The organism is Niastella caeni, assembly GCF_004834005.1.
GTDB lineage: Bacteria > Bacteroidota > Bacteroidia > Chitinophagales > Chitinophagaceae > Niastella > Niastella caeni.
Map to the genome: position 1 here is coordinate 57,672 of NZ_STFF01000001.1, position 57,671 is coordinate 115,342.

46 protein-coding genes (1 of these 46 only partly in view) are annotated in these 57,671 nt (G+C 44.8%); 20 read left to right on the top strand and 26 right to left on the bottom strand.

The window, feature by feature from the left end; translation table 11 throughout:
* Positions 1–77 precede the first annotated feature (77 nt).
* The 21 genes from FAM09_RS00280 to FAM09_RS00380 all read right to left on the bottom strand — a co-directional run bounded on the left by FAM09_RS00280 (position 78) and on the right by FAM09_RS00380 (position 31,923).
* Complete coding sequence (locus FAM09_RS00280) at positions 78–1,493, bottom strand: contractile injection system tape measure protein (RefSeq protein ID WP_243751616.1); 1,416 nt, start codon at positions 1,491–1,493, stop codon at positions 78–80.
* Between the two features lie 3 nt (positions 1,494–1,496).
* Positions 1,497–5,711 (bottom strand): PKD domain-containing protein, encoded by a 4,215-nt coding sequence (locus FAM09_RS00285; protein ID WP_136575081.1) that lies wholly within the window; start codon positions 5,709–5,711, stop codon positions 1,497–1,499.
* A gap of 19 nt (positions 5,712–5,730) precedes the next feature.
* Positions 5,731–8,811 carry a hypothetical protein gene (locus tag FAM09_RS00290; RefSeq protein WP_136575082.1) on the bottom strand — a complete coding sequence of 1,027 codons (3,081 nt, stop codon included), beginning with the start codon at positions 8,809–8,811 and terminating at the stop codon, positions 5,731–5,733.
* 19 nt (positions 8,812–8,830) lie between these two features.
* Positions 8,831–12,628 carry a hypothetical protein gene (locus FAM09_RS00295; RefSeq protein WP_136575083.1) on the bottom strand — a complete coding sequence of 1,266 codons (3,798 nt, stop codon included), beginning with the start codon at positions 12,626–12,628 and terminating at the stop codon, positions 8,831–8,833.
* A 2-nt stretch (positions 12,629–12,630) separates the two neighbouring features.
* Complete coding sequence (locus FAM09_RS00300; RefSeq protein ID WP_208025455.1) at positions 12,631–13,083, bottom strand: GPW/gp25 family protein; 453 nt, start codon at positions 13,081–13,083, stop codon at positions 12,631–12,633.
* A 16-nt stretch (positions 13,084–13,099) separates the two neighbouring features.
* Positions 13,100–13,387 (bottom strand): PAAR domain-containing protein, encoded by a 288-nt coding sequence (locus FAM09_RS00305; RefSeq protein WP_136575084.1) that lies wholly within the window; start codon positions 13,385–13,387, stop codon positions 13,100–13,102.
* A gap of 9 nt (positions 13,388–13,396) precedes the next feature.
* On the bottom strand, positions 13,397–15,148 hold the full coding sequence (gene vgrG, locus FAM09_RS00310; protein ID WP_136575085.1) for a type VI secretion system tip protein VgrG: 1,752 nt from the start codon (positions 15,146–15,148) through the stop codon (positions 13,397–13,399).
* Positions 15,149–15,210: 62 nt separating this feature from the next.
* On the bottom strand, positions 15,211–15,888 hold the full coding sequence (locus FAM09_RS00315; protein WP_136575086.1) for a CIS tube protein: 678 nt from the start codon (positions 15,886–15,888) through the stop codon (positions 15,211–15,213).
* A gap of 2 nt (positions 15,889–15,890) precedes the next feature.
* Positions 15,891–16,070, bottom strand: a complete 180-nt coding sequence (locus FAM09_RS00320; RefSeq protein ID WP_136575087.1) for a DUF5908 family protein — start codon at positions 16,068–16,070, stop codon at positions 15,891–15,893.
* A gap of 7 nt (positions 16,071–16,077) precedes the next feature.
* The gene (locus tag FAM09_RS00325; protein ID WP_136575088.1) at positions 16,078–16,542 is read right to left on the bottom strand and encodes a phage tail protein; all 465 of its coding nucleotides are present in this window, start codon (positions 16,540–16,542) and stop codon (positions 16,078–16,080) included.
* Between the two features lie 131 nt (positions 16,543–16,673).
* Entirely contained in the window at positions 16,674–17,117 is a 444-nt protein-coding gene (locus tag FAM09_RS00330) for a phage tail protein (RefSeq protein ID WP_136575089.1), read from the bottom strand.
* 103 nt (positions 17,118–17,220) lie between these two features.
* Positions 17,221–19,293, bottom strand: coding sequence for a phage tail sheath family protein (locus FAM09_RS31170; RefSeq protein ID WP_136575090.1), 2,073 nt, complete (start codon positions 19,291–19,293; stop codon positions 17,221–17,223).
* 28 nt (positions 19,294–19,321) lie between these two features.
* On the bottom strand, positions 19,322–20,554 hold the full coding sequence (locus FAM09_RS00340) for a hypothetical protein (protein WP_136575091.1): 1,233 nt from the start codon (positions 20,552–20,554) through the stop codon (positions 19,322–19,324).
* On the bottom strand, positions 20,551–21,147 hold the full coding sequence (locus tag FAM09_RS00345) for a DUF4255 domain-containing protein (RefSeq protein ID WP_136575092.1): 597 nt from the start codon (positions 21,145–21,147) through the stop codon (positions 20,551–20,553). Before FAM09_RS00345 ends, FAM09_RS00340 begins: the two co-directional genes overlap by 4 nt.
* A gap of 318 nt (positions 21,148–21,465) precedes the next feature.
* On the bottom strand, positions 21,466–22,734 hold the full coding sequence (gene preA / locus FAM09_RS00350) for an NAD-dependent dihydropyrimidine dehydrogenase subunit PreA (RefSeq protein ID WP_136575093.1): 1,269 nt from the start codon (positions 22,732–22,734) through the stop codon (positions 21,466–21,468).
* Between the two features lie 570 nt (positions 22,735–23,304).
* Positions 23,305–24,660 carry an NAD(P)-dependent oxidoreductase gene (locus FAM09_RS00355; protein ID WP_136575094.1) on the bottom strand — a complete coding sequence of 452 codons (1,356 nt, stop codon included), beginning with the start codon at positions 24,658–24,660 and terminating at the stop codon, positions 23,305–23,307.
* A gap of 174 nt (positions 24,661–24,834) precedes the next feature.
* Positions 24,835–25,701: a nitrilase-related carbon-nitrogen hydrolase gene (locus FAM09_RS00360; protein ID WP_208025456.1), complete on the bottom strand. Its 867-nt coding sequence runs from the start codon at positions 25,699–25,701 to the stop codon at positions 24,835–24,837.
* A 153-nt stretch (positions 25,702–25,854) separates the two neighbouring features.
* On the bottom strand, positions 25,855–27,237 hold the full coding sequence (hydA, locus tag FAM09_RS00365; RefSeq protein WP_136575095.1) for a dihydropyrimidinase: 1,383 nt from the start codon (positions 27,235–27,237) through the stop codon (positions 25,855–25,857).
* The gene (locus tag FAM09_RS00370) at positions 27,221–28,705 is read right to left on the bottom strand and encodes an NCS1 family nucleobase:cation symporter-1 (protein WP_136575096.1); all 1,485 of its coding nucleotides are present in this window, start codon (positions 28,703–28,705) and stop codon (positions 27,221–27,223) included. Before FAM09_RS00370 ends, hydA begins: the two co-directional genes overlap by 17 nt.
* A 158-nt stretch (positions 28,706–28,863) precedes the next feature.
* A complete protein-coding gene (locus tag FAM09_RS00375; protein WP_136575097.1) occupies positions 28,864–30,213 on the bottom strand; it encodes an aminotransferase class III-fold pyridoxal phosphate-dependent enzyme in 1,350 nt (449 codons plus the stop codon).
* 252 nt (positions 30,214–30,465) lie between these two features.
* Positions 30,466–31,923, bottom strand: coding sequence for a CoA-acylating methylmalonate-semialdehyde dehydrogenase (locus FAM09_RS00380; RefSeq protein WP_136575098.1), 1,458 nt, complete (start codon positions 31,921–31,923; stop codon positions 30,466–30,468).
* Between the two features lie 115 nt (positions 31,924–32,038).
* Between FAM09_RS00380 and FAM09_RS00385 the strand changes: the two genes are divergently transcribed.
* The 13 genes from FAM09_RS00385 (at position 32,039) to FAM09_RS00445 (ending at position 43,774) form a co-directional block, all read left to right on the top strand.
* Positions 32,039–32,509 (top strand): Lrp/AsnC family transcriptional regulator, encoded by a 471-nt coding sequence (locus tag FAM09_RS00385; protein WP_136575099.1) that lies wholly within the window; start codon positions 32,039–32,041, stop codon positions 32,507–32,509.
* 14 nt (positions 32,510–32,523) lie between these two features.
* Positions 32,524–33,042, top strand: a complete 519-nt coding sequence (locus FAM09_RS00390) for an AAA family ATPase (RefSeq protein WP_136575100.1) — start codon at positions 32,524–32,526, stop codon at positions 33,040–33,042.
* Positions 33,043–33,121: 79 nt separating this feature from the next.
* Complete coding sequence (locus FAM09_RS00395) at positions 33,122–34,516, top strand: FAD binding domain-containing protein (protein ID WP_136575101.1); 1,395 nt, start codon at positions 33,122–33,124, stop codon at positions 34,514–34,516.
* Positions 34,517–34,577: 61 nt separating this feature from the next.
* On the top strand, positions 34,578–36,887 hold the full coding sequence (locus FAM09_RS00400) for a xanthine dehydrogenase molybdopterin binding subunit (RefSeq protein WP_136575102.1): 2,310 nt from the start codon (positions 34,578–34,580) through the stop codon (positions 36,885–36,887).
* Complete coding sequence (locus FAM09_RS00405) at positions 36,850–37,875, top strand: XdhC family protein (protein WP_136575103.1); 1,026 nt, start codon at positions 36,850–36,852, stop codon at positions 37,873–37,875. The genes FAM09_RS00400 and FAM09_RS00405 overlap by 38 nt, the downstream gene beginning before the upstream one ends.
* Before the next feature lie 138 nt (positions 37,876–38,013).
* Positions 38,014–38,316, top strand: a complete 303-nt coding sequence (gene ureA / locus FAM09_RS00410) for an urease subunit gamma (RefSeq protein WP_136575104.1) — start codon at positions 38,014–38,016, stop codon at positions 38,314–38,316.
* Between the two features lie 21 nt (positions 38,317–38,337).
* Positions 38,338–38,709: an urease subunit beta gene (locus FAM09_RS00415; protein WP_136575105.1), complete on the top strand. Its 372-nt coding sequence runs from the start codon at positions 38,338–38,340 to the stop codon at positions 38,707–38,709.
* Positions 38,706–40,427 (top strand): urease subunit alpha, encoded by a 1,722-nt coding sequence (ureC, locus tag FAM09_RS00420; RefSeq protein WP_136575106.1) that lies wholly within the window; start codon positions 38,706–38,708, stop codon positions 40,425–40,427. Before FAM09_RS00415 ends, ureC begins: the two co-directional genes overlap by 4 nt.
* Before the next feature lie 23 nt (positions 40,428–40,450).
* Complete coding sequence (gene ureE / locus FAM09_RS00425) at positions 40,451–40,954, top strand: urease accessory protein UreE (protein ID WP_136575107.1); 504 nt, start codon at positions 40,451–40,453, stop codon at positions 40,952–40,954.
* On the top strand, positions 40,951–41,637 hold the full coding sequence (locus FAM09_RS00430; protein WP_136575108.1) for an urease accessory protein UreF: 687 nt from the start codon (positions 40,951–40,953) through the stop codon (positions 41,635–41,637). Before ureE ends, FAM09_RS00430 begins: the two co-directional genes overlap by 4 nt.
* Before the next feature lie 10 nt (positions 41,638–41,647).
* Complete coding sequence (gene ureG, locus FAM09_RS00435) at positions 41,648–42,283, top strand: urease accessory protein UreG (RefSeq protein WP_166436980.1); 636 nt, start codon at positions 41,648–41,650, stop codon at positions 42,281–42,283.
* Positions 42,280–43,083 (top strand): urease accessory protein UreD, encoded by an 804-nt coding sequence (locus tag FAM09_RS00440; RefSeq protein ID WP_136575110.1) that lies wholly within the window; start codon positions 42,280–42,282, stop codon positions 43,081–43,083. The genes ureG and FAM09_RS00440 overlap by 4 nt, the downstream gene beginning before the upstream one ends.
* On the top strand, positions 43,073–43,774 hold the full coding sequence (locus tag FAM09_RS00445; RefSeq protein WP_136575111.1) for a hypothetical protein: 702 nt from the start codon (positions 43,073–43,075) through the stop codon (positions 43,772–43,774). Before FAM09_RS00440 ends, FAM09_RS00445 begins: the two co-directional genes overlap by 11 nt.
* A gap of 52 nt (positions 43,775–43,826) precedes the next feature.
* On the opposite strand, the gene pucL is transcribed toward FAM09_RS00445, so the two are convergent.
* Positions 43,827–44,672 carry a factor-independent urate hydroxylase gene (gene pucL, locus FAM09_RS00450; protein WP_136575112.1) on the bottom strand — a complete coding sequence of 282 codons (846 nt, stop codon included), beginning with the start codon at positions 44,670–44,672 and terminating at the stop codon, positions 43,827–43,829.
* 80 nt (positions 44,673–44,752) lie between these two features.
* Here pucL and allB point away from each other — a divergent pair, with 80 nt between their 5' ends.
* From allB to FAM09_RS00480, 6 genes are all read left to right on the top strand, one after another.
* Positions 44,753–46,087, top strand: coding sequence for an allantoinase AllB (gene allB / locus FAM09_RS00455; RefSeq protein WP_136575113.1), 1,335 nt, complete (start codon positions 44,753–44,755; stop codon positions 46,085–46,087).
* The gene (locus FAM09_RS00460; protein ID WP_136575114.1) at positions 46,084–47,334 is read left to right on the top strand and encodes an allantoate amidohydrolase; all 1,251 of its coding nucleotides are present in this window, start codon (positions 46,084–46,086) and stop codon (positions 47,332–47,334) included. The genes allB and FAM09_RS00460 overlap by 4 nt, the downstream gene beginning before the upstream one ends.
* Before the next feature lies 1 nt (position 47,335).
* Complete coding sequence (gene allE / locus FAM09_RS00465; protein WP_136575115.1) at positions 47,336–48,082, top strand: (S)-ureidoglycine aminohydrolase; 747 nt, start codon at positions 47,336–47,338, stop codon at positions 48,080–48,082.
* A gap of 101 nt (positions 48,083–48,183) precedes the next feature.
* On the top strand, positions 48,184–48,690 hold the full coding sequence (uraD, locus tag FAM09_RS00470) for a 2-oxo-4-hydroxy-4-carboxy-5-ureidoimidazoline decarboxylase (RefSeq protein ID WP_136575116.1): 507 nt from the start codon (positions 48,184–48,186) through the stop codon (positions 48,688–48,690).
* A 24-nt stretch (positions 48,691–48,714) separates the two neighbouring features.
* Complete coding sequence (gene uraH, locus FAM09_RS00475; RefSeq protein ID WP_136575117.1) at positions 48,715–49,053, top strand: hydroxyisourate hydrolase; 339 nt, start codon at positions 48,715–48,717, stop codon at positions 49,051–49,053.
* Between the two features lie 76 nt (positions 49,054–49,129).
* Positions 49,130–50,560: a DUF6986 family protein gene (locus FAM09_RS00480; protein ID WP_136575118.1), complete on the top strand. Its 1,431-nt coding sequence runs from the start codon at positions 49,130–49,132 to the stop codon at positions 50,558–50,560.
* A gap of 88 nt (positions 50,561–50,648) precedes the next feature.
* Here FAM09_RS00480 and FAM09_RS00485 read toward each other — a convergent pair whose 3' ends face one another.
* Positions 50,649–51,218 (bottom strand): RNA polymerase sigma factor, encoded by a 570-nt coding sequence (locus tag FAM09_RS00485; RefSeq protein ID WP_166436981.1) that lies wholly within the window; start codon positions 51,216–51,218, stop codon positions 50,649–50,651.
* Positions 51,219–52,134: 916 nt separating this feature from the next.
* Here FAM09_RS00485 and FAM09_RS00490 point away from each other — a divergent pair.
* The gene (locus tag FAM09_RS00490) at positions 52,135–52,455 is read left to right on the top strand and encodes a hypothetical protein (RefSeq protein WP_136575120.1); all 321 of its coding nucleotides are present in this window, start codon (positions 52,135–52,137) and stop codon (positions 52,453–52,455) included.
* Between the two features lie 103 nt (positions 52,456–52,558).
* Here the strand turns inward: FAM09_RS00490 and FAM09_RS00495 are convergent, their stop codons facing one another.
* The 3 genes from FAM09_RS00495 to FAM09_RS00505 form a co-directional block, all read right to left on the bottom strand.
* Positions 52,559–53,908 carry a RagB/SusD family nutrient uptake outer membrane protein gene (locus FAM09_RS00495; protein WP_166436982.1) on the bottom strand — a complete coding sequence of 450 codons (1,350 nt, stop codon included), beginning with the start codon at positions 53,906–53,908 and terminating at the stop codon, positions 52,559–52,561.
* A gap of 57 nt (positions 53,909–53,965) precedes the next feature.
* The gene (locus tag FAM09_RS00500; protein WP_166436983.1) at positions 53,966–57,127 is read right to left on the bottom strand and encodes a SusC/RagA family TonB-linked outer membrane protein; all 3,162 of its coding nucleotides are present in this window, start codon (positions 57,125–57,127) and stop codon (positions 53,966–53,968) included.
* 224 nt (positions 57,128–57,351) lie between these two features.
* A protein-coding gene (locus FAM09_RS00505) for a FecR family protein (protein ID WP_136575123.1) crosses the window boundary here: on the bottom strand, positions 57,352–57,671 show its final stretch. The gene runs 979 nt beyond the window's last position; 320 of the gene's 1,299 nt are visible here — the last part of the coding sequence; the start codon falls outside the window, past its right edge; the stop codon is at positions 57,352–57,354.

Genomic DNA, 57,671 nt, shown 5'->3' on the forward strand with positions numbered 1-57,671 from the left:
TATCGAATGATGAATGTTGAATATCGAAATTGTATTCACTTCATTATGCGAAGTTCATTGTTAGATATTCAATATTGTTAAATCCATTCAGTCTTTAAAAGATACGGCATCCAGGGCAACTTTATTATGCTGATGGTCCAGGGCAGGTGCTGTAACAACACATCCCAGGCCTTTTGCTCTACCAGCAACCGCCATTCGTGGTTGATGAACTGTAACCGGCCTTCCCTTTGCAGGAAGGTTTCGCGCAGCCCATCGGGTGATGTATCTTTTAATATATTCCAGTGCGCTATAACCGCTAACAACAGCTCATTCACCTCCTGCTTCTCTTCTTCGGTTAACACTATATCAGTATCTACAGCACTGTCTGTTTCGAGGCCGCATACTATTTTGGCCAACCCCAGCTCAAACTCTGCCACCTGTTCTTTACCCGATGCAAGGTATTGCGCCAGGCAAACCGCTCTGTTAATATCCGAAAAATTACCGTCCTGTAAAAGTCCGAGTTTTGTAAAAAAGGGAGGAAGGAACAATGCCATGATCACCAAACCTGCATTACTGACATAGATCCCCTCCTCTAATATATTGCTCTGTACCGGGTTATTGTTATTTACCGGATGCTCCTTTTTTGCCTGCTGTTGTTCCTGCTTTTCGGGAACAGGTGTTTCCCGTTTTAGGGTCAGTTTATCCCGCATGCCTGAAACCGGCAGTTGACTGATCTGCTGTTGTATTTGTTGCCAATACCCTTTTTCAGCAAGTTCCTGCAACAGTTGCGCTCCTGCCTGGTGTACAAATTGTGCTGTATTCTTCTCCTGTATATGTTTCATTACTGCCTGCCTGAACACCTGCATTACGGCTTTTCTTTCTTCACGCGAAGCAGTTGTTAGTCCCAGTTGTATGGCTTCTGCAAATGCCCTTATCTCTTTTTCTATACCGGCATTTATAAGTAACACCAGTTTTATAAATAATGCATCAGGCACCTGGTAGATGATCCGCTGTTGTACGGCCTTTTGCTTTATTAATTCTTTAAACCTGTTTTGGGTAACTGTACTAAATGCGGCGGTTACCAGGCGTTCCATCTCTTCTACCCAGGCTGAATAAGAAGTAACCGGGCTCCACCAGGGTAAATTACCGTGCTGCAAAAAGTATATAAACACTTCTTCAAATACCTGCGGATAACTTCTCGGTTGCAGGGCAGCGTGCTTTATTGATTGTTGTATGCCGAGATCTATTCTATTGCCGATCTGTTGTTTTATTTGTTCAATAGCCCTGCTCATCCAGTTTTCCGATGCATCAAGGTCAATATGTATTTCCAGTTTGTCTATCTGGTATACCATTCCTGTTTCAGGCAATTGTTCCAGTTGCTCTTCAATGGAAGGCATCAACTGGTTATGGCACCAGTTCACCACGTTCCGCTGCAGCTCAAAGCCATCGGTGCGGCCGTTGTATTCAACATCCAATACCTGTTTACGAATGATATGTTTACCTGTTAATTGCATCAATTATATACTGTCGAATATTTTTATGATAGCCCGAATGACGGAGAGGTATTTCGGTTTTATAGATGCTTCGCCATTGGTGTTGATGCGCACATCTTCGTTCCTGAAATCCTGTCCCATTTCCTTTATCACTGCCATTTCCTGTGCTGTAAACTGGTCGCGCTGTACTGCCCATTCCGCTACATGTTCACGGATCACCTTGAACACTTCTTCCATTGGTATCCTGGCCTTGTCGAGATCATCTTTCTGTATACACATGATATACATTGCCAGTTGGGCCAGGATCCTGTACAAGCACAGTGCCAGTAACCTGAACTCTTTACCTCCTATCAATTGCTGAAGTGCATTTAACCAGGTTACCAGCAGGTTGTTGATGGTTTGTCCACCTACGGGTGTAGCAAAGAAATTGATCTGCTGATCAACCGGCATATTCATTACGCCTGCCTGTTCCATTTGCCTGAAATAGGATTCTACCTGTTTGTAGAACTGGAAGACATCTCTGAATGCAGGGAAACGGTCGGGATCATTTTCGGGTAGCTTATTAAACAATTCTATGATGGCGTTCAATGGTGAGCAGGATTTTTCGGCCTCTTTTTCCACTGTTATGGTCACCCTGTCAGTTGCGGAATCGCCACGGTTATCGGTCACCTTCAACTCAAACACATAAGTACCTGCCACCAGCGGGCCTGCAGTGGCTACTGCAGCGTTTGCCGAACCTATGGGTGTATTAGGCCCACTCACCTGGCTCCATGACCAGTTGGTAATAGTACCATCAGGATCGAATGATGCGCTGCCATTCAATGTAACACTATTTACCGGTAGTGCTATTACCTGGTCTAACCCAGCGTTGGCAACAGGCGGCACATTGGGGGGTAATTCTACAGTTATGCTTACCGTATCAGTACCGGTTAAACCACCATTATCGGTCACTGTTAGCCTGAATACGTAGGTACCCGCCATAAGACCCTGTACTTTTGTTTTTTCCAATCCCGGATTTAAAAGAGTAGGTACATTGGGACCACTTACCCATTGCCACAGGTAACTCTGTATAGGTCCTTCAGGATCTGAGGAGCCGCTTCCATCCAATTCCAATAGATTGGTTGAAAGCACATAGTTCCTGTCTGCTCCTGCATTGGCTGTGGGTGCTGTATTAGGCGGAGGCGGCGCCGGGTTCACGATCACGATCATGGTATCCCTCGCGCTATTGCCATTATTATCGGTTACAGTTAATTCAAATTCGTAGGTGCCTGCCAGTAATCCGCTAACGCTGGTTTGCGAGCTGCCTGGCGTTGCGATAGATTGTGTACCTGGCCCGCTTAACTTGGCCCACTGGTAACTGCTGATGGTATTACCTTCTGCAGCGGTACCACTTCCGGTTAAGGTTACACTATTTACAGGCAGGGTTATAACCTGGTCGGTACCGGCATTTGCTACCGGCCCTTCTGTTGGTTTGGGTGGTTCTTTTAATTCAGGCACGAGGTACTGAATGGGCGGACAATCTGAACAACAACGGTACGGCAAATAAAAATCTGCTATTACGGTACCGTTTACAATATCATCTATAGGATCGCCTACGTCAACAGTCCCCTCTGCGCCTAACACAATTCTTAAATCGTCTTCTGAATCAACGAATATTTCTTTGTTATCATAACCAGGGAACTGCACTATTAAAGTAGTAGGTAATTCAATCACCACTTGTCCGAAATTACCGGTAGCATCGGTACTGGTCCTACGGGTAGATTCTTTTACCATAACCTGGGCATTGGGAAGCGGTATGCCGGTTTCATCCAAAACCTGCCCGGTTAAATTAAACCTGCCAAAAGCCCTGCCCGAGGAAATTCTTGTTCTTTCGCTGTGGTATACGATGATGAAAGTTCCGCCCATAGGTACACCGGCTTTATGTTGTATGCCCGGATGGCTTTTTGTGAAATGTCCGAACTGCCTTAGTAAAGTAAGGTATACTACACGTTTCAGGTATTCTGTCCTCAGGGCTTTAAAGGCGCTGCATTTACAATTGAAGATCAGGGCATCGAGGTGGTCAGATAAGTCTTCAATACGTAATGCCTGCATAATAGAACTTGCTACCGAGGCTACCGTTACCGCAGTTGTACTGCCGGCCGGTGGGTTAATAAGTGCGGGCCTGTTAGTGAGTATTCTCAGATCAGTTGCTTTTTTCGCTAATAAAGAATGCAGGTGGCAGTATTCTTCTGCATCAAAAGTGTCGAGTGCCGATGGTAATTGATTCGAGAGGCGAATGATATAAATCGGCACTTCGAATAAAAGAACAAGGGACGCAAGGAACTCATTATTGCTTACATCAGCGTTGTTGTTATTGTTCAACCCTAATATTTCCAGGATCAGGTCAAGGGTAACATTACCTTCATCGCCTACCCTGTTATATAATTCTTCTATGATGGCGCCGAATGAACCGGGCTTCACCATATAACCCGGACTGCAATGCTTAAACAGCGGTACTTTCGACGGAGTGCCTGCAACAGCAGCTCTTGTGCGGCTATCCTCGGGCACATTCAACCCGTCGTAGTAATACTTCAGCTCCTTGCATAACGTACACAGCATTTCATTCTTCATTGCATCGTACATGGCCTCCAGGTCCTGGAAATGACAGAGCATGTTCATCAGGTCCATGTCGGCAATAGTGCCGGTTAAGTTGAATGAAGAAACATTTTTAGCAGTAATTCCCTTTAGTATGTTTGAGTTATCCGTGCTTAATGCTATAACATCAACGGGCAACCGGTTCTGCTTGATCTGGCTTTTCAGGTTTTGTAAAACCCGGGTATATGATTTTCCAATAATTCCTTCAATACGTAAGAAGTTATAAGGCTCAAGGTCGTAAAGTAAAGGGGTCTTTATAAAATCCTCAAAGTTATTGTACTTGTCTGCATGATACGATAAGTTACGGAAAGGTATGCCCTGCCGCGTTTTCTGGTAATTCCAGTGTTTGTATAAAGGGGTCGGTTCATTGTGCACATCGTAATAATAGGGAATAGCTTTTTGCGACAGGCCAACATCGCCAAGCGTACTGGGCGTTATGCGAATGTAGGGATCGATGCCTGCTGTTGGTGGCCCACTGCTCACCGGGGGAATAGAGAACTTTTGCCTGAGCAAGACCAGCTTTTTAAACAACATTCTCAGTTGGGCCAGTATATTTCTCTGGTCAAAAAGCGGGGAATAAATAAAGTAATGCCTGTATGTGGAAGGTGTTCCTGCAGGCAGCGGTATGGCTTCCCCTAATAATAAATGCCGGGGGAATAAACCACTGTCGGGACAACAGGCACTTAGTATATGCGTCCCTGTTTTACGGAATTCTTCATAGGCCAGCAAAAAGTCTGAAAAAAGATCGTAGTAATACTGTATATGCTGTAACTGGTTAGTTGTAATAGTGCCGTTGTTCAGGAAAGCAAAGGAAGCAGCCAGCCCGGCAAAGGGGTTGGATGGATATTCATCCAGTACAAAACCTGAAAAGCGGTCATAGGCCTGTTTTAATGCATCTTCTGTGCTCCCCAGAAAAGTATTGTTGAGTACTGCTTTATAGGCATTGAAAATATCCGCACTGGTTACAGGGTTGGTATTGGGCACATCAAAACGGCGCATTTTTATTTCAGGCAATCCGGTGAAAGTGTCCATATTCACAGAACCGGCAGCAGGGCCGATCAGTGTGGCGGCATCGTCCTTGGTAACCAGCAGCGGTTTGAAGTTTACGGTCACATGTATGCCTTTATCGTCGCAGGAGTTGGGATCGCAGTTCTTGTTCTTTTCTGCCAGCAGTTCTACAAACAACAATACTACTTTATCTTCAAGGAATGCCGGTGTTATATCAATTGCGTCAGGATCAACACCTGCCTGCTTCAGCTCCCATATGGTATCAAACTTCGGTTCCTTGGTGGCTATGTCTATAAAGCGATCGTAATACTTTTCCTTCACCGGGTCGTAGGTGTTGTACTCAGTAAACACTAAATGCGGGAAGGGCATGGTTATTAAATAACCCTCAGAGGTTACACCGCAACCTTTTGTAATGGTCACTTCGGTTTGGGCGGCATTTACCTTTACTTCAAGACCGCATACTATGCCGATACCAATTAAGTTGGTGCGTGTCATCCGGCCCTGTTCATCGAGATAGCCAAATAACTCATTCAGATCAGAAGAGGTGAGCAACTGGTCTGGTACAAACTCGGGAAAAACAGTATTGACCGGATACATATAATTCAATTTTATTTTTTTAAATAATAGTTTGGTTCAGGAATACCCTGTTTTCATCATCGCCATCCGCACAATCGTGCAGGCTTGCTTTGGGATAAATATTCTTTAATGCGGCAAACAGGGTCAACAGTTCTTTCAACAGGTTGCTCAACTGCACGGTATCAGGCGCTGGTTTGCTTAATTCGGTTAACCAGGCACACCATTTCTCTTCAAACTCCTGTAGTTGTTCTGTAGATACCCAGCATACTTTTAAGGCCAGGTGAGCAGGAATTTCTTTACGAATGGTTTGTTCGGCAAAACGGCGGAAAGCAATGCCGTTGTTGGCCAGCCCTTCTTCCCCATTCAATACAATGGTGAGGCGGAAGGAATAAGGGTCTTCTTCACCACATACATTGCAATCAGGACCGATGCAGATATTCAATAAGGGATCACCATCGGGCAGCGGGCCGCCTGGTTTATTCCGGGGCCTTAACAACAAGTGCTCTACTATAAATACTTTTTCTGCTGCAAAGGCTTTTTCTGCAAAGGTTATAATCTGGTCGCGGGCTATTTCGGCCAACGCCTGCGAAGCAAAGGTTTGCGGATGTGTTGCGAGAATATTTGCTGTATCATCCAACAGGTTCAAAAACCAGTCGGTAGTTTGTATGGTCTCGAATCTTGCCACATCGGCAATGAATTGCCGTACTATGCTGATCTCTGCTTTTGCTTTTTCTTCCGACTGCGAACGAAGCGGGTCGGTAAAGGTGTTGTTACTTATCAAATACACCTGTCCGTTATCACCGGTCAACCGCCAGCGTCTGTGCAGGAATACACCGTTGCTGTCATATTCGTCAAACAAGTCAAAATACCCGGTAAATTCAGGAATGCCCAGCAGGCGGCGTATGCGCATGGTCAATCCTGCTATGTTTTCGGGGTGGCAAACTTCGCCGGGGTCTTTATAATTAAACGAACGTGCTTTATTATAGCTCATGAAGGGATAATCCTTCAAAAAGGCTATCTTATCTTTTATCAGTTTATCATCGGCCACTTCCTTGCTTTGTGAATAGGAATAGAGCATCAGGGCATAATCATTAAACTGCTCGGCAAAACGGGCCAGTAAATGATCGAGGAAGCGGTTACGGCGGTCGAGGAAAACAGTTTCCGATTCTTCCAGTTGCTGCAGGTTTGTACTATTAAGACCGTTTATGATCTCATCCAGCCCCTTTATTTCTTTACTGGTCAGCAATCGGGAGAAGTAGCTATGTTGCACGGTAGGATCTACTGCAAACAGGTCTTTTACATGCGCCAGTTGTTCCATGTAATTCACCAGCAATTGCTCATAAAACAACAGGTAGGCTTTCAGTTGTTTAGCCTGTGCCTTTCTTTTTGCCGAGGCAGTAGCCGGCAATCCTTCATACCCCACGCCATAGGTTAACGGCAATGAATATTGCAATGGATAATAGCCGGTAAGATCATAATAGACGCCCTCAGGAACAGGCAGGTCATTTTCCGTTGCAGAAAATTTAGGCTGAGCGTTATTACCTATTACTACCTGCAAGGTATCTGCCAGTTCCAGCTTATCAGGTAAAAAAGGCAATCCGTTCTTAAATACCAGGAACCTGGAAGCTTCTGCATACAAGCGGGGCTGGTGGTTATAGCTTACCTCCAAACTCCAGGGTTCGCTTTTTACCTGGTATCCTTCATCATCGTACAAAGTGAGTGCAAAGTTTTTTACTGCCTTTACACCCGGTATATCCATCAATAGGTTAATAATATCTGAAGTGTACAATATTCTCTTCAGGTTGGTGCTTTCGAGCTGTACATCATCTACAAAGCCGTTATTCAGTTTGGGGCCTTCAAATATTTCATCTACTGTTTTTCCTGCTTCCAGCAATTGCGTGAGCGAGTAGAATTTTATATCAGGGCTAAAGTACTGATCGATCAGGTAGTAGGCCTCCGCCAGTATGGCCTCAATATCAACATGGGGTTCTACTTCCATATCTGCACAGATACCGATGTCTTCGGTTTCAACTGCCTTGATGGTGCAATAATCTTCATCGAGATTACGATGGCTGTGCAGTACCTGTTTGGTAGTGGCTATAATGTCGTTCGCCCTGCGTATTTTATCGATGTATTTGCTGATGATACCGCTGGAAGTTGCATCACTTATTGCTGCTTTCAGATCATCTATTGTTACAGCCTTACGATCGCTGTCGCTTTTAAACCAAACGGTAAGTGGCACATCATTAAATACTATTTCTGCCGGAATTAATGGGGTGGTAATATCTACACTGGGTATATATTTAACTTTAAAGGTGGCATATACAGGTTTACGTAACCGTGATGCCAGCTCATTTGGTGGAATATCTACATCATCGTCTTTGGTGCCAGATATAAAAATGTCAACTACATCAACATTTGTTACAAGGCTGCCAGGGTGTACCAGTTGCAGGAATTTCTGCCAGGTGATCTCGTCTCCTTCAAAATGTTTGCTGATGATCTCTTTTGAATCGATCATTTTCCAGGAGGGCAATCGCATTTCTATAGCGGCTGTTGTTAGCCCCGATAGTGGTGCAAAGGTGAAGTTGTATTTTATCTTTCCGCTGTTGAGGTTACCCATACCTTCCTCGTCTTCAAACTCTACCAGTACATCGTATAAACCTTTGATCGTTATTTTATGCTCGGTGGGTTCATATTGCAGCACGCTTTTTGCGCAGTTGGCATAAATATACAGGTCTTCACAGGCGCATTTCTTACAGGCCAGCCAGGCGTTCTTCACACCATTTATATCGATCAGTAATTTGCGAAAGTCGTTTACCGTCCATGGGTTGGTAGTTAAAATTTCACGGGCAGTATAAAATGCCTGCCGGTTATGGTCGGGTATTTCATTAAAGGGAACAGCCAACAGATCTTTTATATCCAGTGAGGTGCGGTAGCCAAGGTCGGTAATGGCATAACACAACAATTCCATTTGAGTAATGCCGGGGTCGTGAATGTTGTAATCTGTCCACCAGCGGCTGCCCAGTTGCTCTATGGCCTTTAATCCTTCCTGCCGCAACAGTTCGTAATTGCTACTGTTGCTTAGTTGTGGATGCTTTTGTATGGTGATGCTCTTTTGCATAATAGTCAATGGTGAATGGTCAATGATGTGTGGGTGCGGCGCCACCGTTACATTCTGCCGCTTCTTCCAATTCTTCTATAGTTATTTCATCTATTTCGTGTCTTGAGGCCTGGGCCGATACCAGTATGCTTCTGGCTGTTGAGGCTACGATCTCGTCAAGGTCATCTGTTTCAGGGCCAAGCTCAATGGGCCTGTGATACATTTCTACATCGGTTATGAAATCCACATAAGGTCTTTCCTCAATAAAATCGATCAGCACCGATTTATATACTTTACCGCCAAATGAAATATCTGCATCGCCCGTATATGCCCAGGGTGTCAGGAATTGGGTTATCTCCTGCTGCAGTTGTTTGTAGTAATAGGTAAAATCATCGTATCCTTTTAGCAGCTTCATTTTAAATTTCAGCCGCACTTCTTCAAACTGCGGGTTACGTACTTTCAGGTTTACATGACAGGATATTTTCTTTTTCAAAAACTCCTCTATCTCCAATAAGGTGTTCTGATTGGTATAGGGCCGCAGCGGGTTGGTATCATTCCTGTTTTGCAGATCGGGTATGGTTATCACTGTTACATATCCCGGTGCTACCTCATTGTATTCAGGATCGCCTGTTTCGGGGTTTTCAGTGCGTGTATGGTTCAGGCATTTGGCTTTGTATATCTGCTGGAAATTTTCCAGCACCAGGTGCTCATAATCCCAGATAGTAATAGCCCTGTTCTTATGACGAAGCCGTTCGCTTACCCGTACATAAAACTGGTTTTCCTGTTCTTTGGCACGGCCTCCAAATGAGGTATAACGCTGCTCGATCTTTTTAACCGCTGAATCCGGCACCTTCAGCTTGGTTATACTGGCTGCCGGTAACGACTTGTTGAGAAAGTCATCAGCATTGTTATTCGGCGTAAAGGTTACCAGGGCTGCCTGTGCATCAATTGACAATAATTTACAAACGGCTTCTGCATATTCGGTTACTGCGGCCTTTAACCAAATGTAACCGGTAGGCAATATGGTATTCGCTGTGGTGGCATCGGCTGGTATAACAAATGATATGATACCTGATTGCACCAACTGGCGGGTAGCATCACTGATCGTCTTTTCATCAAAATTTTTCCACTCGTTATTCGACAAATAGCTCCAGTATACATGTTTATCGGGTTTGGCAATCGTAGGATCTGCCGTTCCCTCCATTACCTGGAACAAAATATTCACTACCTGTTGTGCCTGCAGCTCTTCAATGCCTATATAGAACTCACCTATATGGCGATCCAGTGGTGTTTCACCGTGTTTGAACTGTGGCAACAGATAAACTCCTGTGGCAGATTGAAAACCCCATTGCTCTGCTTCGCCAAAAGGATAGTCATGAAAGAACTGTATGTACCTGGGCGTATCCGTTTCAGCCGTACTGCTGAACACTTCAATTTTATTGGCAGTATAACTTAAGTACAAAGATTGTATAACAGGTGTATATGGTTCAACAGGTAATGGATTGGAGGCATCCGCCATACCATTCGCTTTATTGATGAGGTAGGTGGTAAGCGCAAGCTGGTAATTCTTATGCCCAAAGCCTTCGGTTAACTGTAATGCTATATACCCTTTATTAGCATTTATATTGTACCCTTCATATTCGTCGTGGTAGTCTACAATAATATCATTACTTACAGCCGTTTCATAATAAGGGAGTGTAACCGTTGCATCTACATTGGAGGGAGCAGAAAAGATCTCTACACCCGACCCCCAGGCTTCCCAGATACCATTTCTAAGGTGTCGCATGATGGCATTAGGTAACTGTGCACCGTCGGGCTGGGTTCCATAAGCAACGGTTGAATAAGTGAAGGAAGTAACATCTTTCCATTCAATATTCAGGCGGAGGTCCGTATTCTTTTTACTGAACACTTCTTTGCTGCCAATCACCAGCCGGTTGCCGGCAACGGGTAATGGCCCGAATGGTTGAAATGGCTGCGCAGGATCGAGCGGACCAAAATCGTTGGCGAGTAATAATTGTTTAATGCCTGTCTGATCATTTACATTCACATTCCCTACTTCTACCTTTACCTCTATTTTTTTAATTTTTACATTTTTCAGGTTGTCATACTCATAGGGTGTATCGTCGGTATTTTTCAACACCATTTTCAATACAGGCACCTGTACGTTCAGGGTTCCGCCATGAACAGTTGCCACATAGTTGGTAATGGCCGGCGCATCGCCGTGCAAAGTAATGGTCAGTTCAGCGCATGGGGTGCTATCGGTCATACCACCGGATGCGATGGCTGTGACCGCTGTTGACGGAATGGCCAGCCATTCTTTTTCGGTTGTCAGGTAATAATCGAATGCTTTATTATACAGCAGGCCATTGCCACTGCCTGCGTCGAGCCGGATAATTATTTTTCTTTCTCCCTCGGTTAGGTACAGGTAATGCGAGGCTATCGTAAAACCGATGCTGGCATTGGGGGTGGCAATATCGGTCAGCTTTGCTTCTGCATATTTTTTATTTACATAAGGATGCCATTCCTTATGCGGGGTGGTTAGCGCGGCTCCCAGGCCATCATCGCTATTGGCAACAGCAGCCGCAAATAACCGGTTACTGTTTACTACTGTAGGGCTCAGCGGTGCCGCTGTAAGCGGATGATTATCTTTATTGAGAAGGGATGCATCGCCGAGGTATACCGATTTAAGCTGGGCTATTTTTGCTTTATTAAAAGTGGTGGTCCTGTCCAGTGCATACAACACTTCTTTGCCGGCGCTGTCTTTACCTGCCTTAAAAGTTGTTCCTTCTCCCAATGCATACCCGTCTGTCATTTTCGCCAGCTCAACCAGTATGTGCGCTTTATTGGGCATGGCTGCTTTTGGCAGCAGTTGTAATACTTCTTTATAATAGAAATCAAGGTGTCTTTGTGTAATAGTATTGATGTCGGCCTGGGCAAAACGAAAGAGCTTTAAAAAGGCCAGGAATAATGCATAATGTGCAGGATGCGTGTTCCAGTTCTCCAGTGTGGCCAGCAGGTTTTTGGTTGCTTCCGCAATGGCTTTGGTATAGCTTTGTGTATACTGATCGAATATTGAAGCAAACAGGTTGTGGTTGGCCGCCTGGTTGATACGGCGGAAATCATTCCACAGAATATCTCCAAAGATGCTGCTGTCGGCATTGATGGTCCCTATATAAGTGCTCCAGTCGGAAGCGCCGTTCCTCCACCAGGTTTTTGATAAACCGTTGCTGATAATTACTTCGGCTGCCTGTACGGGTGTGTTCAGCACTTTCCAGCCTGTAAAATCTCCGGGCAGTAAAAACCCTTCTGCAACTGCTGCTTTATAATAAGCCAGCAAACGCTGTAATGCCGGAGCCAGTTTGGTTTCAATAATATTCTTTAAAGTGCCTTTGAAAGCAATACGGTTCTCTTCCTCTACATCATACTCAGGCAGTTTGTGAAGGTAGCGGTCCAGGGCTTTGGATATGCTCAGCACCACGCTGAATAATTCATGCAGCTTTTGCATCACTGCATTCAGGTTACCTGCATTGTCATTGTTCTTTATAAAATCAAAACGTTCTTTTATTGGCCGGCGGTAACCGTCAATATCCTGAATGGCGATACTACCCAGTAAGGCTGATATATCGGAGGTAAAAAATGTTTGCCAGTTGCCGTTACTGGTACCGGTAGCATCGTAATAATTCAGGTATGCGGCGAACTCTCCTGCAAACACAATCCAGTCGGCATAGTCTTTTTCATTCACCTGCACATAACCTGCCTGCAACCCGGGCAATAGCCGCTCTGCCTGGCTGGTGCCGTTGTGTTGCAATGGGTTTTTATTGTCGCTACAGTTGCTCATGATTATAAGGATACCCCGTCATTAGTTGTTAAAAAATTCAATTCAGTAGCTTCGTTGCGGTAATAAGGGAATACGAAATTGAACCTGTTATTAGTGGTCCTTATCACGTATTCTATTTCTATCAGTACTTCGCCTTCCAGTTCGTTGGTGGTATTCAGCTCTATCTTCTTTGGTTCTATCCGAGGCTCGAAGTACAGGATGGCAGTCTTGATCTTATCCTTTAAGATCGTTTTGGTAGTGGTGTTCAGCGATTCGAATAACAATTCTTCCATATTGCAGCCATATTTTGGTTGCATTACCCGTTCGCCTACTGTGGTGGTGAGCAGGATCTGCAGGCTTTTTTCAATATCCTCTTTTTTTGCTGTCATTTCCACTTCACTCAATTGCGTATTGAATGTTGGAGGAAAGCTCCACCCCCTGCCTAAAAATTCATCGTTGATAAATTCCTTTGCCATAAAAATATTTTGTGTCTTAACCTATCATCACTGTCGTACAGCCCATTGTTATCGATCCGCCATGTGCAGTGCTGTCGCCCTGGCGGGCTGCAGGCATACCACCTATAAACACAGTGGAAGAACCGGCTATGATGGTGTCTGGCGGACCAGTACAGGTAAGCATATCACCTACTCTTGCTGCCGGCATACCACCTATCAATACGGTGGTGCATCCTGGCGGTAATACAGGGCCGCCTACATGGGCCACAGGACCGCTGCTCAGCGGGCATGTATGCATATCTCCTACTCTTGCTGCTGCGGGCATATAATAATGTTAGTTTATTTGTACCATTCCGCCTTTTACTTTGGTAGAACCGCCTGAGGACAGTTCAGCGCCACCGCTCCCGTTTATTTTTGCCTGGCCGCTTCCTTTGATATCTACATTCGATTGCGCTTCGGCCTTGATGCTTCCCTGCGCCTTCATATTGATGTCTTTAATACTTTCTATGGTTATGCCATCTTCATTCATGGTGAACTTATTGCCATGCTGGTCTTCGAGATGGATCTTTTTATCTTCTTCGGTTATGATCATTTTATTGCCGCCCGGTGTTTCGATCTGCAAGCTTTTCTTATCATCGTTAAACACCATTTTCATTTCGCTGCGGCTTACATAGCCTTTTTCGTGGTTATCGTCTGCTGCCTGTATGGGAGCCGGTTTGGCGCTGCTGTTCAGCATGCCCAGCACAATGGCATGACGTGGATCGTTATTGATAAAGCCTACTACTACTTCATCTTCCAGTTCGGGCCTAAAGAACATGCCCCTGTTCTCGCCCGCATCGAGGGAACTTACCCTGCACCAGATCCCTTCTTCCTCTTTATGAATTAAAGGCATTCTTACTTTTATCCGGTCTTCCCCATCGGGGTCATCCTGTAATTGCGTTACTATACCTATCTGTAACCCTTGTATAGCGGGTAACATGGCTGCGGCCTGTGGTTGCTGTACAGTATAGGTTTCTGCAAACCAGGCTGGGTCTATGCCAAATTGTATGATGGTTTGCCAGTCGCCTTTCTCCACTTCATGCCGCACACCGGTTACAAACAATTTTCCTTCGAAGCGTTCGCCTACGCCATTCAGTTGTATCAATTCGCCGGGTTTTACATCGGGTGTACCATCAATGCGAACCTTACCACGTATTTTGGCCAGCCGGTGTTTCATCATTTTAGCATTGACAAGGGCCTGCAGTTCGGGTTCTTCTATTTTACCGCCGTGGTAAAGGGTGAATGCTTCTTCACCTATTACATCAGCCAAAGTAGCTGCATCGAGGTTGCCGGCATCGGGAACCCCGGGGTCTTCCGCCTCTACGCTGTCTAACAGCTCCTGTCCTGAATAATCCCACATAGTGCCTTTTACTGCTTTGAACTGTAAGCGGGCATCTATTTCTGCATCAAGGTCGTGCACGGTAGCGCCGTATTGAACGGTCAATGCTATTTCTCCGCCAAAATCGGGCTTGCCTATTTTTATCTTACCATCATCTGTTGTACACAGTAACCCGTTGGCATCACAACGGCAGAGCATAAAATCCCAGTCGGAGGTATTGTACTGCACCAGTTGCTTGTGACTGATAGTGGTAGCTTCTACTTCTTTATCCAGCCCGTAAGCGTCGATCAGCTCTTCCATCACGTCGCTGTCTTTAGTATCTACAAAGTATTTGCTTTTACAGGTAACCGTCATTTTTACTGCTGCATCCCTGCATTCAACCAGCAGCACGCTGTTCTTTTTCCTTACCTTAATACTGTGTTTTATAACAATGCCTTTGAATATGGTTTCTGCATCGCTGCGGTAACCGCATTTGATCTCGAGTTCTTTACCGGGCTCAAATTCAGGCTTGCTGCTGATCTCAAATGATTCCTTGGATGGTTCGCCATCCAGTATGGTGATCATGGCAGAGGCTATGCGGTTCACTTCTTTATTCACCACTATTGAAAGAACCTGGTATTGTTTGGTCACTTCATTGCCATCAGATAGCAGTATGGTGTTCACCACTGATTTTGACTGCGACGACGGTATGGTCCTTTCGTTAGGCATTCTTCAGATTTCTGATTTTGAGATTTTGGGATTTATAGATTTTAAATTCCAGACTTCCGACTTCATGTCTTCGCTATGGGAGGAAAAAATATTTCCTGCCCCGGTTGAATGCTCCGGAAATTACTGAGCTTATTCGCCTTTGCTACCTGTATATAATATTTTGAATCGCCGTAAATTCGGTAACACATCAGGGGCAGTGTATCGCCTTTTTTAATAACCCTGTAATGGGTGAGGTCGGGAGAAGAGTTGTTTTCCTCAATTACCCGCAGCTCTTCGGGTTTCAGTTCGCGAATGGTTACCTTACAAACGGCCCTGATCGGTTTACCATCGGGGTTAAACAATTTGTAATTGATGTTTAACGCTGTGCAGATGCCCTTCATTAGGGAAGTACCCCATACCAGTTTAAAGAATTTTGGCTGGTGTATGTCCCCTTCATATTTCATCAAAAAGTCTTTAAACCGTTCAAGGTCTTCGGCAATATCATCGCGGGGGTTGCCATCAATAATGCCTGTATTATCGAATAAAAACTCGAACGATAGTTCTTCCGGTGGTTTCATGGTGAACCGGGGCTGGTTGCCACTGGTGCCTGATCCCTGGTTACTGCTGAATTCCATTTTGGTTTCCAGGGTATAACTTTCGGGATTGATCATGGTCACAAACTCCTCTCCCTTGTGTTCATCGCTGAAATCGGGATCGGTGTAGGAAATGATCCTTAGTTTTTCAAACTCACCTGTTGCCATGGTTATCGTTCGTTTTTGTTTTTACTGATCTCGATAAATGCTTCTATGCTTTGCGCAATAATGGCTTCCTTTTCTTCTTCGGGTTTATTGTTGCCACCCGCAGGCGCTGCTGCCGGTTGTTGTCCCTGTGAAGGCTGGTTCACCGTTACTTTGATATACAGCTCTTTTATTTCAAGGCCCATACTGGTATTATTTGGGAAGTGTGAAATAACTATAGCTCAGATCGAGGGTTTCAATAACCAGCGAGTTTTCCTGTGCGTTGAGATCGCTCACACTCCATTTTTTTGGCCAGGCCCTGTATATATGCCAGGTTTTTAATGGCTGGTGTTGTTCATTCAACAGCATAATATCTATCTCTGCCGGTTTATTACTTTTAAAATCCCGGTTCTGTAATATGCCCAGGAACCATTCGATGAGCTTTGAATCGGTGAGCAGTCCTCTTTTCAGCGACAGATCAGGATACTTGGTACGAACCGGCAGCTTATGCTCGAACCGGTTCTCACCGCCTTCCTTAAACGATTCTGTATCGTATTCAACATTCAGGCCGCCTACCGACTGAAAGCGTACGTCGTTGTCATTCCCGATATTCAGGAACTTTACACTAAAATGAAACCCTACGGGAGGATAATATCCTCCTGCTGAAGGAGAAGCCATAACTCAATGTTACAGGTTACTTGATCTGGTTCCAATTAACAGGGCTCAGAGCTTGCCCCTACGTGTAGGGGTTACAGCAAGGCGGGGCAAGCCCTGAATTCTATACTGCTTTGAAAAACTGGTATATCAGGTTACTGCGCTAAAACCGTCAGTCCTTCATGCGCGATCTCCAGCGTTTCAATAGCCACTTCATTGCCATCTGCTTTCAGATCACTGGCCTGGTATTTTACCGGGAAAGCGTTTTTGGCAGTCCAGGTCATGATGGGCGTATGGCCTTCATTTAATAAGCTGATGATAATTTCGCGGCGTTTTGATTCGTGTGTGTAGGGATCCATATCGTTGATCCATTTGAAGAAGTCTGAATCAGCAGCCATGGTGCCACGCTTGAGGGTTATGTTGCTGTACTTCAGCATACCCGGTTGTTTGATCTTACTGAATATGGGATTATTGCCTTCGCGGTATTCGATCACTTCGATCTGTACGTCTAAACCTGTTACCTCTGTAAAACCTATACGCTCTACACCCCACTTTACCGAGAAATGAAATTTAGCTATGGGATATGTCGGTGTTGCCATTTTTATTGTTTTAATGGTTTAATTTTTAAAAGGCTGGTGGTAAGTGGCTAGTGACGAGTTGGTTGGGGAATTCACAGCCCCACCTGCTACTCGCTACTTACTACTAGCTCTCTGCCATCTTATGAGAGAAGCGCAGGATGATGAACTCTGCCGGGCGTACTACTGCCATACCTATCTCTACTATCATGCGGCCTTCGAGTATATCAAGAGCGGTCATGGTTTTACCCAGGCCCACTGCTACATAAAATGCATGTTCGGGTTTGGCGCCCTGCAAAGCACCCTGCCTCCATAAAGTAGTGAGGAAATTCTCGATCATACCTTGCACCCGAACCCAGGTATTTCGGTCATTGGGTTCAAAAACAAATGGTTCGGTAGATTTCTTACACGACTCTTCTACCATGTTGAAGAACCTGCGCACGCTGATGTAACGCCATTCATTATCGTTACCTGCCAGCGTACGGGCACCCCAAACCAGTGTACCTTTGCCAGTGAAGGAACGAATGGCATTGATAGATTTTCCGGCTACAGGGTCCACATTCATATCCGACTGGTCTTCTGCAGTTATCTGGAAGGCTGGGCCGGTTACATTCAACACACTTTCATTGGCCGGAGCTTTCCATACCCCTCTTGTATTATCTACGCGTGCATAAATACCGGCTACTGCGCCGCTTGGCGGTACCTTACTCATTGTTTTTTTAATGGCGCGTACAATATTGGCTACGATCGGATGATTGGCATACAATGCGTCCTGCGCCATTTTCTTATACGTACCTGCCGCCAGTTCAATTTTTGCAACGAATTCAATCAACCCTTTGGCAATAGCATCCAGCACAGGCAAAGCGGCCATAACCGTTGCTCTGTTGGCGGTATCATCTGCGGCCCCACCCGATGGCATAACCGGAGTTCCGAAATTGGTGACCAGGGGTTCAATGCCATTAGCAACTGTATTATCTGTTATATCGTTCACACCTAACCATGAATCTGTATCGGGTTGCGGGAAATCCTGGTAACCGGTAACATAACCTGGCATACCGTCATTGAGCAGCACATTTACATCGGCATTCTTTTCATAAGCGATCAATGCCTTCACATAGTTCCTGAGACCTGTTCCAGGGTCAGAGGCTGCAGAGTTCAGGGCATTTAACAGGTCCTGGTTCAAAAACCTGTTGGCGCCGGTATACCAGGTAGGGAAAATCACGGCAATGGCCCTTACATAATTCACCAGCGTTTGGTAGGCGGCTACCGTAGTAGCTTCAGAGGCCAGCAATACAGCGCTTCGTAAGAAATTATAATGATCGGTTAAGGAAGCTGAAGGGTTCTTTAGTGTATTTACATCTGTTGTGATGCGGTTCCGGTCGGTGGTAGAATTGTTGGCGGTAATCACCAACGCATTCAGATCAGCGTCTGAAGAAACAGCAGTGGCCAGGTTAATATTTGCTGTATCATCATGGTTCCTTACATTATTACGGAACAGTTCGAAATCTACTGTTCTGGGATAGGATGTCAACAACCAGGGCGAATAAGCTGCGGCATATTTCAGGTTACTGATACCTATATTATCCCTGAAATCATCAATAACGGCATCGAGGTCATCAGCATCTCTTTCATCAAGATCCAGTACAGCAACACGGTCCATCAGTTTGGCGCATTGTGAAATGGCCGCCTGTTGTAGTGCATAAAACTCCGCTTCATCGAGGTTTACCGCATCCGGCATCACTAAGATAGTAGGCTCATCATACTTTTCAATAGCATCCAATCCGGTGTTCAGGGCAGTTGAACTGTCCAGCACACCATTGGTAAAGGTATCTTCTGAATAGAATCCAACAGATACCACATAACATTTACCCCCACCATTATCATAGAACAACCGTATGGCTTCATATAGATAGAAGACCTTGTCGATGTACGATACTTCCAGCACTGCAAAATTGTTGTTTTCATTCAGCAGTACTTCAACATCGCCAGGTTTGTACCCATAAGCCCCTCCGAACCAGGTTTCAAATTCAATAAATGAAGAAACCTCTGTAGGGATGCCTGCAATGCTTTCTCCGTTCTTTTCGGCCTTTTCTGTATATCCGATAAACGCAGGGATGGCCGTTTCTACCTGTGCAACGGATGGCGGTAACTTGGGTATTTCTTCCACATACACACCGGGTGTTTTGTAACTGGTTGCCATATTGTATGATTTAATAGATTTTAAAGATTCAGTAATTAAGATATATAGTACAGTAATAATCTTTTCCGGGTTCTTGTCGGCTTAGCATGCCCGATATATTTGGGTCGGGGTTAGGGGCGGAAGGAGGTTCATCACTTACCGGGCTGCTTAGTTCCAGATCGTACAACCCCGGTATTTCATACAGCGGTATAGGGCGATCCGACTGAAAATATTCCGGCGGGTCTGGCGGTGAAGGCATTTGCGAAAAAGTATAAGTGCTGGTTTTGTCATTGATCGCTACCACGCCCTTGCGGGGTGTTATATACTTCCAGTAGGCCAGGCGATTGGCAAAACGTATCTGGTAGCGAAGCCACTGCAGCGTGCCGCCACTCACGGTATCTTTTACTTTCCCGGCTGCATCCAGCAAGGCAAAGTCGCTGGCTGCAGGCAGGTGACTGAATATTTCAATAACGCCGAATACATTCCTGTACACTGCTGTATCATCTACAAATACATCAAACTCATCGGTATTGATCTGTACTTTATACCGGGCAGGCGGCAATTCCGACAAATCGGCCAATACATCCTGCGTGGGTTTATCACTGGTTACTGTATGTTTCGTAATTTTTATTTCACGGTCGTATTGGTCGTTGGTTATATTTAATCCAAATACTTTTATGTTGAAGGTAGTAGCCGGCGCTGTGGTACGAAACCTGTTTGTGCCTGTTATAAAAGGCAGCATATCGCCTGAAGAAACGAATTGCGAAGCGCCGCGTGAAAACCAAAAGTTGGCATTGGTTGTGTTGTTACCGCCAGCCGTACTTTGAATACATTCGTATACAGTTCCTGCTCCATTATCTGCCAGATCGCCGGGTTTGTAGGGAGTAAAATTATCATAGTCGGCAATCTTACTACTCAGGTGCAAATTGGCGCCTGCGCTGTTCTGGTGAAGGTTGGTAAAATAATACCGTTGCTTCATTTGCATCCGGTCTGCATCTATATTGGTAATGGTGGTAAATACCGGCTGGTTCAAATGGAGGTAAAACAGGAACTTCGTTTTTGTCAGCATGCTTACAAAGGGTTCGTCCTCACTGCCGGCATCGGTTTTTACTTTCACCAATACCACCAGCTTATTACCAATGGTCTTGTACAAGAGCTGGTGATTCTTCAGCACCTGCGCGGTTTCTGCCGAGGGCAGTACGCTAAAATCCCTGCATTGCAAGTTGGCATAGTACTCATTCAGCAGATCCACCATGAATAATATCTTATACTTTGTTGTCATGATGTAACAGGTTGTATTACTTTGTCGTTAATCTGTACTTCTTTAATAAACCCGCTTTCGCTGACTGTTAGATCTTCATCAATCGTTAATTGCCGTACCTTATACAATACAGAAGGAATATATTTTCCACCCAATGTGCTCCACAGGTGATTGACCTGTTCAAAATTCAATGTGCACAAGTCAACTATCAATTTTTGTATCCTGGGGTCCAATGCAGGGTGTGTTATTGGCGTGAATACATGTTGAAACTGGAAGAATTGCAGAATATAACTTAACCACAGCAGGTTATCGCTGTAAGTGGTTCTGTTAACTGCAAACAGGATGTACACGTTCAAATACAATTGCGGACTCTTATACCTGGTAGCTACATCTGTTCTTACAAAATTCTCCTGTTGCTTTGATATACGATCTTCTTCCACATTTACTAAAGAAAGAATCGCTTTATTATTAAGACCGGCCGAAGCCACTTCACCATCAAATACTCTTGATACGTTACCCAGTACAAGCCTTGGCGGTTCGGTAGCAGGTCCCATTTTAAGCACGAGGTATTTATTCAGTTCATCGGCAATGAACTGCAACGACTCATTGATCATATCAATAAAGTTTGACTGATTTTAGTTTGACATCAACAATTATAGGTAGTTCTTAAGTCAGTGGGATCGGGCTGGGGTGGGCTACGGATCGGGAGTGAAGTTACATCGTATTAAAAAACATACAATACCACTTTGTGGTAAAAATAGGTTACCTGTTGCAGGTTGCTGGTTTCAAGTTTCAGGTTGCAGGTTGCAGGGAAATACAGTTCCCGGTTGCCAGTTCCCGGTTTCCGGGAAATACAGTTACAGACAGTTTCAAATTATCGAACTCATGCGTTCAGCGTTTTGCGTTCAGCGTTCGGCCTTCAGCATTTTACGCTAATGATCATTCAATGGTAAACCCCGCGCCTGAAATTCTTTCCAGTTAAGATAATCCGGTCCCTTTCGCTGTTCCACCATCGTTATACAATCATCAACCGGACAAATAAGCTTACATAAATTACAACCCACGCACTCCTCTTCTTTAATAGTATAGGTATTGTAGGGCTTACCGTATTGTAAATTAATTGATTGATGCGAGCCATCTTCACAGGCTATATAACAAAGGCCGCAGTGGATGCATTTATTTTGATCGATATTGGCTACGATATGGTAATTGATATCCAATTCTTCCCAATGTGTAAGGTGTGGAACTGATTTGCCGATAAAATCGTTGATGGTCTTAAACCCCTTTTCATCCATCCAGTTGTTCAATCCTTCGCACATATCTTCTACGATGCGAAAGCCATGCTTCATGGCGGCGGTACATACCTGCACGGTAGTAGCGCCTAATAACATAAACTCCACGGCATCTTTCCAGGTGCTAACGCCGCCAATACCTGATACCGGCACTTTGGAGGTTGTGGGGTCCTGGCTGATAGTAGCCAGCATTTTCAGTGCAATGGGTTTTACTGCCGGTCCGCAATAACCGCCGAATACCGATTTACCGGCAACATACGGATTGGGCACATACGTATCGAGGTCAATTCCTGTTACCGATTGAATGGTATTGATCAATGACAGGGCATTGGTGCCTGCTTCTACAGAGGCCTTTCCGGTTGGCACAACCGAATGTACATTGGGCGTAAGTTTGGTAATGACGGGAATGGTTGCTTTTTCCATTACCCACTCTACCACCAACCTTGCAATTTCCGGGTCCTGCCCTACTACAGCGCCCATACCGCGTTCGGTCATCCCGTGCGGACAGCCGAAATTCAATTCAAGTCCGTGCGCACCCGTATCTTCTACCTGGGCGATCAGTTCATGCCATTTCTCACGGGTATTATCAGCCATCAGGGAAACGATCATGGCGCGGTCGGGAAATAATTTTATGCACTCTTTTATTTCACGCAGGTTCAGTTCAAGCGGCCGGTCGCTGATAAGTTCAATATTATTGAACCCCATTACTTTTGAGCCATTATAATTTACGGCCGAATAGCGGCTCGATACATTCTTAACCTGGCTTCCCAATGTTTTCCAAACCACGCCACCCCAGCCGGCTTCAAATGCCCGCAGCACATTGATCTTTTTATCGGTAGGTGGTGCACTCGCCAGCCAAAACGGGTTGGGAGATTTGATACCGAGGAAATTTGCAGATATGTCGGCCATAGATTCAATTTGAAAATTTGAAAATTAGCAAATTTGAAAATGGAAAAACCGCTCACTATTCATTAACCCAATATTCAAATTAGCACATTAAGTTCTTAATCCTTTGCTTTGTTACCATTTCCCTGTATTCAACATCAACATTCGTTATTCAGTATTCATTTTGTCTTCCCTTTCTCATTTTTCATTCTGAATTCATTCCCCTGTATTCAACTTCAACATTCAATATTCAATATTCGTTATTCAGTATCCATTTTGTATTCCTTTTCTCATTCCTCATTTTTCATTCTGAATTCATTCCCCTGTATTCAACTTCAACATTCAATATTCGTTATTCAGTATTCATTTTGTATTCCTTTTCTCATTCCTCATTTTTCATTCTGAATTCATTCCCCTGTATTCAACTTCAACATTCAATATTCGTTATTCAGTATTCATTTTGTATTCCCTTTCTCATTCCTCATTTTTCATTCTTAATTCATTCCCCTGTATTCAACTTCAACATTCAATATTCGTTATTCAGTATTCATTTTGTCTTCCCTTTCTCATTCCTCATTTTTCATTTTTGATTTTTCATTTCCCCGTATTCATTTCAATATTCAAATACTTCAGGATCGCCGCAGCTCCCACCTTCCCCGCCTGCACCGCATCTACCACTTCCTTCCCTCCGTTCACACAATCGCCGCCTGCATATACGCCGGGGATATTGGTTGCGCCATTATTTTGCACAACGATCTTTCCATGCGAATGCTGTAATTGATTACTTATAACTAAATCTTCAAAAGGAATTTGACCGGCCGCCTTAATAACCATATCCACCTGCAGGATAAAGGTTTCGCCGGTCTCTACCGGTGAACGTCGACCGCTGGCATCGGGCTCGCCCAGTTGCATCAGGTTGCATACCAGGTGGGTTGCTTTTCCATTCTCGCCAATTATGGTAGCTGGCGCGGCCAGCCAGATGATGCGACATCCATCGAGCTTGGCAATATCAAGTTCCGCTTCGGTACAAGGCATTTCTTCCTGCGTTCTGCGATATACCAGGGTAACGTCTGTTGCGCCTAATCTTTTTGCCTGTGTAGCGGCATCAATAGCCGTCATACCCATACCAATTACAACTACCTTATCACCAACCGGCACTTGTTCATAAGCACCTGCCCGGATATCATAAATAAAGCGGATGGCATCAACCACGCCATCCAATTCTTCGCCGGGAATATTCAGTTGGCGGGCCAGGCCTACACCAAAGCCCAGGTATACGGCATCATAACTATTTTTTAAATCGGCCAACGTAATATTTTTACCTAACTCCTGGTTATATTTTATATTGATGCCACCAATGGAAGTGATATAATCCACTTCGTCTTTACAGAACTGCGGCGTTACTTTATAGGCGGCAATACCATAGGTCATCAAACCACCGCCTTTACTCTCCTTCTCATAAATAGTTACATCAATGCCCGCGCGACTTAACACATGCGCACAGCTCAGTCCCGCCGGACCAGCGCCTACAATGGCCACTTTCTTTCCCGTAGCTGGCTTCCGTTCAAACAGCTTCCACTTTTTTTCCATGGCCTGTTCTGTGGAATAGCGTTGCAAACGGGCAATGGGAATAGGCGGTTCTTCGAGTAAATTATATACACAAGCCCCTTCGCATAATTTCTCAACGGGACACACTCGGGAACAGCCTGCACCCATGATGTTGGAGACAAATATGGTGTGAGCCGATCCTTTTACATTGTCGGTACTGATCTGCTTTATGAACTTGGGAATATTGATCTCGGTGGGACAACTTTTGGTACAGGGCGCATCATAACAGAACAAACAACGATTGGCTTCCACCAGCGCCGATTCCCTGCTGTCGAATGGCGGATGAATATCGCTGAAATTCTGTTCGTATTGTTCAGCCGTTAACCTATTATTCTTAATCAATTTGAAAATTTGAAAATTAGATAATTTGAAAATTCCTTTAGTCGCAGCTCTCCGTATCTAATCCCAGTTTAATACAATTTTAAAGCATGAAATTGAGGTAATTAAATAATGCAAACCCATAGTCTTGCCTGCACTCCATTTACAAATCTTCAAATTACCTCATTTTCAAATTAATTACAATTCCACCAATTTACCATATGTTTCCGGTCTTCTGTCCCTGTAAAACTGCCACACGCTTCTTACCTCTTCAATCATGTCTAAATTAAATTCAGATACCAGTAATTCGTCCTTATCTTCTGAAGCAATGGCAAATATTTGTCCGCGCGGGTCCACGAAATACGAGGAACCATAAAACTTGCCCAGATTCCAGGGTTTCTCCTGTCCTACACGATTGATACAACCCATGAAATAACCATTGGCAGCGGCATGCGCCGGTTGCTCCAGCTTCCACAGGTATTGCGATAACCCCGCCACCGTAGCAGAGGGATTGTACACGATCTCTGCACCATTCAACCCCAACACCCGTGCGCCATCAGGAAAATGCCGGTCATAACAGATATACACACCTACTTTTGCATACCGGGTTTGAAAAACAGGATAACCCAGGTTGCCCGGCTTAAAAAAGAACTTCTCCCAAAACCCGGAAGTATGGGGAATGTGGTTCTTGCGATATTTTCCCAGGTACGTACCGTCTGCATCAATCACCGCAGCCGTGTTGTATAAAACACCGGCCTGTTCTTTTTCATATACAGGTACGATCATCACCATGTTATATTTCTTAGCATACGCTGCCATGCGCTCTGTCGTTGGCCCCGGCACGGTCTCGGCAGATTCATACCAGGCCCTATCCTGGCCCGGACAGAAATAAGGCGTATTGAAGATCTCCTGCAAGCATAAAATTTGCACACCTTGTTCACCTGCTTTTTCTATATATGGAATATGTTTTTGCACCATTGCTTCTTTGATCTCTTCTATCGTGCCCTCTCCTTCCGTCTTCGGCAAACTCATTTGTATTAATCCGGATTTGATTATTCTAGCCATAATACAGTTTATAGTTTACAGTTTATTGTTTATAGTTTACAGTTTATAGTTCTTCAGTTCGAAAAGCGTTTATTGTTTTTGAACCTTCCCATTTCTAAGCAATCCCGATATAGGGAAAACCATAAACCAAAAACAATAAACCAAAACTTTTACTTATATCTTCCCTTCTACCTTATTCCTTTTTATAAACTTCCCATACCCTTTCTCCACCAGGCATTTTCCATTATCAATTGCTACCTGTCCACGTAAGATCACCGTTTTTACCTTGCCGGTTATGGGCCATCCTTCATAGGCCGAATAATCGACATTCATGTGATGGCTGTTTACAGAAAGCGCATGCGATTCATTCGGATCAAAGATCACAATATCTGCATCGCTGCCCGGCGCCAATGTTCCTTTGCGGGGAAACATCCCGAATATCTTTGCGGGGTTCGTGCACGCTACTTCTACATATTTATTCAAACTGATCTTTCCCTTATGAACACCTTCGCTGTATAATAATTCCATACGGTTCTCTATAGCCGGATGCCCATTGGGTATCTTCGAAAAGTCATCTTTGCCCATGAGCTTCTGCTCCCATTTAAACGGACAATGGTCTGTTGCCACTACCTGCACCAATCCCTGGTTGATGCCGGCCCATAAAGTTGCCTGGTCTTTTGGCTGGCGCAATGGCGGGCTCATCACCCATTTGGCGCCTTCAAAATCCTTTTCATATAAAGTGGCGTCGAGGATCAGGTATTGAATGCACGTTTCTACAAATACTTTCTGATTACGACGGGTAGCATTGCGTACTGCATTTAACGCGCCTTCGCAGGTAAGGTGAACTATATAACCAGGGCAGCCGGTATAGTACGTCATATCGGCAAATCGTTCAGAGGCCTCCGCTTCGGTTATTTCAGGCTGTGAGAGGTAATGATACAAGGGTGACAACTTCTTTTCAGCGCGGTGCTTGGCTACCAGGTAATCGATCATATCGCCGTTTGTTGCATGAACGTTTATCAAACCGCCATATTGCTTCACTTCTTCCATCAAGCCGATCATTTGCCTGTCGTCGATCATGAGCGCCCCCTTATAAGCCATAAAGGTTTTGAAGGAAGTAATGCCTTCCTGCTCTATCATCTTCTTTATTTCGGTTCGGGTATTGTCGTTAAAGTCGGTGACCGCCATATGAAAGCTGTAATCGCCCACACAATTATTATCAGACCGGGAACGCCATTCATCCAATGCCGATTGCAACGAGTTACCCTGCTTTTGCAGAATAAAATCAATGACCATGGTAGTACCGCCAAACAAAGCAGCGCGTGTGCCTGTTTCATAATTATCGCTGGAAAAAGTACCCATAAAAGGCATATCGAGGTGTACATGCGGGTCGATACCGCCCGGAAATACCAGTTTACCGGTGGCATCTATTTCCCTATCGGCCTGCATACCCAGGTTCTTACCAATAGCTTGTATGGTTTCATCCACAACAAAAATATCGGCTGTAAAGTCCGCGTCCGCAGTAATGACCCGTCCGTTTTTAATCAATAGCGACATGAAGTGTTTCTTCTTTTGCAGTGATAGAATCTGATACCAGTGGTTTATAATTACGCATCATAAGCAGGTAGGTAATTCCTGAAATTAGAAAGCCAACAAACCAGGCATAATTGTATAAATGCGAGATCCACGCCGGTACGCTGTCCTGTGCAATCACTTTAATAGTAGTCAGAAAGCCGGGAATATTAGGCACTATTCCTGCCAGCAATGCGATGATGGCGCTGTAATTAAACCCGTTCTTGAATGTATACAGTCCGTTTGCTTTATACAGGTCAGTTGTAGATAGCTGTTGCTTACGGATGAAATAATAATCAGCGATCATGATTCCGCCCACCGGCCCTAATAAACTGGAGTATGCAATTAACCACGTAAAGATGTAACCCGTAGGATCGGCAATCAGCTTCCAGGGAAAGATCAAAACGCCCAGTACGCCGGTAATATACCCCCCCTTGCGAAATGAGATCTTCGACGGCGCCAGGTTGGCAAAGTCGTTGGCCGGACTAACAATATTGGCGGCAATATTTGTAGCTAAAGTTGAAATGGCCACGGCAATCATCGCCACACTCACCAGTAATTTACTTTCAAATTTACCAGCCAACACTACCGGGTCCCAAATGGTGTTACCATATATAATGACCGTGGCGGATGTAACTACCACACCAATAAAGGCAAATAACGTCATGGAGGGCGGTAAGCCAATGGCCTGTCCTTTAATTTGTGCTCGTTGGCTTTTTGCGTACCTGGTGAAATCAGGAATATTGAGCGATAGGGTTGCCCAAAATCCAACCATTCCCGTTAGTGCCGGAAAGAAAAAGTCAAAAAACTGCGAAGTGGTCGCAAATTTAGATGGCTGTTGTAATATGGGACCTAATCCATTGGATGCGCTGATGGCCCAGAACAATAATGCCAGCGCCGCCAGCGGCAAAAAGATGGCTTTAAATACCAGCAATTTTCGAATACTTTCAACACCCAGGTAAACAATGAACATGTTGAGCGCCCAGAATGCTAAAAAGCAAATAAAAGGAACTGCCTGGGGAAATAACGAAGTTGCATCTATTTCAGGTAACCCGGAACTCCAAACTCTGATCATTTGATAGATGGCCGCACCGCCTATCCAGGTTTGAATGCCAAACCAGCCGCAAGCTACAATGGCCCGCAAAATGGCCGGAATATTAGCGCCACGAACCCCAAAGCTGGCACGGGCGAATACAGGGAAAGGAATGCCGTATTTCGCTCCAGCATGCCCGTTAAGGATCATAGGTATAAGAACAATCGTATTTCCAAGAAAAATAGTCAGGATGGCTTGCCACCAGTTCATACCACCGCCGATAAGCGAACTGGCCAGCATATAGGTGGGAATACACAGGCTCATGCTGATCCATAAGGCTGCGTAATTCCAGGTATTCCATTTACGGTTGGCTACCGGAACGGGAGCAAGGTCTTCACTATAGAGCGATTTGTTCTCCATTTTCGGGAGTCGTTTGTTTTTGGGTAGTTTGATGGTTAAATTGTTAGATGGTTAGTTGTTGAACCATATGCATTCCGGTTATTAGCTGGCTGCCTATAGTCAGAGATCATGGTAGTGGAAATCAAACCATCAATCCATCAAACAATCAAACCATCTATTCAATTTACGAATTCATCCGCAATTGCAATGGCTTCGCTGATCATAGCCAGTCCTTCATCCACTTCTTCCCTGGTAATACATAGCGGCGGGGCAATGAAAATATAGTTCCAGCGCACGAAAGTGTACATGCCGAGTTCTTTCAGTTTGGCGGCCACCTTGTTCATGATCGCCATTTCATCGGGCTTGGCATTAAATGGTGCCATAGGTTCTTTGGTAGTGCGGTTCTTGACCAGCTCAATACAACCCAGTAAACCGGTATTCCTGAAATCGCCAATACTGGGGTGTTTCTGTTTTAACAGTTCTACCTGCTGATCTATATAATGTCCCATATTGGTGGCATTCTCCAACAGGTTCTCATCTTCATAAATCTTCAATGTTTCCAGTCCGGCCGCGCAGCTAACCGGATGTGCCGAATACGTTAAGCCGAGCCACAATACACGGTCGTTAAAATATTCTGCAATGGCATCGTTCACGATCAAAGCGCCTAAAGGAAGATAGCCGGCGGTAAGTCCTTTGGCAGTGGCAATGATATCAGGCACCACGCCATGATAATCTACCCCGAACCATTTGCCAGTACGGCCAAATCCGCTCATTACCTCATCGGCAATGAGCAGGATGTTGTGTTTATCGCACAAGGCACGCACTTTTTTCAAGTAATCGGGTGGATATTTAATGCACCCCGATGAACCGCTTTCGCCTTCCATCAATATGGCGGCGATATTTTCCGGGCCTTCGAACTCAATGACCCGCTCTATGTGACTGACGCATTCGCGGCGGCAAGTTGTAATTTCCTGTCCCCATGGACAACGATAGCAATAGGGATCTTCAACGTGAATAATGTTCGGCACCTGTTGTGCATCGGAAGCCAGTTTGCGCGGATCGCCACCGGCTGTCATAGCTCCGTAGGAAGCGCCATGAAACGCACGATACCGGGCAATGACCTTGTGCCGGCCCGTATATAACCGGGCGAGTTTGATGGCATTTTCAATTGCAGAGGCCCCGCAAACGGTAAACAGGGTTTTTGTTAATCCCGGCGGTGTTACCGATGCAAGTTTCTTACCCAGCTCGCCACGTACTTTGGTTACGCAACTGGGCGTTACATAGCTTACCTGTTGCATTTGCTCCATAACGGCCTGTGTTATCCGCTGGTTACCATGACCAATGTTCACATTCATCAGGCCGGAGGAGAAATCGAGATACCGTTTGCCATCGTAATCATACAAATAAACGCCCCGGGCATATTTCACGGCAATGGGCGCGAGGCCTTTTTGCTTGCTCCACGAAAAAAGCGTGTAATCCATATTATCACGAATAATTTCCTGTGCTTCGGATATGGTGGTTTGAGTCATGGTTGAAACAATTGGCAATTATATAATAGACTAAGGGCAATCGGGCAGAATCGTGAAATACAGCCTCAAGCTGCAAGCTTCAAGCTACAAGCAAGAAAAGGCATAAAGGCAACAAGGCATAAAGGAAACAAGCAACCGTTCGTCGGTAATCAAGAATCGGAGGTTCTACCCAATTCCCAATTACAAATTACTAATTCCATTTCCTGTATTCCATTATCACATTATAAAATTATCACATTAGCACATTAACCATCAGCTCATCCAATTCACTCCCGCCTCGGGATTCCATTTCACCGTAGACTTTTTGAGCTTGGTCCAGAATTCAATAGAACTTTTTCCGGTTATATCGCCTACACCGAATTTACTTTCATTCCATCCGCCAAAAGAGAACGGTTCGCGGGGTACTGGCACGCCAACGTTAACACCGATCATTCCGGCACTGGCCCGGTCGATCACGTACCGCGCCATACCGCCATTTTGCGTAAATACCGCTGCGGCATTACCGTAAGGGTTGGCATTTTCAATAGCCAGGGCTTCATCAATCGTATTGGTACGCATGATGCTGATAACGGGACCGAAGATCTCTTCTTTCGCAACAGCCATTTCTGGTTTCACATAATCTATAACGGTAGGGCCTACATAGGTACCCTGTTCTTTACCTGGTACTGTAGCCTTCCGGCCATCAACCAGTATTTTAGCGCCCTGCGCCTCGGCTTCCGTTATATAATGTTCTATTCTTTCTTTGGATTCTTTACTGATCACCGCACCCAGGTTTTCACCGGGTACTATCTTCTTCGCTTCTTCGCAGATCTTTTGTATGATGTGATCTACATTGCCTACAGCCACCATCGCAGAGGCGGCCATACACCGCTGTCCGGCGCAACCGCTCATGGAAGCGGCGACGTTTTGTGCGGTCATGTCGGCTTTGGCGTCGGGCAATACCAGCAGGTGGTTTTTGGCGCCGCCTAAAGCAAGGCATCTCTTATAATGATGGGTAGCGCGCTGATAAACAATCTTCGCGACTTTGGTGCTGCCTACAAACGATACAGCAGCAATACCCGGATGATCGCAAATGGCATTCACAATTACACTATCGCCATGTACTACGTTGAAAACGCCATCGGGCAAACCGGCTTCTTTTAATAATTGGGCTAACCGGCCTACGCTTAACGGCACTTTCTCAGAAGGCTTTATGATCATGCAGTTACCCAGGGCAAGCGCATTGGGAATGGTCCAGTTAGGCACCATGCTGGGAAAATTGAAGGGTACTATAGAAGCTACCACACCCAACGGAACATGCTCGGTGCGACATTCCACGCCTTTGCTCACTTCCAACACTTCGCCGGTAACGAGTTGTGGCAGCGAAGTGGCAAATTCCGTGAGTTCAATGCATTTTTCTATTTCGGCTATAGCTTCGCCCATTGTCTTTCCATTTTCTTCGCTCACCAACGCCGCCAGCTCCTTCAAATGCTTTTCGAGCAAATACCTGTACCGGAATAACACCTGCACCCTTTCTTTAATAGGCATATGGCTCCAGGCGGGGAACGCAATTTTAGCTGATCGTACAGCGGCATCAAGATCTTTGGGGACCGACATAGGAACTGTAGACAGCAAGGTGCCATCGAGTGGTGATATAACGGGCAGTGTCTGGTCGGTAGATGCATCCACAAACTGTCCATTTATATAATTTTGAACAGGTGCGTACTTCATGAGCAGATATTTTAATACTACAGATTTTATAGAAACAAGGATAGTAAATTAAAAATATTTTAGTACTCAACCAAAAATTAAACAGTATTTTTATTTTTGTTGCAACTTTGCTGATATGGAAAAAAACGGTTTCCCGCTCGACGAACTGGATTTTGCGATCCTTTCCTGCCTGCAAAAGGACGGACGGATGTCTTTTACCGTTATTGCAGAAAAATTGAATGTATCAATAGGAACCATTCGTACCCGGGTGAATAAATTAATAGAAGAAGGCACCATTAATATTATTGGCCGTGTTAACCCCGATAAAGTGGGTTTCAGGGCATATGCGCATATTGCGGTTTTTGTTCGGCCGGCAACTTTTAAAGAAAAGGTGGCGCAGAAAATATGCAAACTGCCCGAGGTAAGTTTCCTGGCCATGACTTCGGGTGATTATGATCTTGAAGTAGACGTGATGTGCCGCGACAACAATCACCTGGTGGAATTCGTAAACGAAATATCAAAGATTGAAGGGGTGTATCAAACCAAAACCACTTTGTATTTTAAAGTATACAAATACGCGCAACCCGATCTGAATTTGCTGAAATAAACCTTTTCTTATTTATGCGCATGCTCATCATTGGTGCATCAGGCAGCGGAGTAACCACGCTGGGCGAGGCACTATCCAAAGAATTAGCCATCCCCTATTTTGATGCCGATTATTATTATTGGGAGAAAACCGATCCGCCGTTCCAGGTTCGCCGCGAGCCCGGTAAACGCGATCAGCAATTAGCAGAAGATCTTAATAAAGAAGCACACTGGATCGTAGGTGGTTCACTGGACAGTTGGGGCCATTTTTTGAAAGAGCAATACAACTTAATAGTGTACTTATGGCTGCCAAGGGAAATTCGCGCAACGCGTTTGGTTAATCGGGAGAAAGTGCGCTATGGGGAAGTAATATCACCATCGAGTCAGGAGTTTATTGACTGGGCGCTGTCATATGACGATAGCAACCAACCAGGCCGCAACAAAAAACGTCATGAGCAATGGCTGCAAACATTGAACTGTCCGGTGTTGCGGATTGAGGGAGCGGTTGAGGTGGCGGAAAAAGTGGAGAGAGTTATACAGAAAATTAAAGGGTAGATATTAATTGTTTTGAAACCATTGGGCCCCCTTACACTTTGCCCGAATTATGCTAACTTTAAAGAAACCGTTTTTGACTTTGATCCAATTTATTCTCAATAATAAAGACATTTCTACCAACCTGCCGCCCGGTATGGTGTTGCTGGATTTTGTGCGGTATCACCAGCATTTAACCGGCACCAAAGTCGGTTGTAATGAAGGAGACTGCGGCGCCTGTACCCTATTGGTAGGCGAATTGGTAAACAATGAATTGCAATACCGGTCCCTCACCAGTTGTTTAACGCCGCTGGGCAATGTACACGGTAAACATGTGGTAACTATTGAGGGTTTGAATATGGATGGATTAAATCCTATTCAGCAGGCCATGTATGATGAATCTGCCACCCAGTGCGGATTCTGTACGCCTGGCTTTGTAGTGTCACTGGCAGGTTTTTGTTTAAGCGACAAAACCGCCACCACGCAAAATGCCATTGCTGCTATTGATGGAAATATCTGTCGCTGTACGGGTTACAAATCTATTGAACGCGCAGCCGGCAAAGTAGCGCAGGTAATGCAGGCAAGACAATCGGCAGAGCCAACCGTTTTTGTATCGGAGAATCATATTTTGCCAGCCTGGTTTGCCGGGATCAAACAACGATTGCACCTGTTACAAACTGAACTGAATGGACAACTTCAGCCCACCTCTGCCACAGAATGGGTGGGCGGTGGTACCGATGTATATGTGCAAAAACACGATACGCTAAAGGATGCTTCTATAAAGTTTCTATTTGATGATGCCCGGCTGAAAGGCATCACGCAACAAGGAAACCGTTGCATCATTGGCGCATCGGCTACGGTAACCAACCTGAGTGAATCGCCGGTAATGCAACAATACTTTCCCCACCTGGCAAATTATATTAAGCTGGTTTCCTCTACCCCTATCCGTAATATAGCAACAGTAGGCGGCAACCTGATCAACGCCTCTCCTATTGGCGACCTCACCATTTTCCTGCTGGCATTAGATGCGACGCTGATATTCAGTAATGGCGGAGAAAGCCGGACATTGCCACTGCGGCAATTGTATAAAGGATATAAAACCCTCGATAAACAGCCAGACGAGCAACTGGAATCCATTTCATTTGAATTGCCCGGCGACAATACCGTCTTTAATTTTGAAAAAGTAAGCAAACGTACCAACCTGGATATTGCCAGTGTGAACTCAGCTATCTGCCTAACCATGCAAGGCAATAGTATTGAAGATGTTCGTATTGCGGCCGGTGGCATTGCGCCCGTTCCCAAATTGCTCGATAAAACAAATACATTTTTGAAAGGCCAACCACTTTCTGATGCAACGATCGATCAGGCAATAGCCATTGCCCAAACGGATATTTCACCCATCAGCGACGCCCGGGGAACAGCAGATTATAAACGATTGCTATTAGGCCAGTTGATCAAAGCCCATTTTTTGACAGTAACAGCAAACGCTTTGCGGTAAGTCTGGTGCTTTTCGCGATTAGGCGTTTTACAGCTTTTGGTGCTCAGATTTAATTTTAGTTATGAAGAATATCGATGCATATACACACGTGCGGGGTGAATCAATTTACCTGGATGATATTCCCCTGATACAGGGCACTTTGTTCGGCGCCTCTTTTGGTTCACCGGTAGCACATGGTACCATTACCCATCTGGATGTTAGCGAAGCAGCAGCGTTGCCTGGTGTCGTGCGCATCATCACCCATAAAGATATTACCGGCGAAAACCAGATCGGAGGCATTGTGCCTGATGAACCGTTGCTCGCCGATCATGAAGTACATTTTTGCGGCATGCCTGTAGCTTTTGTAGTGGCAGACTCTGTTGATGCAGCCCGGGCTGCGGTTAAAAAAATAAAAGTTACCATTGAATCCTTGCCAGTGATCACCGATCCGCGGGAAGCACAGGCATTGGGTGAACTGATCGTACCAGCACGAACTTTTCAATTAGGCGATACGGAAAGCAGTTGGCAACAATGCACGCATATTTTTGAAGGCCGGGCCGATACCAACGGTCAGGAACATTTGTATATAGAAACACAAGGCGCTTATGCCGTGCCACAGGAACATAACGCTATTAAGATCTATTCTTCTACCCAGGGACCAACGGCCGTACAGCGGGCTGTTTCGCGGGTATTGGGTTTACCTATGCATTTGGTAGAAGTAGAGGTAAACAGGCTGGGTGGCGGTTTTGGTGGGAAAGAAGATCAGGCGAATACCTGGGCGGCGCTTTGTGCATTGGCAGCCTACCTGGTAAAGAAACCAGTTAAATACTCGCTACATCGCATGGAAGATATGGCAATGACGGGCAAACGCCATCCTTATTCAGCCGATTTCAAGATTGGGTTGAATGATGACTTGAAGATCGTTGCTTACGAAGTAACCTTCTACCAGAACGCCGGTGCCGCGGCTGACCTGTCCCCTGCGGTACTGGAACGCACGTTGTTCCATTGCACCAACTCTTATTATATTCCGAATGTAAAAGCAACTGCTTATAGCTGCCGAACGCATTTGCCGCCGAATACCGCTTTTCGCGGCTTTGGAGGTCCGCAAGGCATGTTCATGATCGAATCAGCCATTACCAAAGCAGCCGAGGCGCTTGGCATAGACGCATCCGTAATACAGGAAAAGAACCTGTTACAAACCGGCGATGAATTTCCGTACGGACAAAAAGCGCAAAGCGAAGCGCCCGAATGCTGGCACAAAGCCATTGCATTATACGACTTTGCTAGTATGCATAAAGAAGTGGAAGCGTTTAATGCCGCTAATAAATGGTTTAAAAAAGGATTGGCCTGCATGCCTGTTTGCTTTGGTATTTCGTTCACCAAAACCCTGATGAACCAAGCAAGGTCACTGGTGCACGTGTATACCGATGGCAGCGTGGCCATTACTACCGGCGCCGTTGAAATGGGCCAGGGTGTGAACACCAAGATCTTGCAGGTAGCTGCCCAGGTATTTTCCATTCAGCCCGATAAGATCAAAATTCATACAACCAATACATTTAAAATTGCCAACACTTCGCCATCTGCAGCCAGCGCTACCGCCGACCTGAATGGTAAAGCCACCCTGATGGCTTGCACTGCCATTGCAGGAAGATTGAAGAAGATGATTGCCGAAGAACTGAACGTTGCCATGGAGGCAGTTGCATTGCAGGATGAATATGTATGGGTGAATGGGCAAAAAACCGACCGCGACTGGAAGTCGCTGGTCATGGCAGGGCATGTAAAACGAATAGGACTTTCGGAACATGCGCATTACGCTACACCCGAAATTCATTTTGATGCCACTAAAGAAAAAGGACATCCATTTGCATATCATGTTTATGGAACCGCGCTTGTTGGGGTAACGGTCGATTGTATCCGCGGAACGTATACGATGGATACAGTAAAAGTAGTGCACGATTTTGGCGCCAGCATGAACACCGCTGTTGACCTTGGACAGATCGAAGGCGGTATTGTACAGGGTATCGGCTGGATGACCATGGAAGAAGTAGTATATGATGCAAACGGACGGTTACGGTCGAATGCGCTTTCTACCTATAAAGTACCAGACATTTATGCGGTACCAAAAGAAATAGCCATCGAATTCTTACAAACGCCACACGATAACCTCGCTATCTTCCGGTCGAAGGCAGTGGGTGAACCTCCGCTAATGTATGGCATCGGTGCCTATTTTGCATTACGCAAGGCAGTACGCGCATTTAATAAGAACGGTCATTTTCCGTTTGATGCCCCTATGACACCCGAAAAAGTTTTGATGGCATTATACACAACTCAAAAGGAAGGAAGTATTCATGCACATGAAGAAACAATTAATCATTTGGCAGTTGATAAATAAAAGCCTGCAGCAACAGGTGCCGGTCATGTTGTTGTATGTGCTGCAAAGTGAAGGAAGCAGTCCGGGCCGCCAGGGTTTTTTCATGGCAGTGAATGTGAATGGAGAAACGGAAGGTTCCATTGGCGGCGGTATTATGGAACATAAATTTGTAGAGGCTGCAAAAGACAAGTTGAAAGAAAAAATAACGCTGAACTTTTCCGACTTACAGAATACCTATACAACCGACGCCCAAAACATCATCAAAAAACAATTTCACAATAAAACTGCAGCCACCAATCAAAGTGGTATGATCTGTTCGGGCGAGCAAACCATTTTATTATACCGGGTTGTTCCCGAAGACGCCAATACTATACAACGGATCATGGCCAGCCTGCAGCAAAATCTGAATGGTACACTGCAATTATCTCCGGCCGGCTTGCAATTCGCCGCAGCTGCGCCCGAAACTGATTTTTATTTTTCTATGACATCCGAAACGGAATGGCTATACCGGGAAAAAACAGGCTATAAAAATCATCTATATGTAATTGGCGCGGGGCATTGTGCATTGGCGCTTTGTCGCATGATGCAGGACATGCAATTTTATATCCATTTATACGATGACCGGTCGAACCTGAAAACAGTCGAAGAAAACGAGTATGTGCATGAGAAAAAAATAATTGATGACTATTCAGCATTAATGGAATTGATCCCCGGCGGGAATAATGAGTATGTGGTGGTGATGACGGTCGGGTACCGAACCGATGACATCGTAGTGCGAACTTTATGGAAAAAGCAATTCCGGTATTTTGGTTTGCTTGGCAGTAAAAGCAAGATCGAAAAAATGTTCAACGATTATCGGGCGGAAGGCGTGCCAGCATCTTTATTACAATCCATTCATGCGCCCATTGGCATTGCCATCAATAGTCAAACTCCTGAGGAAATAGCTATCAGTATTGCGGCGGAGATTATTGAGGTGAAGAATAATTCGCAGCCCCCATCAAGCGCCTGAAAAAATTCTTCTTACAAACAATTTCATCCGAAATAATCAGCTCATTCCCCTTGCAGTTATTATTTTTTTCCCTAACTTAAATCATTGCCTGCCTTTGTAATTCTATTTCATTACATACCTGAATTTTCTTATTAATATATGCACCTTACACCTAGAGAATCGGAAAAACTATTATTGTTCCTGGCAGGAGAGCTGGCGGAAAAGCGAAGAGCGCGTGGATTGAAACTGAACTATCCCGAAGCCATCGCCCTCATCAGCAGTCACCTGCAGGAAGCAGCCCGCGATGGAAAATCAGTTGCCGAACTCATGCAATATGGCGCCACCATTTTAAGCCGCGATGATGTAATGGAAGGCGTGCCTGAAATGATCCCTGAAATTCAAATTGAAGCTACTTTCCCCGATGGCACCAAACTGGTTACGGTGCATGATCCCATAAGATAGTTACAACCTAAATTAACAACTATGATTCCCGGAGAATACATCTTGCAACCTGATGATATTATTGCCAATGCCGGCCGCGCAACAGCCACGGTTGTGGTTGTAAATACCGGCGACCGCCCGGTACAGATCGGTTCGCATTTCCATTTTTTTGAAGTGAACCGGCAATTGCAGTTCGATCGGTCTGCAGGTTATGGCATGCGACTGAACATTCCGGCAGGAACAGCAGTTCGCTTTGAGCCCGGTGAAGAAAAAGAAGTGCAGTTGGTAGCATTGGGTGGGGCGCAAAAAGTATTCGGTTTTAACAACCTAGTGAATGATGACATTGCAGACACCAATAAACAACAGTCACTACAAAACGCATTGAACAACCAATTCAAAAACCAATCTGCATGAGCCTGCGCATCAACCGCATTAAATATGCCAACATGTATGGGCCTACCACGGGCGACAAAGTGCGTTTAGGCGATACAGAATTGATTATTGAAATTGAAAAAGACTTTACCGTATATGGCGATGAAGCCAAATTCGGTGGCGGCAAAACCATTCGCGATGGCATGGCGCAATCGGCACGCGCCGCCCGCGATGAAGGTGTGTTGGACATGGTGATCACCAGCGTCATGATCATTGACCACTGGGGTATTGTTAAAGCTGATATAGGAATTAAAGACGGTAAGATAGTTGGTATTGGCAAAGCAGGCAACCCCGATACCATGGATGGCGTGGATGCCAATATGATCATTGGCGCGGCCACAGAAGTGCATGGCGGCGCGGGTTTAATTGCTACTGCCGGCGGCATCGATACGCATATTCATTTTATATGTCCGCAACAGATAGATCATGCGTTGTTCAGTGGTATTACTACCATGATAGGCGGCGGTACTGGCCCGGCAGATGGCACCAATGCAACTACCGTAACACCGGGCGCCTGGAATATGAAAAAGATGCTTGAAGCGGCAGAAGCCTTTCCCATGAACCTCGGTTTCTTAGGTAAGGGCAATTGCGCTGCATTGCCTCCGCTTGCAGAACAGATAGCAGCCGGGGCATTGGGCTTGAAGATCCATGAAGACTGGGGCAGCACGCCTGCGGTAATTGATGCATCATTGAAAATCGCTGATCAATACGACGTACAGGTTGCCATACATACTGATACTTTAAATGAAGCCGGCTTTTTGGAAGATACCATCAACGCCATCAATGGCCGGGTGATCCACACGTATCACACAGAGGGCGCCGGCGGGGGGCATGCGCCGGATATAATCAAGGCAGCCATGTACCAGCATGTACTTCCTTCTTCTACCAACCCTACCCGGCCGTTTACAGTGAACACGATCGATGAGCACCTGGATATGCTAATGGTGTGTCATCATTTGGATAAATCCGTTCCCGAAGATGTATCTTTTGCCGATTCCCGTATTCGGCCTGAAACAATTGCCGCAGAAGATATTTTACATGACATGGGCGTGTTCAGTATGATGAGCTCCGATTCACAGGCAATGGGCCGGGTAAGTGAAGTAATTACCCGAACGTGGCAAACGGCTCATAAAATGAAGATCCAACGCGGTGCTTTACCCGAAGATGCCAATAAAGGCAATGACAACTTCCGGGTAAAAAGATATGTATGCAAATACACCATCAACCCGGCCATTACGCATGGCATTTCAACGTACGTAGGTTCTTTGGAGCCCGGCAAACTGGCCGACCTGGTTTTGTGGAAGCCTGCTTTATTCGGTGCCAAACCTGAAATGATCATCAAGGGCGGTATGATCATCGCCAGCAGAATGGGCGATCCCAATGCATCCATCCCTACTCCGCAACCTGTTATTTACCGGCACATGTTCGGCGCTTATGGTAAAGCATTGCATGCTACCTGCGCAACATTTGTTTCCAGGTTATCACTGGAGAAAAATATTGTACAGCAATATGGGTTGAAAAAAATGATCTTACCCGTCATGAATTGCCGGGGCATTTCTAAAAAAGACATGGTACATAACAATGCAACACCGGTTATTGACGTAAACCCGGAAAATTATGAAGTACGGGTTGATGGACAAGCGGTAACCTGCGAGCCAATTGCTGTAGCGCCACTGGCCCAACGATATTTCCTATTCTAAGAATTAAACCACAAATTGTGCGAATGCTGATTCAACAAAAGAAAGGTAACCTTAGCTCATTCAATCTCAACAACAGGGGTATAGACTGGTTGCAACTGGAATGGTACGAAACCAGTAAACGCATATTACGCAAGCAAACACAAGCCGGCAATGACGTTGCATTAAAATTTCTCGATAAAAATCCTGCGCTTACCCAGGGCGATGTGTTGTATGAAGACGAAACCATTATCGTAGCCATAGACATTGTGCCCTGCGAGGTATTGGTCATTAAACCAACCAATCTGTTTGAAATGGCCTCGGTTTGTTATGAGATCGGGAACAAACACCTGCCGTTGTTCTTTGAAAAGGACGAAGTGTTGGTGCCTTTTGAAATGCCGCTTTTCCGGCTATTATCATCCCAGGGTTATGCCATTAAACAGGATAGAAGAAAATTACTCTATCCGTTGAAAACAACGGTAGCGCCGCATGCGCATAGCAATAGCAGTTTATTTTCAAAGATCATGCAATTCACAAATACCGGTGTATGAACCCAGCGTTGATCCGTCTATTACAATTAAGTGATCCTGCTTTACCGGTGGGCGGCTTTTCTCATTCCGCAGGATTGGAAACTTATGTACAACTGGGTATTGTAAAAGATGCTGCCACGGCCAAAGCATTTGTTACGGGTATGTTATCACAGAACATTCATTATACCGATGCAGCCATTGGGTCGTTGGTGTATGATGCAATAGCGAGTAATCAACAGGGTGAAATAATACAGCTCGATGACCTTTGTACGGCAGTTAAGCTCCCAAAAGAAATGCGGCAGGCCAGTCAAAAGTTGGGCATGCGGCTCATAAAAATATTTCAGCCCTTGTGCAATAACGACTGGTTGAACTGGTATGCAACTGCCATACAATCAAAACAGGCATCAGGTCATTATTGTATTGCATTCGGCATTATTGCAGTTGCTTTGCAAATTGCCAAAGCAGACGCGCTCACCGGTTTTTATTACAATGCCGCCGCAGGCTTTGTAACCAATAGTGTTAAGCTGGTGCCGTTAAGCCAGCAAAGCGGACAGGAACTATTGTTCTCATTGCAACAATTGATAGCTGAATTGGTGCAAAATAATTTGCAACCTGATAGGGAATTGATCGGTTTGTGCTGCACGGGTTTTGATATCCGCAGTATGCAGCATGAGCAATTGTATTCGAGATTGTATATGTCTTAAGAAAAGAAACATGGAAAGAACTTATATAAAAATAGGTATTGCCGGTCCGGTAGGTTCCGGGAAAACAGCGTTGATAGAACGATTGACACGAAAGCTGTATCCCGGTTATAGTATTGGTGTAATCACTAATGATATCTATACCAAAGAAGATGCGGAGTTTCTTACCAGGAACAGTTCGCTGCCCGCCGGAAGAATTATTGGGGTAGAAACCGGTGGCTGCCCGCATACAGCCATTCGTGAAGATGCCAGTATGAATTTGGAAGCCGTAGAAGAAATGGCCACGCGATTCGAAGATGTGCAGATCATTTTCATTGAAAGCGGTGGCGATAATTTGTCGGCTACATTTAGTCCTGACCTTGCCGACCTGACCATTTTTGTAATTGACGTTGCAGAAGGTGATAAAATTCCCCGCAAAGGTGGTCCGGGTATTACCCGCAGCGATTTACTCGTGATCAACAAAATAGATCTCGCTCCTTACGTAGGCGCCAGTTTAGAAATTATGGAACGCGATGCCCGAAAAATGCGCAATGGCCAGCCTTTTGTTTTTACCAACCTGGTGAATGGTGATGGTTTGTGCCATGTTATCAACTGGATAAAGAAGTATGCATTGCTGGAAGAAGCAGAAGAACCAACCCTGTACCGATGAACGCCCATTTGCACATACACACTGCTATTCGTAAAGGTATCACCTACCTGAAACAAAGTTATTATACCCCACCCTTCAAAGTAGCCAACATTACAGAAGATAAACAAGCAGGGCCGCTACACCTGATGCTGATGTGCTCTTCACCCGGCGTTTTAGAGGGCGACGACTACCAGTTAAAGATCAATGTAGAAGAAAATTGTCACCTGCACCTGCATACCCAATCGTACCAGCGCTTATTTAACATGCAAAAAGGCGCGAGGCAACGCTTGGAAGTAAACTTGCAAAAAGGCTCCTCCTTTGTATTCATCCCCCACCCGGCAGTACCGCATAAGCACGCTGTTTTTTCCACCTATAATAAAATATATCTGCAAGGCAACAACCGGTTAATTTGGGGGGAACTGTTAACCTGTGGCCGAAAACTGAATGGCGAACAATTTGATTTTGTAAAGTATCATAGCATAACCGATGTATACCTGCATGGCCGGCTGGTGATCAAAGAGAATTGGCTCGTACAACCGGGCATCACGAATGTACACGCCATTGGTCAGTGGGAAGGCTATTCCCACCAGGCCAGTATGATCATTTTAGATAAGCCGGAAACCATTGCTGAGGCTTATGAAACAATCAATAATTATTTACAACAGCAAAACGACATCACTTTTGGCATCAGCGCCCTTCCTGATGCCGGCATCATTGTACGGATATTAGGACATAAAGCAGAACAATTATTCAACTGTCAGCAAAGGATTGCAGCCCTGATAACAACAAATAATAACAACCTGGTTAAGCATGCCAACTGAATTACAAATATTGATGCTAACAGCCTCCGGTATTGCCTGTTTACATACCCTTACCGGTCCTGACCATTATTTGCCATTCATTGCCCTGTCCAAAGCAAGAGGCTGGCGTTTTGGGAAAACCCTCTTCTGGACAATCATTTGCGGTTGCGGACATGTTTGGAGCTCCGTAGTATTAGGATTAGGTGGCGCTGCTTTAGGCTGGTCATTATCAAAAATAACCTGGCTGGAGCAGATCCGCGGCGGACTGGCAGGTTGGATTTTATTGCTGTTTGGCCTGGTATATGGCATCTGGGGTTGGATGCGTGCCTGGCAAAATAAAGCGCACAAGCATTTTGATACTTTTGAAGACGGATCAATATATGTTTATGAACACAAACACGGCGAGGCAGTGATGCCCAAAGAAAGGTATAAAATAACACCCTGGGTTATGTTCGTTATTTTCTTATTGGGTCCGTGTGAACCTATGATACCCTTGCTGTATTTTCCGGCTGCTAAAAGCAATTGGTGGGGAATGAGTTTACTGATTATTGTTTACACCTTTTTTACGTTGGTTACTATGGTGGTGATGGTCATATTAGGATACTATGGCGTGTCCTTCCTGAAAACCGAAAAACTGGAACGCTATGTCCATGCCATGGGAGGATTGACACTTTTTATATGTGGAGCCGGTATGGTATTTATGGGTTGGTGAAAATACGCTGCAAGCTTCAAGCTGCACGCTGCAAGCAAATACAAAGTTCCTATTATTCACGGACTATAGTACCTGTGATATATCCATACGGTTCATCGGTGGCAATAAATATATCGTTCTTATTGTCCATCCCAAATTGTTCCAGGTTGAAAAGTATATGGTGTTTATTAGGCATTTTCAGACTTATCTCATTAACGGCGGCAAACTTTGTCAGCACGGCCTCCCCCATCGCAAATAAAGTATGTTGTACCGAAAGGCTATGGTGATCGGCAAAGGTTTGCAACAAGGTAGTTCGTATGCCGTTAAATAATTCAGTGAAAAGCACATTGGAAGAATTGTACGTCCAGCTTACTTCACATTGAGTGGCAAAGATGCGATCACTGGTTTCTTTTAGCGTGGTAAAATTATCTTTAATATAGTTCTCAAAACCCGAGTCGGTGGTTTTTAGTATCAGCAGATCGTTAATACCCGAAGTAACCTCGATGCCCTTTTCATTTTGAATAATCGTGGCAGTATGTTTTTCGGCGCCGCCGCTGCAATAGGCATGCGGATGTTCAGTTCCATTAAAACGCATGCGTTGCCAGCTATGCTCTGCTATTTCAATGCGTGCCTGCGATATTGGGGGATTATTGCTTATGAAATAATTGGCCAGGTACAACCCAAAAGCTTCAATAGAGGAAACAAAATGTTCCTTCGCCAATGCATATACCGTATTCTTTTGGGTATCGGTGGGCAAAATCTTTGAGTTGTCGCCGATGGTATGTGCGGTTTCAAAATCACCTTCCAGTACTACATTCACAGATATCTGCCTGAATTCATGGTAATCGGGGTGGCGAATGATCTTCGATAAGTTAACCGAGTTTTTGCCGTAAGTATTCTTTCCCAGTTTAATTGACATAGCAGCGTATTTTGATGAATGTATACTCAATTTAAACAATTAATTGTCTATTTTTAGTAGAGAAGATTAAATATTCCTATATGTTCGACCTGGCAATCAGTGGTAAAAATATTTGTACACCCGATGGCATCACGGCAGGCACGGTCGTGGTCAATAACGGCATCATCGCCGATGTGGTGACTGGTGTGTCAACTGATGCCAGTGCCACTGCGATCGATATCGGTGAAATGGTGCTGATGCCGGGCATCATCGATCCGCATGTACACCTGAATGAACCAGGCCGCACAGCCTGGGAAGGTTTTGCTACCGGAACCCGCGCTGCTGCAGCAGGCGGTATTACCACTCTGGTAGATATGCCGTTGAATTCAAGTCCCGTTACGACTACCGCCGAAGCCTTTTTTCAAAAAGCTGCTGCCGCTGAAGGACAGTTGCAGGTGAACTGTGGTTTTTGGGGTGGCATTGTTCCTGGTAATGGATCGGAAATTGAAAAATTGATTGGTAAAGGAGTGCTTGGTTTTAAAGCATTTCTTACCCATTCAGGCATAGATGAGTTTCCCAATGTAACGGAGGCCGATCTACGCAAAGCCATGCCCATTATTGCGAAATATGATCTGCCACTGCTGGTACATTGCGAACTAATTACCAACATGCCATCACCGGTCAGTGATGAACGTTCTTATCAAAACTATCTATCCTCCCGGCCTAAAGCATGGGAAGACGAGGCCATTGCGCTGATGGTACGATTGTGTGAGGCGTTTAACTGCCGGGTGCATATTGTGCACCTGTCATCGGCCAATTCTATTGAACCGATAAAACAGGCCCGGAAAAAAGGCTTACCCATCACGGTGGAAACCGCACAGCATTATCTTTATTTTAATGCAGAAGAAATACCGGATGCACAAACAGCTTTCAAATGCGCGCCGCCTATTCGGGAAAAAGAGAACAACGAGCAACTTTGGCGGGCTTTACAGGAAAATATTATAGATTTTGTGGCGACAGATCATTCACCGGCGCCGCCCGATATAAAAGAAATAGGATCAGGGAATTTAATGAAAGCCTGGGGAGGAATTGCTTCGTTACAATTGGCATTACCCATATTATGGACGGCTGCCCGAAAACGAAATATACCGGCAATCGATATGGCAAAATGGCTTTGTGAAAAACCAGCGGCATTACCTGGCCTTCACAAAAGCAAAGGAAAGATCGCAAAAGGGTTTGATGCCGATTTTGTTGTGTGGGACCCAAATAAAAAATTTACCGTTACAGCCGAACAATTGCATCATAAGCATAAAATGACACCTTACCTGAACCAGGAATTGTATGGTGTGGTAGAACAAACCTGGCTGGGCGGACAACTAATTTTTGATCAGGGAACGTTCCCTGCTTTGAACCAAGGAAAAATAATTATACGTTGACACCCGATCACTTACAACAAGCATCCATCATCCTGCAACGGATCAATGAACTGGCTTCCATCAGTGAAATACCGGGTACAACCACACGCACTTTAGGAACTGAAGCCTTTGTTAAAGGCAGGGCGCTCGTTGCTCAATGGATGCAACAGGCAGGTTTGCAAACCCGCATCGATCATATCGGCAATGTAAGAGGAAGATTGGTCTCGCCCAATTCAGCAGGCAAAACGCTGGTCATTGCATCACACATAGATACAGTAGTTAATGCTGGCAAGTTTGATGGACCCCTTGGGGTACTCATGGGTCTTAACATCGTTGAACAACAAATTAAAGAAAGTGCACTACCTTTTCATATTGAGCTCATTGCTTTTTGTGATGAAGAAGGCTGCCGGTTTCACACTACCTACCTGGGCAGTAAAGCGGTAGCGGGCCATTTCGATAACAGCCTGCTTGGGAAACAGGATAGCACGGGTATTACATTGCAGGAAGTAATAGAAACTATGGGTGGTAATCCAACACTATTACACCAGGACGCCATACCAGTGGAGGATTGGCTGGGTTATTTTGAAATTCATATAGAACAGGGACCCGTATTATATGAAAAAGATATTCCGGTGGGTATTGTTACGGCTATTGCCGGACAAAAAAGAGTTGCCATCACGTTCAAAGGCGAAGCCGGGCACGCAGGCACCGTACCCATGAACATGCGCAGCGATGCATTGTGTGCTGCATCGGAATTCATCCTCGAAGTGGAACGATTTGCCAATGACCCGGCTCATAATGTGGTAGCAACAATAGGCACATTGAACATTCCGCACGCCGCCAGCAATGTAATACCCGGCGAAGTAAGTTGTACCCTCGATCTGCGGAGTGCCGATGAAAGGGTTTTAACTACCTGCTACAAACAGTTAGAGCAATTGGGTGCTGGCATATGCCAGCGGCGTAAAATTGTATTTGATTGGAAGGCCGTTCAGGAATCGAACCCGGTTGCCTGTGATGCCACCATGAATCAATTATTAGCGCATTCGGTTCGGCAATCTGGTTATGAAGTGATCAACCTGGTCAGTGGCGCCGGTCATGATGCAGTGGCCATCGCGCCGGTATCACCCGTAGCCATGTTATTTGTGCGCTGCTTCAAAGGCATAAGCCATAATCCACTTGAAAATGTTGAACTAAAAGATCTCGCCGCTGCGGTTAACGTATCGGCTGCATTTATACATTTGCTCAATCAAAAATATAATCCCGGATAATATGGAAATTTCAGCGCTAACAAGATCGGTCGTAAAAAAGAATCATGCAGTTATCAGCCCCGATGGGTATGTAAACAGTACCGTACCGGGTTGGGCGAACTGTACTGTCAATGTGATCATCAATGAACAAATGGGCGCACGGCTTTGTCAAACCCTGATCACTTTACAAAAAGACGGTAACCTGGCAGGCAGCACCAACCAATCACAAATATTTTTTTATGTAATAGAAGGAAAATGCAAAGCTACGATCAGTGGACAATCAAAAGTATTGACCAACGGACAGTTTGTATATGTTCCTATTCAAAAAGAATATGTGTTTGATGAGGTAACTCCCGGCACCACGATGCTCACTTTTCATAAAGTATACGAGCCTTTGCAGGAAACTCCGGTGCCGCAAACCCTGTTCGGCGATGCGGCTCACATTCCGGCAAATGAATACCTGAATGATCCTGCCCTGCGATTACAGGTGTTATTACCAGACAATTTATCCTTTGATATGGCCGTGAATATTTTTACGTACGATCCCGGTGGCCATTTGCCTTTTGTAGAAACCCATATCATGGAACATGGTTTGCTGTATTTGCAGGGACAGGGCGTGTATATGCTCGATCATCAATGGTACCCAATAAAAAAGGGGGATTCTATCTGGATGGCGCCTTATTGCCAGCAATGGTTTACAGCTATGGGTAAAGAGCCGGCTGTTTACATTTATTATAAGAACGTGAACAGATTTCCGACTGTAGTGTGAGTTGTAATTGGTGGGTTGTGAGGAGAGCCGCCGAAACTTTCTGAAGCTTAAAATTCAGTAATCCACTCACCATTGACCATTCACCATCAAAATTTACAACTATGACCATCGCCGAATTCGATCACCTGGAAATAGAAGAAAAAAGAATGCTGCTGCAACAATGCTGTGGCAGCACTGCATGGGTAAACAACATGCTAGCATCGCTACCGGCCGAAGACCTGGTCGATCTGCTGGAGATTGCCGAAGAACAATGGTACGTTTGCCATGAACAGGATTGGCGGGAAGCGTTTGCACATCATCCAAAGATCGGAGATATTGATGCATTGAAGGAAAAGTTTGCCGCAACCGCGCATCTGGCAGAAGGTGAACAATCATCGGTAAAGGAGGCGTCTCAATTAACTTTACAGCAATTGGCCGATGGAAATGAAGCATACGAGAAACGGTTCGGTTATATTTTTATCGTTTGCGCTACCGGTAAATCTGCCGATGAAATGCTGCAATTATTAAACCAACGGTTATACAACAACCCGGAGGTGGAGATACAAATAGCGATGGAAGAACAAAACAAGATCACCAAATTAAGACTCGAAAAACTATTTGGCATTTAACCCTGTAAAGACCAACATTACTCAATGAGCCAGTTAACTACGCATATATTGGATACCACCCATGGCAAACCTGCCGCCGGCGTATTGATCATATTATACCAACAACAGAATGCAGACTGGAAAGAGATCGTGCGTGGCATTACCAACAACGATGGCAGAATTACCGACTGGCTGCCAAAAGATGATCTACTGCCAACGGGCCAATACAAATTGAAGTTTGAAACGGGAGACTATTTCAGGCAGTTCATGGTCTCTTCCTTTTATCCGTTCATAGAAGTGGTATTCTCTATTACCGATACAACGCATTACCATGTGCCTTTGTTATTAAATCCGTTTGGGTACTCCACCTACCGCGGGTCATAAAAACGAACAACAATAAAAGTATCTTTCCACTGTATAACCTGTAGCAAAAAATTATAATTTACAATAAAGAAGCAATATGAAATTTTCCATACCGGAAATAGAGAGATCTGCGCTGTTAGATCAATTACAAACGGCCAATCTCAAATTCCAAAAAATATATCCTGGTGATAAACCCGACCGCCAACCTGTGCATACTGTATACGGTGGCGCCAATTTGTTTAAAGCAGACACCTGCATTAAGATGGGTGATATTGCGCTAAAGAACCTGCAAACCTATGCACCCAATTTTGTAGAACTGGCCAGGGTATTACAATTAAACGGCTACGAACATTTGCCGCGGCATCAAGACGGGATCGGGGAACTTACTAAAAAATTGGATGGGATGCCGGAAGCCCTTCGCAAACAGGAGCCCGCCTGGCTGTCGTATACGGTGTATAATAAGATCATAAAAAAACTGCAAACTGAAGCGGTAGAAGATTTTAGAATTGATTTTGAAGATGGCTTTGGCAACCGGCCCGATGATGAAGAAGATGCTACCGCTGTGCAGGCAGCCAGAGAGTTGGCCATCGGTATGAAGAACAAAACAATCTCCCCTTTTATTGGCATTCGCATAAAACCATTTACAGAAGATCTGAAACAACGGGGTGTACGCACTTTAGACATTTTCCTTTCTACCCTGCTCGAAAACACCAATAGTGTTCTGCCCAATAATTTCGTGGTCATGTTGCCGAAAGTAACCATTCCAGAACAGGTAATGACCCTGGTTCGATTGTTTGAAATAATTGAAAAGACACATCAATTATCACCGGGATCATTGAAAATGGAAACCATGGTAGAAGCCACGCAAATTATTATGGATGATGAAGGTCGCAACCCATTGCTGCGGATCATAAAAGCCAGTGAAGGCCGATGTATAGCAGCCCATTTTGGAACATACGATTATACGGCCTCTTGCGGCATTACGGCTAAGTATCAAACGATGGCACACCCGGTTTGCGATTTTGCCCATCACATGACCAAAGTAGCCCTGGCTGGCACAGGCATTTTTTTATCAGATGGCGCTACCAATGTAATGCCTATTGGACCACACCGTGGTGAACAGCTCACCTTTGAACAAATGGCTGAGAACCGCGAATCGGTGCACCAGGCCTGGCGCACGGGATTCCATCATACCATGCACTCACTCATCAATGGTTTTTACCAGGGCTGGGACCTCAATCCCGCACAATTGCCTATGCGTTATGCGGCTACCTATAATTTCTTTTTAAACAGTTATGAAGATGCCGTATTCCGGCTAAAAACATTTGTTGAACGGGCTGCTATTTCAACACTTACCAAAGACATTTTTGATGATGCAGCTACCGGACAGGGATTACTCAACTTCTTCTTAAAAGCTATGAATTGTGGCGCTATTACCGAAGACGAAGCCACCGCAACAGGGCTAACCATCGATGAAATACGCAGCCGGTCGTTTTACCGCATACTGGAAGGAAGAAGAAAAAGTTAACGTTGAATGCAGAACGCTTAACGCCGACCTCCGTAAGGACGCAGGTGATCGGCGTTAAGCGTTTCGCGTTAGCTAATAAGTTGTGGTGCTACAAAATGGGAACAAATTCTTCCCTAAACCTGAACCTGTTTTTAATTAGATGTACGCCCCTGTTTTTTTGGTTACGGACAGTATGCACTGATAACCGCATTTGACGGGCGATTTCATGACAATCGAGGCCTTTGGTATAGCTCAGCAACATCACCTCCTTACACTTCTCCGGTAAACCATTTACAATATTATAAACCTGTTGCAATACTTCGGCATGAATAGCCTCATTCATTCCATCGGTTTCAATATCATTCGATTGCTGACGAATTGTTTCCCGGATGCGCGTTTGGTACTGTACTTGTTGATTATGGTTGAGACAGGCATTCCGCGTACTAATGTATAGAAATGCTTTTACGGAATATACCGTTTTAAAATCAGACTGCTTTTGCCACAGCTTAACAAATACATCTGTTACAATATCCTGGGCAATAGCGCTATCATTTACTAACCGGCGGGCAAAAAAACAAAGAGCGGGGTTGAATAAATGAAAAACTTTTTCGAATTCGGGGATCTTCTGTTGTTTAAGGCGCTTACTTTTCTCATTCGTTAAATTGTCTGTATTCCTCATGGTCATGTAGTTTTTGAAATGTCGCAATCTTCTTTCTGGTTCGTGGCATCAGTGTAGCAGCGGATATATGGAGAGAGATACAGGTTTTCTAAAAACCGGCTGCGGCCCAATGGCTAAACAACCGGTGCGTTCTTCCATGTGATAAATCGGTCGTTGATCTATTATCAATAAAATTTTGTTTGAAACTATAATTTCTGCTGCACTATTTTGCTTCAAGCACCCTTCGGATAAAGCAAATTCCTTCCTTGCCACTTTGGTACATTTAAATAGCACTCCCTACAAGTTTTCTAACTCATACTACATAAATAAAAACACCAATAAGGCACCTTTTTACTAAGCCGGGGAAAAATAATTTTATTTATAGTAGGGGCTAGCTTAACCGTTTATACATTACACGAATAATGATAGAAGGGCAATAAACTGCTTGCCGCAACAATCCCTTTACTCACACATCATGGCTAAACATTCGCAGCCTGTATAGTTTTCGTAAATATTAAATTAGTCTATGCTATCCTGTGAAAACACCGAAAATAAACATTAAAACTTTTTTCACGTCATATAATGCAGCATTTCAACGATTAACCAATAGTGAAATTTTTTTATAAAATCAATCTTCTTTCTCCTAACTTTATTCAGGAATTGAAAACGAGATCCTGCTTTTCCAGCCCTTACAATTAAATATCCTTACTTCCTCCCCGTATCCCGTTATAACCTTTTTCAAGCAAGCCTATTTCTTTCATTACCGTTCTCGGACTCCGATCCCTGACTAAACTCAGCATTTGCATTACTGCAGCCTTCAACTTTTTCGATGTAACCATCGAACAGGGAATCCTATGCTCCATCAATAACGGGTACAAGCATCATTCTATACACTCAATGTTTTTACTGCTTTTTGAAGAACAAAAGCAGAACGATTATGAAAAAAGCAACAGTAACCTTGTTCCTGCTGGCATTTGTAATAATGCTCACTACCCCTTTTGCCGTAACACCTGATCTTAAACCAAAACCAATTTCCACGCAAGTCAATTACTATTGGTTTGATGTTACGAACACGTGGCTTGGCCGCCAAAACACGGTTGCCAACGAGATTGCGCTTACCGGTCTCGATGAAAGCACCACAAATCCTAAAACCTTACACGAAAAAGGTTGGGCCCCAGCGAATATTTCGTTTGACCAGTGGGGAACTCCTTATCCCATCACATCAATACAAGACAAATCGCTCTATTCTCACCCCTGATTCCTAAACCTTCTGGCGTATCATGTTTAATGCGTATACATTTACTTGTACCTATATGCAACGGCGTGATACGCCTTTTGTTTTTTGTTTCATCGCTTATACTCTAATCGTAACCAGGATTTTGTTTAAGGTTTGGATCAAGTTCCAGTTCGGTAAACGGAATAGGATACAACCGGTCATGCGGGTGCCAGTTACTTCCCTTCACAGCACTGAGCACCGCATCAGCGCGGTTGGTCCGCTTCAGATCGAACCAGCGATGCCCCCATTCTGCAAACAATTCAATCCGGCGTTCCTGTTCTATAGCCTGCAAACATGCATCATTACCAATGGAAGTTGAGATATCCGGTAATTGTGCCCGGGTACGTATCGTATTTATGTCGGCAACGGCTTGTGCTATTTTACCTTGCCGGGCCAGCGCTTCTGCCCGTATCAGGTATTGTTCTGCCAGCCGCAATACCACATTGTATTCGGTAGGCGCATTTCCATTGATTGACTGGTATATTTTATATTTGTAGGGATAATAATAGGTCTGTGTGCCTGATGTTACCATACCTACCCAGTGTTGCATGCGCAGGTCATCACCTTCGAATGCATTCTTTAAATTAGTAGTTAAAACATAAGTGGGGCGTATGCCCGGATTTGGCTGTATAAACATAAAACCTTCGGCGGCGTTTATTTTATCCATCACAGGCGCCCACTGAAAGATAGTTTCTTTGCTGTTTGATTTGAATACAGCGTTTAGGTCACTTTGAAGTGAAAACTGCCCGGCATTGATAACGGCAGAAGCCATTTCTTCTGCCTTGGTATTATCTGACAGGTGCAAATATACCCGGGCCAGTAGTGCTTTTGCGGCATAGGTTGTTGGCGTGGTATTTTCCTTCGCGTCTGTTAACGCATCAGCAGCAGCTACCAGGTCGGTTTCCATTTGCTTATACACCTGGTTCACCGAGGTTCTCGGTAACAACGCATTTACCTCGGCATTGGTCCCTAATACCAACGGCACATCGCCATACAAATTCACCAGGTAATAATAGCACAGCGCCCGAACAAATTTCACTTCCCCGGATAGTCGATTTTTTACTGCTGCAGTAACTCCGGTCGACTTAGATAATCCTTCTATACAAATATTGCACTGATATATATAGGCATAAGCGGCCTTCCAGAAATTGGTATTTACCGTAAGGCTCCTTGGATTAATTGCATTTATATAAAACTGGTCTTCGCTATTCATAGCAATGGTGCGCTGCAGTTCATCGGCCGATAAGGAGGGGAACAAACTCATGCCGCCATTCAGCAGAAATTTTGTGCTGCTCATTATTTTAATATAAAGGCCCGCTACGGCAGCCTGCGCCAGAGAGTCGTTTGAAAATACGGTACCTGCCGTTAGCGAATCGTCCGGCTCATCAACCTGCACCAGTTTTTTACAACCTGTAGTGGCTAATATGAATAACATCCCGGTTATCCAAAAGCATTTATTAGTATGTAACCACAAGCATTTCATACGTTTTATTTAAAAACTTAATTCAACCCCAAACGCTATTGTTCGCAATGGCGGTAACACAAACATGCTGAGTGTTTCAGGATCTGTTCCTTTATAGCCTGTAATGGTAATTAGATTCTGCGCTTGCATATATAAACGGCAGTTCTTAAGAGAAATGTTTTTTAACCATTGTGGCGGTAACCGCCAGGAAAGCTCAATGTTCTTTAACCGGCCAAAAGTAGCATCCTGGATAATACCATCTGATTGTACAAAATGGGAAATAGCTGCACTTGCGGCCCCATTGGCGCCGGTAGTGAATTGCTGAAATGGAGCGTTATCAAAACGTTGCTGCCAACGGTTCAGTAGCATCACGGGCTGATTCATCAACATGGTTCCCGGGTATTTGTTTTCATATATTGGATACAGGTAACTTTCAGCCCTTTGCCTCCTGATCTCCCAGAAGATATCCAGTTGCCAGCCTTTGTACTGTACATTGGTTTGAACCGATCCATACCAGGCAGGGGCAATATGGCCACGAATCCGGTAATCGTTCGGGAAACTGATGCGTCCGTCACCATCCTCATCTTTGAATTCAAACACGCCGGTTAGTGAATTCACTCCAGTATATGCGTATCCTCTTAACAAAGAAAGTGATTGTCCGATCTCCAGTGAGCCGGAATATGGAGATGTAGCCAAATTGGGAAATGCAATTAATTTATTCCGGGGCATGGTCAACATAACAGTCCCGTTCAAATGCCAATGCTTATTAAGCCTGTTCTTTGTTTGCACCAACATTTCCCAACCGGTATTTTGTACTACTGCCGCGGAATTTTTGGCTGCATAATTATTAAAGCCGGTTATTACCGGTAAGGCATAAGAAATCAACTGGTTGCCGGTCCGGTTCCGATAATAGGCAGCGGTGATTATCACCCTGTCTTTAAACAAACCCAATTCAATGGCAGCTTCCAGTTTGCGGCCAACCTCCCAACTGTAATTACTGTCTGCCAACTGAACGGGTGTAATACCCGCACGCCCCAGGTAGGCGCCGGTGATGTCCTGCCATTTGTCAAGGTACCGGTAATCACCTATCTGGTCGTTACCGGTAACACCATAACTTCCTCTTAGCTTGCCATAACTTATAAAAGGAATAGTATACTTAATAAAAGGCTCGTTGGAAAATATCCAGCCCAACCCCGCAGCCCAGAAGGCGCCCACCTGTTTACCCGGGCCAAACCGGCTGCTGCCATCTATCCGGCCGGTGAGGTTGATCAAATATTTGTCAGAAAGAACGCTGTTCAAACGGGCAAATACACCGCCATACCGGTATTCGGTCTTGAACTTTTTGGTTTCCTGGCTGCCGGCCTCGTGTAAATAACGTAACAATTCATCGTTCGCAAAATCAGATGCATCAATGGTAGTAACAGAATGCGTTTGAACCTGCATGGTGGTTCCTACCAACCCGCTGATCTTTCCAATTCCAATATACTGGTTATATTCCATCTGTGGTTCTAGTATCCAACTGTTAAAGTTTATCTTACCAAAATAAGAATTGCCTTCAGGATTAGGTGTTCCAAACGGATTCTGACTACTACCTGGTATTATTCCGATCTCATCTGATTGCAGTCTGTTGTATCCCATACTAGTTTTCAACACCAGGCCCTTTGTTAGGCGGTAGTTGATAGCCAGATTGCCCAACAGGTTACTGGTCTTTGACTCATAGGACCGAAGCGAAATTGCCATCGGATTGGTGAAGGACAGGTCGCCTTGCTCCCAGTTTAACTTACCGGTTGAATCGTACAACACCGGGGCATTAGGCGCCAGGTTTACCAAATTGGTGAGGTCATTTAATATCGATCTGTTTTTATCACCGGTAACTATTACTGATAACGTTGCAGTTAAATTGGAATCCCTGCTTTGGTAATGCAGGTTTACATGCCCTGATAACCTTTCATTGCTCAGGTCACCGGGGAAAACGGTTGTTTCCCGGTGATACCCTGCACCAAAATAATATTGTAACCGGTTTGATCCGCCCGATAAAGAAAGTTGTACATTATTTATAACAGCCTTGCCGCCAATAAGCATTTTCTTGAAGTCGGTATAGCGCGTAGTATCCCAGGAAAGCAGATCGGGCGCAGTACGGTCATCGAGTGCCAATCCATCATTCATCAATGCCTCCCGGCGCATTTGCACATATTGTGCAGTATTCATCATATCGGCATAGCGGGTAATTTTGCTGTAGCCATTATTGATATTAACGGTAAAAGAAGCAACACCCGGTTTTCCTTTCCTGGTAGTAATGAGCACTACACCATTAGACCCCCGGCTACCGTAAATAGCAGTAGCATCGGCATCTTTCAACACTTCTATATGATCAATATCTCCAACATTTAAAAGCGAGAAAGGGCTTCTTCCCAAATCGCCCATGGCCGTACCGGATGTAACACCCAGCAGCGGGGTGTTGTTGGGCGCATAAGGAACGCCATCAATAATAAACAAAGGATCATTAGGGGGTAACTTACCAGGCACAATACCAATGGAACTTTGCCCGCGTAATTGAACCTTGTAGGGAGAACCGGGCACTCCATTGCTTTGTGTGATCAGCAAACCTGGTACACGGCCTTGCAAGGTGCCCAATGGGTCCGACACCGGTTGGCGTGCAATATCAGAATGGCTTAATTTGGAAACAGAACCGGTGTTATACCTTCTCGACGTTTTACCATAACCGATAATCACCGTTTCATCAAGGTCTTTTACCTGCGGCTTTAACCGGATTGTTATAAATGATTGGTCTTTCACTAATTTATCAACCGACTCATAGCCTACGGAAGTAAAAGTTATAACCGAGTTAGGCTTAACGGAGATATTAAATTGTCCATCGTTTTTTGAAACGGTGCCCGACAATGAACCGCTTTCCTGCACTGATACCCTTACTAACGGTTCACCAGCTTCGTTGGTAACATGGCCGTCAATAGCCAAAAGCTCAGGCTTGCGAAAACGGGGGAAGGTAGAATCTGGCCGTACAGTGATCATATTGCCTACGATCAGGTAATTCAATCCCAGGCCTCTCAGCGCCTGTTCCATTACTTCTTCAATAGTGCCCTCAATTACATGTACGGAAACCCGGTTGGCATGTTGCAGAAATTCGGTCCTGTATGCAAAATAATATTTTTTATAACCTTCAACCTTCTTCATTACTTTTTTCAGTGGCACATTATCCACTGATATAGTAAATTTTTGAGATTGGGCATATAATGGGAAACACGCCACCAAACAGAGCACTAACAAGATTCTTGTCATGTTTTGGTCTTTGTGAAAAGCATTTACACTAATATAGCAAACTATTAACCGGCCCCTACCGGTTTCACATTACTTCTATCGCAACTACTATTAAATTTACCCCAAACCTGGTTCCCTGCTTATTGGGAAACAATGATTTTACGATCGTCTACTTCGAAATGAATACCGCCTGACAATTCAAGCGCTTCCAATACCTGCTCAATAGCTGTTTGCCGGGTTACAGATAAAGTATAATGACCATCAACCGGCTCTTTAAACACTACCTCATAATCATAATGCCGTTCCAATTGCTGCATGATCTGTTTTATCGCCACGTCATTAAAAATAAAAAGGTCCTTATGCCAGGCCATTACTTCCTGAATATCTGCATATTTAATTACGTCTAGTTGTCCATCACCGTTAACCTGCGCCTGCTGCCCGGGCGTAAGCGTAGCCATTT

Excerpts from the sequence above, each read along its gene's own strand:
- FAM09_RS00280 (WP_243751616.1), bottom strand. The coding sequence starts at position 1,493 with ATGCAATTAACAGGTAAACATATCATTCGTAAACAGGTATTGGATGTT.
- FAM09_RS00285 (WP_136575081.1), bottom strand. The coding sequence starts at position 5,711 with ATGTATCCGGTCAATACTGTTTTTCCCGAGTTTGTACCAGACCAGTTG.
- FAM09_RS00290 (WP_136575082.1), bottom strand. The coding sequence starts at position 8,811 with ATGCAAAAGAGCATCACCATACAAAAGCATCCACAACTAAGCAACAGT.
- FAM09_RS00295 (WP_136575083.1), bottom strand. The coding sequence starts at position 12,628 with ATGAGCAACTGTAGCGACAATAAAAACCCATTGCAACACAACGGCACC.
- FAM09_RS00300 (WP_208025455.1), bottom strand. The coding sequence starts at position 13,083 with ATGGCAAAGGAATTTATCAACGATGAATTTTTAGGCAGGGGGTGGAGC.
- FAM09_RS00305 (WP_136575084.1), bottom strand. The coding sequence starts at position 13,387 with ATGCCCGCAGCAGCAAGAGTAGGAGATATGCATACATGCCCGCTGAGC.
- vgrG (WP_136575085.1), bottom strand. The coding sequence starts at position 15,148 with ATGCCTAACGAAAGGACCATACCGTCGTCGCAGTCAAAATCAGTGGTG.
- FAM09_RS00315 (WP_136575086.1), bottom strand. The coding sequence starts at position 15,888 with ATGGCAACAGGTGAGTTTGAAAAACTAAGGATCATTTCCTACACCGAT.
- FAM09_RS00320 (WP_136575087.1), bottom strand. The coding sequence starts at position 16,070 with ATGGGCCTTGAAATAAAAGAGCTGTATATCAAAGTAACGGTGAACCAG.
- FAM09_RS00325 (WP_136575088.1), bottom strand. The coding sequence starts at position 16,542 with ATGGCTTCTCCTTCAGCAGGAGGATATTATCCTCCCGTAGGGTTTCAT.
- FAM09_RS00330 (WP_136575089.1), bottom strand. The coding sequence starts at position 17,117 with ATGGCAACACCGACATATCCCATAGCTAAATTTCATTTCTCGGTAAAG.
- FAM09_RS31170 (WP_136575090.1), bottom strand. The coding sequence starts at position 19,293 with ATGGCAACCAGTTACAAAACACCCGGTGTGTATGTGGAAGAAATACCC.
- FAM09_RS00340 (WP_136575091.1), bottom strand. The coding sequence starts at position 20,554 with ATGACAACAAAGTATAAGATATTATTCATGGTGGATCTGCTGAATGAG.
- FAM09_RS00345 (WP_136575092.1), bottom strand. The coding sequence starts at position 21,147 with ATGATCAATGAGTCGTTGCAGTTCATTGCCGATGAACTGAATAAATAC.
- preA (WP_136575093.1), bottom strand. The coding sequence starts at position 22,734 with ATGGCCGACATATCTGCAAATTTCCTCGGTATCAAATCTCCCAACCCG.
- FAM09_RS00360 (WP_208025456.1), bottom strand. The coding sequence starts at position 25,701 with ATGGCTAGAATAATCAAATCCGGATTAATACAAATGAGTTTGCCGAAG.
- hydA (WP_136575095.1), bottom strand. The coding sequence starts at position 27,237 with ATGTCGCTATTGATTAAAAACGGACGGGTCATTACTGCGGACGCGGAC.
- FAM09_RS00370 (WP_136575096.1), bottom strand. The coding sequence starts at position 28,705 with ATGGAGAACAAATCGCTCTATAGTGAAGACCTTGCTCCCGTTCCGGTA.
- FAM09_RS00375 (WP_136575097.1), bottom strand. The coding sequence starts at position 30,213 with ATGACTCAAACCACCATATCCGAAGCACAGGAAATTATTCGTGATAAT.
- FAM09_RS00380 (WP_136575098.1), bottom strand. The coding sequence starts at position 31,923 with ATGAAGTACGCACCTGTTCAAAATTATATAAATGGACAGTTTGTGGAT.
- FAM09_RS00385 (WP_136575099.1), top strand. The coding sequence starts at position 32,039 with ATGGAAAAAAACGGTTTCCCGCTCGACGAACTGGATTTTGCGATCCTT.
- FAM09_RS00390 (WP_136575100.1), top strand. The coding sequence starts at position 32,524 with ATGCGCATGCTCATCATTGGTGCATCAGGCAGCGGAGTAACCACGCTG.
- FAM09_RS00400 (WP_136575102.1), top strand. The coding sequence starts at position 34,578 with ATGAAGAATATCGATGCATATACACACGTGCGGGGTGAATCAATTTAC.
- FAM09_RS00405 (WP_136575103.1), top strand. The coding sequence starts at position 36,850 with ATGAAGAAACAATTAATCATTTGGCAGTTGATAAATAAAAGCCTGCAG.
- ureA (WP_136575104.1), top strand. The coding sequence starts at position 38,014 with ATGCACCTTACACCTAGAGAATCGGAAAAACTATTATTGTTCCTGGCA.
- FAM09_RS00415 (WP_136575105.1), top strand. The coding sequence starts at position 38,338 with ATGATTCCCGGAGAATACATCTTGCAACCTGATGATATTATTGCCAAT.
- ureC (WP_136575106.1), top strand. The coding sequence starts at position 38,706 with ATGAGCCTGCGCATCAACCGCATTAAATATGCCAACATGTATGGGCCT.
- ureE (WP_136575107.1), top strand. The coding sequence starts at position 40,451 with ATGCTGATTCAACAAAAGAAAGGTAACCTTAGCTCATTCAATCTCAAC.
- FAM09_RS00430 (WP_136575108.1), top strand. The coding sequence starts at position 40,951 with ATGAACCCAGCGTTGATCCGTCTATTACAATTAAGTGATCCTGCTTTA.
- ureG (WP_166436980.1), top strand. The coding sequence starts at position 41,648 with ATGGAAAGAACTTATATAAAAATAGGTATTGCCGGTCCGGTAGGTTCC.
- FAM09_RS00440 (WP_136575110.1), top strand. The coding sequence starts at position 42,280 with ATGAACGCCCATTTGCACATACACACTGCTATTCGTAAAGGTATCACC.
- FAM09_RS00445 (WP_136575111.1), top strand. The coding sequence starts at position 43,073 with ATGCCAACTGAATTACAAATATTGATGCTAACAGCCTCCGGTATTGCC.
- pucL (WP_136575112.1), bottom strand. The coding sequence starts at position 44,672 with ATGTCAATTAAACTGGGAAAGAATACTTACGGCAAAAACTCGGTTAAC.
- allB (WP_136575113.1), top strand. The coding sequence starts at position 44,753 with ATGTTCGACCTGGCAATCAGTGGTAAAAATATTTGTACACCCGATGGC.
- allE (WP_136575115.1), top strand. The coding sequence starts at position 47,336 with ATGGAAATTTCAGCGCTAACAAGATCGGTCGTAAAAAAGAATCATGCA.
- uraD (WP_136575116.1), top strand. The coding sequence starts at position 48,184 with ATGACCATCGCCGAATTCGATCACCTGGAAATAGAAGAAAAAAGAATG.
- uraH (WP_136575117.1), top strand. The coding sequence starts at position 48,715 with ATGAGCCAGTTAACTACGCATATATTGGATACCACCCATGGCAAACCT.
- FAM09_RS00480 (WP_136575118.1), top strand. The coding sequence starts at position 49,130 with ATGAAATTTTCCATACCGGAAATAGAGAGATCTGCGCTGTTAGATCAA.
- FAM09_RS00485 (WP_166436981.1), bottom strand. The coding sequence starts at position 51,218 with ATGAGGAATACAGACAATTTAACGAATGAGAAAAGTAAGCGCCTTAAA.
- FAM09_RS00490 (WP_136575120.1), top strand. The coding sequence starts at position 52,135 with ATGAAAAAAGCAACAGTAACCTTGTTCCTGCTGGCATTTGTAATAATG.
- FAM09_RS00495 (WP_166436982.1), bottom strand. The coding sequence starts at position 53,908 with ATGTTATTCATATTAGCCACTACAGGTTGTAAAAAACTGGTGCAGGTT.
- FAM09_RS00500 (WP_166436983.1), bottom strand. The coding sequence starts at position 57,127 with ATGAAGAAGGTTGAAGGTTATAAAAAATATTATTTTGCATACAGGACC.